Consider the following 57,671-nt stretch of genomic DNA (forward strand, 5'->3'; position numbering starts at 1 on the left):
AAACGAATACCGCGCCGTCTTCATTAAAAATCCGGGCAGGCTTTGTTCCGATGACCCGGATGTCTGAAATGCTTGCGGCGATTCCCGTTTCTTCCGGCAAAGCGATGACGGGAGTGTCTAAAACATGCCTATACCTTTTAATCATCGGATCATGTTCAACCTTGTAGTGGCACCAAACCGCATAGTCTCCCAGAAGCTTTAATCCGTTAAAATCGCGCAATCCGCAAGCATTGCGGTCCATATAAGAGCAAGTCATGATGTTCTTTCCGAGAATGACGGCGCCTGCGCTTCCGCCGTAAATGACGCCGCCGCTTTCGGCATAGCGCTTTAACACCTCGATAAAATGTGATTCAATGAATTGTTTGAGCAGACGAAACGTATTTCCTCCGCCAATATATACGGCAGAAAATGCGTCTAAATCGTGCACGGTTTTGCCTTTGACATCCGTCCACATCACGATATTTTTAACGCCGAGCGGGTGAAAGAGCCGGCTGATCCAATCGAAGCCTTCATCATACCTGTCGGCGTCCATGGCAATCGGAATATACAACAAAGGCTTATGCGGGCAGAGGCTCCCGGCAAAATGTCGATCCAGCCGTTCAGTTTGGTGCGCATCTCCGCCCCCGGAAAGAAACCATTTTCCCATCCTGACCTCCATCTATTTATTATGTTTCCTTTAATTGTTCATTCAGCACGCTGTCCTCCAAAACGGCAAATTTGTCTCCATACACTTTCGTAATATGTGTTTCTCCCCAGGCGCACAATGAATCCAATATGTCTTTAAGCGTCCATCCGTATTCGCTGAGTTCGTATTCGACCTTCGGCGGCACCTGCTGGTACACGAGCCGATTGATGACGCCGTCCTCCTCCAGTTCGCGCAGCTGCTGGGTCAGCATTTTCTGCGTAATGTTCGGCATCAGCCGCTTCAGCTCGCTCGTGCGTTTTTTGCCGTGCGTCAAATGGCACAAAATCACACATTTCCATTTACCTCCAATTACTTCAAGTGTAGCTTCGACAGATATATTGTACTTTTTCGGCTTCATGTTCTCCTCCAAACCATAGGAACCGAAAAGTACCTATCTAACTTTTTGGTTCCTATCGCACTTAAAAGTGCGTACTTTTTTTTATAGATGATATGTACCATAATATCATTTGCCGGCAGACATTTGCTATACATTAAAAACGAAAGGGGGAAAAAGAATGACTTCTGTTCATGATAAAAAACGCAGTACATTAGCGCTTTTAGCCTTGGCGGCCAGCGCATTTGCCATCGGAACAACCGAATTCATCAGCGTGGGGCTTCTGCCTTTAATTGCTGATGACATGAACATTTCAGTGACGACCGCGGGGCTGACTGTATCGTTATACGCTTTGGGCGTGACAGTCGGCGCACCCGTATTGACGTCTGTCACATCGAGTATGCCGAGAAAAGCGCTGTTGCTTGTGATTATGATTATTTTTATGATCGGAAACGGGCTTGCGGCATGTGCCGGAAGCATCGGTGTTTTATTAACCGCCCGCGTGATTTCCGCGTTTTCTCATGGCGTATTTATGTCAATCGGTTCAACGATTGCGGCAAGCCTGGTCCCGGCGGATAAAAGAGCCGGAGCGATATCAATTATGTTTACCGGTCTGACGATTGCGATGATTACCGGAGTTCCCATCGGCACGTTCCTCGGTCAGCTGTTCGGCTGGCGGATTGCTTTTGCGGCGATCGTCGCTATCGGCGCACTGGCGTTTATCGCCAACAGCTTTCTTGTTCCGGCCGATTTGCCGAAAGGCGTCCGAACGTCTTTCAAGAGCCAATTGAAACTTGTAACCAATGGCCGTCTGCTGCTTTTATTCATCATTACGGCGCTTGGTTATGGAGGAACATTTGTTGTCTTTACGTATTTATCCCCGCTGCTTCAGCATGTGACAGGTTTTAAACAGGAAGCTGTTGCCGTCATTTTGCTTGCTTACGGCATTGCCGTCGCGCTCGGAAATATCATCGGAGGTAAAGCGGCCAACCAAAAACCGCTTACTGCATTATTCTATATGTTCATCGCCCAAGCGGTTGTGCTTCTCATCTTAACGGCGGCTGCTCCTTATCAGGCAGCGGGCTTTATCGTCATCATGCTGATGGGATTTTTAGCATTTATGAATGTCCCCGGGCTCCAGTCCTATGTGGTAATTCTGGCTGAACGGTTTGTTCCGGGGGCGGTAGATGTCGCATCAGCTGTCAATATCGCTGCATTCAACGCCGGGATCGCGATCGGATCTTATACAGGAGGCGCCATCACACAGTCGATCGGTTTGATTCACACTCCATGGGCCGGAGCTTTGATGGTGCTCGGCGCCGTCGCGCTGACGGGCTGGAGCAGGGCGCTGGAACGAAATGACCAAAAACAAAATCAAGCTTTAAAGAAAAACTGCGCATGATGTATACAAAAATATGAGGAGGCCAATTAGATGACGGCAAAAAATCTGCAAGATCGAATCACATTGAATAACGGGACGGACATGCCCTGGTTTGGACTAGGCGTGTTTAAAGTAGAGGAAGGGCCCGAACTGGTGCAAGCCGTAAAAACGGCAATCAAGCACGGCTACCGCAGTATCGATACGGCAGCCATCTACGGAAATGAAGAAGGGGTTGGCCAAGGAATTCGCGAAGGGTTGAAAGAAGCCGGAATTTCTAGAGAAGACTTGTTTGTAACGTCAAAGGTCTGGAATGACGATTTAGGCTATGACGAAACGATTGCAGCCTACGAAGCGAGTCTCGAAAAGCTCGGGCTCGATTACCTGGATTTATACCTGATCCACTGGCCTGTTGAAGGGCGCTATAAAGCGGCGTGGAAAGCCCTTGAAACTCTTTATGAACAAGGACGCGTAAAAGCAATCGGCGTCAGCAATTTTCACGTTCACCATCTGGAAGACTTGCTGAAAGATGCCGCCGTCAAACCGGTGATCGACCAGGTCGAGTATCACCCGCGGCTCACGCAGAAAGAGCTGCAAGCGTTTTGCCGTTCGCACAGCATCCAGCTTCAAGCATGGTCGCCGCTGATGCAAGGCCAATTGCTCAGCCACCCGCTGCTGAAAGATATCGCGGACAAGCACGGCAAGACACCTGCTCAAGTCATTTTACGCTGGGATTTGCAAAACGGAGTCATCACCATTCCAAAGTCGACAAAAGCGGAGCGAATTGCCCAAAACGCGGAGGTATTTGATTTTGAACTGACCCTCGAGGAAATGAAGCAAATTGACGGGCTGAATGAAAACACCCGTGTCGGTCCTGATCCTGATAACTTTGACTTTTAACAAAAAACGGCCCCGTTCGAATTTCCGAGCGGGGCTTCGACACATTTTTTATCCGCCGTTTTTCACAGGTAAAAGCCATAACATGAAAGAGAAAACAAGATATTAAGAGAAAATAGAAGGTAATAAGTCATAAACTGTGTAAAAAAGGTTATAAAATTGATAAACGAGGAAATTTGATCATTTATGAAACTTTACACGATGATTGAACGGGCGTAATATAAATCTCATCAAAAAACTGAATAAAATTTCCAATTAACGTAACCGCTGAATTCCAATTGGAAGCGGGGGAACCAATTTTTTGTGGCGCTGCCACTTGGGGTGAATCCTTTTCAAGGTAAGGTGACTCTTTGCACCTGAATCCGACAGCTAACCTCGCAAGCGTTTAAAGAGAACCAAAAAACGTGCATAAAGCACGGTTTCTTAACTGTGCCCAAAAAAGCCGTAAGAGGTTTGTTCTCTTGCGGCTTTTTTTCGTGCAAAAAACATGAAAGGAGGTGAGCGGAGTGCTGGATATCGTGATGCTGGCCATTGTCGCATTTTTAGCGGGGATGATGTTTCTGTTGCTGAGATGGGCGGGGAAAACCGCTGATCAATCATAAATGTGAAAGGAGTGATTGCCATGGCGCTATTGGCAGCGGGAGCAGCCGCCATGTTTGTCTATTTGACTTATGCTTTATTGAATCCTGAGAAATTTTAATTGTACACAAATTGGGGGTATTGAAATGACGTCGCTCATATCCATCTGTTTTATCCTGCTTGCCGCATTGCTGGCAGCCAAACCAATGGGGCTTTACATAGCGAAGGTATTTGACGGCGCCCCGTCCAAAATCGACCGGTTTTTCCTTCCGGCGGAACGCTTGCTGCTTGAGCTGGGCGGAGTAAAAGGAGAAAACCAATCGTGGAAGAAATACGCCGCCGCGCTGGTACTCACGAATACGGCGATGATTTTCATCGTTTATCTCGTTTTTCGTCTGCAGGGTGTACTGCCTTTAAATCCTGAAAAGGTCGCGGGAATGGAACCCACACTGGCTTTTAATACGGCAGTCAGTTTTATGACGAATACAAATTTGCAGCATTACAGCGGCGAAAGCGGTCTGTCCATGCTTTCGCAGATGATTGCGATCACCTTTTTAATGTTTGCCGCTCCCGCTACGGCGCTGGCCGCCGCGGTTGCGATGATTCGGGGGCTCGCCGGGAAACCGTTCGGCAACTTTTTTGTCGATTTGGTCCGTTCGATCACGCGGATTTTACTGCCGATCACAGTTGTGGTGTCGCTTGTTTTCGTCGCCCTAGGCGTACCGCAGACGCTTGACGGTTCCGTGACAGCCCATACGGTGAGCGGAGGGGAGCAGTCCATTGTTCGGGGGCCGGTGGCGTCCTTTTTATCCATCAAAGAGCTGGGGAACAACGGCGGGGGGTATTTTGGCGTCAACTCTTCTCATCCATTTGAAAATCCGAATGGATGGAGCAATGCGATTCAAATTTTATTAATGCTCTTGATTACCATCTCACTGCCGTTTACGTATGGGAAAATGGTTGGGAATCTGAAGCAAGGCCGCATTCTTTTTGTATCCGCAGGTCTTTTGTTTTTGCTTTCAGCCGGGGCAGCTTTCATGGCGGAATCGCAAGGCAATCCCGTCATCAATCAGCTCGGAATCGAGCACACAGAAGGCAGCATGGAAGGTAAGGAAGTGCGTTTTGGAACATTGAATTCAGCTTTTTATGCGATGGTTACCACCGCGAGCGAGACAGGAGCTGTCAATACGATGCACGACACGCTCACGCCACTAACGGGTCTTTTGGCATTGCTTAATATGATGCTGAACACGGTGTTTGGCGGAATAGGCGCCGGATTGATGAACATGCTTCTATACGCGATGGTTGCGGTTTTTCTGTCGGGCTTAATGGTCGGAAGAACGCCTGAGTTTTTAGGCAAAAAAATTGAAGGAAATGAAATGAAGCTTTTAGCCGTTACTCTGCTGATTCATCCTTTGTTAATCTTAGGGGCGTCAGCGCTTGCCGTCATGACGCAAGCGGGTCAGGCTGCAATTTCAAATCCCGGATTTCACGGGATCAGCCAGATTTTATACGAATATACGTCTTCAGCCGCGAATAACGGTTCAGGATTTGAAGGGCTCGGAGACGCGTCGCCTTTTTGGAATATAACAACGGGAATTGTGATGTTTATCGGCCGTTATTTCTCAATTGTCACACTGCTCGCAGTTGCGGGGTCACTTTTGAAAAAGCAAACCGTTCCGGAAACAATCGGAACATTTCGCACCGATTCAAGCCTGTTCAGCGGGATTTTTATCGCTTCGATCCTGATCGTCGGGGCTTTAACATTCTTTCCGGTGCTTGTGTTGGGACCGGCCGCAGAATATTTAACATTACGATAAGGGGGCTTTACTCATGAACGATTTGCATCATTCCAGTCAACAGGCCACACCGGATGCCGTTCACACAACAAAGCAAACGATGAACGACACGATCATCAAAGATGCGGTCAAACATGCCTTTTTAAAATTAGATCCGCGAACTATGATCAAAAATCCGATTATGTTTGTCGTAGAAGTTGGATTTTTCATAACGGTTCTGCTTTCCGTGTTTCCCCGGTTTTTCGGCAGTACGGCGGCTCCCTGGTTCAATCCGGCGGTTTCTTTCATTTTGCTGATCACCGTGTTATTCGCGAATTTCGCCGAAGCGCTGGCTGAAGGAAGAGGAAAGGCACAGGCCGATTCTTTAAAACAGACGAAAAAAGGGGTTTCGGCCAATAAAGTAATGGATGACCGCATTGAGAAGGTAGCGCCTGCCGAGCTTAGAAAGGGGGACATCGTCATCGTCTCCCAGGGAGAAATGATACCTGGCGACGGTGAAGTCATCGCGGGTCTCGCATCAGTAGACGAATCGGCCATCACGGGAGAGTCTGCTCCGGTCATAAAGGAAGCAGGCGGTGATTTCAGCTCTGTTACGGGAGGCACCCGGGTCGTCAGCGATTCGATTAAAGTCAAGATCACGAGTGATCCGGGTGAAACGTTCCTCGATCAGATGATCGCTTTAGTCGAAGGGGCTGAAAGGCAAAAAACGCCGAATGAAATCGCGTTGAATACGGTTTTAACGAGCTTAACGCTGATTTTTCTGATCGTTGTTGCGACACTCCCGTTTTTTACGTCCTATCTCGGTTTTCAAATTGATCCCGCCGTCTTGATTGCCCTGCTTGTCTGTCTTATACCGACGACGATCGGCGGGCTCCTGTCAGCCATCGGGATTGCGGGAATGGATCGCGTGACCCGCTTCAACGTTCTGGCGATGTCGGGGAAAGCTGTCGAGGCTGCGGGCGACATTAACACGATTGTTCTTGATAAAACAGGGACGATCACTTTTGGAAACCGGATGGCCGGGGAATTTGTCCCTGTCGGCGATGAATCGCTTCAAACCGTTGGTGAATATGCGGCGCTTGGCTCCATCCATGACGAAACACCGGAAGGACGCTCAGTCATCGAACTCGCTGATAAACTCTCGATTCACTATGACTCGTCCGTTGCTGAAGCAGGAGAACCGATTGAATTCAAGGCGGAAACGAGAATGAGCGGCGTGAACCTGCCCGACGGAAGGCACATTCGCAAAGGCGCTGTCGATGCCGTGAAAAAGTGGGTGATCAACAATGGCGGAACGATACCTTCGAATCTCGATCTGGAAAGCGAACGGATTTCAAAAGAAGGCGGAACACCGCTGGCTGTAGCGGCAGACGGAACAATCTTCGGTTTGATCTATTTAAAAGACACCGTTAAACCGGGCATGAAAGAGCGCTTTGCCGAGCTTCGCAAAATGGGGATCAAAACGGTGATGTGCACAGGCGACAATCCATTAACGGCCGCTACGATCGCAAGGGAAGCGGGCGTTGATGACTTTATTGCCGAAAGCAAGCCCGAAGACAAGATTAATGTGATCAAGCGCGAACAATATGAAGGAAAGCTTGTCGCCATGACGGGCGACGGAACCAATGACGCGCCCGCACTTGCGCAGGCTGATGTCGGGCTTGCCATGAACAGCGGCACAACAGCTGCCAAGGAAGCAGCGAATATGGTGGACCTTGATTCGAATCCGACAAAAATCATTGAAGTCGTCTCGATCGGAAAGCAGCTGCTTATGACGCGCGGCGCTTTGACTACGTTCAGCATCGCAAACGATATCGCCAAATATTTTGCCATCATCCCGGCGATGTTTATGCTGGCGATTCCCGAGATGAACGCGCTGAACATCATGAGGCTTGGTTCGCCGATTTCAGCGATCTTATCTGCGCTGATATTTAACGCGCTGATCATCCCGCTTCTTGTGCCTTTAGCCATGAAAGGAATTGCTTATAAGCCGATGAGCTCAAATGCTTTGCTGGCCCGCAATTTATTGATCTATGGCCTCGGCGGCGTCATCGTCCCTTTCATCGGAATCAAGCTGATCGATATGCTGCTTCAGATTATGTTGTAAGGAGGAATCGTCATGAAAGAAATCGGAGTAATCTTCAGAATCAGCCTGCTGTTAATGCTGGTTTGCGGGCTTGGATATCCGCTCGCGCTGACAGGGATTTCACAGGCCGCCATGCCTGGAAAGTCAAATGGAAGTCTTGTGTATGACCGGCAGGGGAATGTGATCGGCTCTGAACTCATTGGCCAGCGGTTTAGAGACCCGCGGCTCTTTCAAGGAAGGGAATCCAGCATCAAGTATGATGCCGCAGGATCTGGATCCCCAAACGAAGCGCCGTCAAATCCCGATTTGCTGAAACGGATGAAAGCATCGATTGAAAAGTGGAAGGAGGAAAACCCTGATGTTCCGATCAGTAAACTGCCGGTCGATTTAGTCACGAACTCCGCTTCGGGATTAGACCCTGATATCAGTCCCGACGGGGCGATGGCGCAAATTCCGAGAATCAGCCGTCTGACAGGACTGCCGGAGAAAGAGCTTGTGCAGCTTGTTCATCAGCATACCAAAAGCGACTTCTTAAGTGAACCGCGCGTCAACGTGCTGCTTCTCAATATCGATTTAAAAGAAAAACTGAAGTAGAATGCTGCCCGGTGTCTGATCATACGACACCGGGAAAAACAAACTTGATGAGAAAACGGAGATGCTGCAATGCGGAAAAAAAACACCCGTGATTATCGAAGGAAGACGCCGGGAGAGCTGCTGGCCGAAATTGAACAGCTGAAAAGAGGGCATTGGACCATTTATATCGGTTCTGCGCCGGGAGTCGGAAAAACGTATCGGATGCTCCAGGAAGCGCACGATTTAAAGCGGGAAGGGATCGATGCCGTGATCGGCCTTGTCGAAACGCATCATCGAAAAGACACGGCCGCACTCGTCAAAGGTTTAGAAGTCATTCCAAAACGAAACATTTCATATAAAGGGATAACGATGGGAGAAATGGATGTCGATGCGATTATTAACCGGAAGCCAGACCTTGTGCTTGTCGATGAACTGGCTCACACCAATGTGCCAGGTTCGAAAAATGAAAAGCGGTACATGGACGTTGAAGATATTTTACAGGAAGGCATCAACGTGCTGTCCGCCGTCAATATCCAGCATATCGAAAGCGTCCATGATATCGTTCAACACGTCACCGGGGTGAAAGTGAGAGAACGGATCCCGGACCGCGTGTTGGAATTGGCGAATGAAGTCATCTTGATTGACGTCACTCCGGAAACATTGCAAAAGCGGCTTCAGGAAGGAAAGGTATATGAAAAACATAAGATACAACAGGCTTTAACCCATTTTTTTACGAAAAATAATTTAGCTGCGTTGAGAGAGCTCGCCTTGCGAGAAGTTGCAGATGATGTGGATGATCGTCTGGAGCGGACGAACGGCAGCCTCCGGCCGAGGGGAACGAATGAAAAGATTTTGGTGTGCGTCCAGCACGGAAAAAATGCCGAAAAACTGATTCGGCGCGGGTGGAGAATCGCAAGCCGCCTGAAGGCCGATCTGCTCGTTTTAAACGTGTCGCGCACGTCAAAGGAGCAGCTGGCCCCGACAGAACGGGATAAAATCGGGCAATGGGAGACGCTCTGTGCACAATTCGGCGCCGAATTCATTTTTAAACACTCAAACAAAAGGCGCATTTCTGAAACGATCACTGATACAGCGAAACAGCACGGCATTACACAAATCGTGCTCGGCCAATCCGCCCGATCGCGATGGGAAGAAATCAGAAAAGGCTCGATTGTCAACAGCATTATGAGGCATACAGACGGAATCGACCTTCACATTGTCTCGGATGAGAAAGCTTGAGATCGGGATGCCGTTGTTAAAGGATGTTCAGCGGCGCCTGCGGCCTCCAGTATCAGCAGTTCTTTTTTCATCTCCAATCCGCCCCGGTATCCCGTGAGCTGTCCGTTTTTGCCGATAACCCGATGGCACGGCACTACCATTAACAGCGGATTTGCGCCGATCGCCGTACCTACGGCCCGGACAGCGTTCCGCTTTTGTATACGCCCGGCGATATCGGAATAGGAACGCGTGCTGCCGAAAGGAATTTCGGAGAGCGCCTGCCACACGGCTAGCTGAAAAGGCGTTCCGGCAAGGTCGACAGGAAAGCTGAAATGAGTCCGCTTGCCATCTAAATACGCCTGAAACTGCCCGGCGTATTCTGCCAATCCTTTGTCATCCCGAATGAAAACTGGCTGTGCGTACCTTTTTTCAGCCCAAGCGGCCAGCTCACCGAATCCTTGATTCCATGCCCCTGTAAAACAGAGCCCGCGGGCAGTCGCCGCAATGTGAATCTGCGAGCGGCGGCAAGTCAGCGTACGCCAGTATACGATTTGATCTTCCATATGTTTACCTCCGTTTCATTTGCCGGTATGACGTCGGTGATTGCCCTGTTTTCTTTTTAAACAAAGCGGCAAAATAATCCGCATTCCCGATGCCTACCATTGAGGCGATTTCTGCGATCGTTCGTTCAGAATGGGCAAGCAAAACGAATGCTTTCTCAATCCTTTTCTGCAGGATGTATTCTGCCGGCGAGACGCCTTTGATTCGTTTAAACGTCCGCTGCAGATGAAAAGGGCTGATATGGCACCTGTCAGCCAAAGCTTGCAGAGACAGCGGATCGCGATAAGATTCCTCGATGATTTGCACCGCCCGCTGTGCCAGCTCTTCATCCGGCAGCAGCATCCCGGCCGGATTGCAGCGTTTGCAGGGGCGGTACCCTTCTGATAAAGCATCTTTTGCATTGAAAAAGATTTGCACATTTTCGATTTGCGGAACTCTCGATTTGCAGGAAGGGCGGCAAAATATCCCGGTCGTTTTGACCGCGTAATAAAAAACTCCGTCATAGGCGGAATCGTTTTCCGTAATCGCCCGCCACCTTTCAGGCGTCAATCGTGATTTGCTGTTCATATCTTCACCCCGATCTATGTCAGTATAACCTAAATGACAGCCGGAGGTGGAGAGGCAGGGAATGGCACAGCAAGAAGACAAAGAAGAAGAGGGACGGTTGCCTGCGTCTCCGAAACGCGCTACAATTCATTTACAATACAGGATGAGGTGAGAATATTGCCGAAATCAGAGAAGCAGGCCTCCTAAAATAAAAAAGCTATATTTTAGGAGGTAAAACATGAATTTTCAAACAATCGATCTCGACACTTGGTATAGAAAATCTTATTTTGACCATTACATGAAGGAAGCGAAATGTTCTTTCAGTATAACGGCAAACGTCAATGTGACCAATTTGCTTGCCGTGCTCAAGAAAAAGAAGATCAAGCTGTACCCGGTTTTTATTTATATCGTATCAAGGGCCATTCATTCGCGTCCCGAGTTTAGAACAACGTTTGATGACAAAGGACAGCTGGGGTATTGGGAACAAATGCATCCATGTTATACGATTTTTCATCAGGACGACCAAACGTTTTCCGCCCTCTGGACAGAATACTCAGATGATTTCTCGCGGTTTTATCGTCAATATCTTCAGGATGCTGAGCGCTTTGGAGACAAAAAGGGCTTATGGGCTAAGCCGGACATCCCGCCCAATGCGTTTTCAGTTTCTTCTATTCCATGGGTGCGCTTTACAAACTTTAATTTAAACCTAGATAACAGCGAACACTTGCTGCCGATTATTACAAACGGGAAATACTTTTCAGAAGGCGGTGAAACATTTTTGCCGGTTTCCCTGCAAGTACACCATGCAGTGTGTGACGGCTATCATGCCGGCGCTTTTATGAACGAGTTGGAACGGCTTGCCGCCGATTGTGAGGAGTGGCTTATGTGACAGAGGAAAGGCCGATAGGATTCGGCCTTTTTTATATGCACTTCTTAGCGGGTCTCCTACCATCTCTCCCTGCTGTTTAAATTTACTCACGGGATTTGGAACGCCGGCTCTCAACAAACTTCCGGTAATGAAAATCATGAACCAAACGGATCGTCGGCCTGATTAACAGCTGAAAGCTGCCGATCACAAACATCCATATTCCCGCCGGCTTCAGTTCCTCGAAGAAAAAACAGAAGCTCCCGACAAGGAATAAAAGACCGATAAGAAAATCGTTTAATGTATGAAGAACTTTGTATCTTTTTTTGAAAAAGAGTTCGTATCGATCATTGTGGTTTTGCGGCATTGCTTGATCCCTCCAGTCCTTTTATTACCCTGCCGGAAGCAGGAGTGAAACGTCGGTATGCATAGGATTTATGAATAAGGAAAAACATATGGGGACATCGACCATCGAGGAGTGAAAAATATGCGGCTATTCATATGTGCATTGTGCCTGTTCGGCATGATTGTCCCGACATTTGAAACGAAAGCGCTGACGTTTGAAGAATTGCCGGTTAAACAGGCTTCAAAACAATGGGAAGTTCAAATCGGTAAAGCCGAAGCAAAAAACGGAATGGCGAAGCCGGAAAAAGGTAGGTTTCATACTTATGCTGTCGAAATCAAAAACATTGGACACGATGTAGCTTCGGCGGAAATTTATCTCTATCGGAATGAACCCAATTCTTCAACGAAATTTTCGCTTTGGAATATTCCTCACGACAATGCGGTCTCTTTAGCCAAAAGCTTAAATGACGGAAGCCCTGTCAAGCACCGGAATTTGCTATTGGCAGAGAATGCGACCGAATTGGAAGTGGACTTGATTTGGACGGAAAAAGGGAGCGAAGGCAGACTTTTAAAGGAATCGTTTATTTTCAAAGGGAGATGAATCATAAAGATAGAGGCCGTTGAACCGTCAACGGCCTTTTTTGTGAAAGTTAAGGCAGCCGGTCGTTCGGCCAACATGGTATCGAAGTGAACATTGATCAGCAGAGCTTTCACAAAACATTTACATTTAGAGAAAAATACAGGATGTTTTCACCAATATTTTCTCAATAATGATACACTATTGACAAGCTGCTACTTTGGGTGGGGTGTTTCTGTGGATGCTGATGAAGCAAAAACACCAGACTGTGTCATGAGAGCACGAACAAATCGATATAAAAGTAGGAGAGTCAGGATTGTCAATCTGTAAAAGATCTTTTTTTTATCCCGTGATTCGGCTTTAAAGTTCTGAATCTTCAAGAAGTTTGCCGCCTTTTTGCTGATCAATCGAGAACAAAGGATGATACATATGAAAAGAATAGATAAAATCTACCATCAGCTGCTGGATAATTTTCGCGAAACGAATATCCATCAGCTTTTAAAGATACAAGGGAATTCGGCTCAGGAAATCGCCGGTCAGCTGCAAATGGAGCGTTCAAATGTCAGCTTTGAATTAAACAATCTCGTTCGTGCCAAAAAGGTGATCAAGATTAAAACGTTCCCTGTGCGCTATGTCCCGGTGGAAATCGTTGAAAACATCTTGAACATCAAATGGAACTCAGAGTTGATGGAGGTTGAAGAACTGAAGCGGCTGGCTGACGGCCAAAAAAAGCCGGCGCGTAACATGTCCGCCGATCCCCTCGAGCTCATGATCGGGGCTAAAGGGAGCTTGAAAAAGGCAATCTCTCAGGCGAAAGCGGCTGTCTTTTATCCTCCGCACGGCTTGCACATGCTGCTGCTCGGTCCGACGGGTTCAGGTAAATCGCTGTTTGCGAACCGGATCTACCAGTTCGCCGTTTATTCGGACATATTGAAGCCCGATTCCCCGTTCATCACATTCAACTGTGCCGATTATTATAACAATCCTCAATTATTGCTCTCGCAATTGTTCGGACATAAAAAAGGGTCGTTTACAGGTGCCGGCGAAGACAAAGCAGGATTAGTCGAACAGGCGGACGGGGGCATTCTGTTTATGGATGAAATTCATCGTCTCCCGCCGGAGGGGCAGGAAATGCTGTTTTATTTCATTGACAGCGGCACATACAACAGGCTTGGTGAAACAGAGCATAAGCGAACGGCAAAAGTCCTGTTTATCTGCGCAACAACAGAAAACCCGAGTTCTGCATTGCTGAAGACATTTTTACGGAGAATTCCGATGACCGTACATATTCCGTCGCTCGATGAACGGTCCCTTGGAGAAAGAGTGGAGCTGACAACTTTTTTATTGGGGAAAGAAGCAGAGCGGATCAAGAAAAACTTAAATGTTCATATCGACGTCTATAATGCATTGATTCATTCTGCAAAATTCGGAAATGTCGGGCAGCTGAAATCAAATGTGCAGCTGGTCTGTGCGCACGGATTTTTAAATAACCTTGACAAAGACGAGGTTGTTGAACTGACCGTCCGGGATCTTCCCGATGAGATCAAACAGGACTGGATGTCCAGCAGCAAAAATATCGAACGGAGCAAAATGATTTCTGAATACGTCAACATTACAACGATCATCTCTCCGATTGTGGAAGATGATACAACGAAAATCGATGACTCATTTAACTTATACCATGTCATAGAAGAAAAAGCGAAAATCCTGAATAAAGAAGGCTTAACAAAAAAACAAATCAATCAATATATTTTAACGGATATTCATTTGCACGTCAGAAGCTTTTTTAATCAGAAAATGCTTCAAAACCACAGCTTGCTCAAATTCGTTGAAGACGACGTGATTCAGATGACGAAAGAATTAAAGGAAGTCGCTGAACATGAGTTAGACTGCAAATTCGACCGTAAATTCATCTATTTCCTGAGCATGCACATCGCCGCATTTTTAAAGCGCGGAAAACAGATTGATGTTTTAAACCCGCAGGAAACAGATGAAATCAGGGAAAACCATGTGAAAGAATATGAGGTCGCACTGATTTTCAAAGATAAAATTCAAGCGTATTTTAAAGTAACCGTTCCGGAAATCGAAGTCATCTACTTGACGATGCTGATTCAGTCGATTAAATCATGGAAAGAAAACAAAAGGACGGGCATTGTCGTGGCGGCCCATGGAAACAGCACGGCGAGCTCTATGGTTGAAGTAGCCACTGAACTGCTGGGGAGCACCCCGATTGCTGCGGTTGATATGCCTTTGACCGTTTCACCTGCGGAAATCGTAAGCAGTCTGGCGGAGAAAGTGAAGCAGGTTGATGAAGGAGAAGGCGTATTAATGCTTGTCGACATGGGATCGCTTGCGATGCTGGAAACAAGGCTCGAACAACAAACGGGCGTAAAAATAAAAACGATCAGCAATGTTACGACATCGATGGTGCTTGATGCTGTCCGCAAGGTGAATTATTTGAATTTGAATTTGCACGCCATCTATGATTCGGTTACAAAGGATTTCATCGATTTATGGGCCGATAAACCGCGGGTCTCAGGCAAAAAGAAGGCGATCGTCTCCATTTGCACGACAGGCGGCGGAACGGCGAAAAAGCTCGAAGAGATCTTAACAGCAATCGTGAGCAGGACATCAGATGAACAAATCAGCATTTTGACGGTGTCATCGATCAAATTAGCAAACCGCATGAAAGAAATTGAAAAAACGTATGAGATCCTTGCCACGGTGGGCACGAAGAATCCTAAAATCGATGCTCCGCACGTGCCTTTAGAAGTATTGATTGAAGGCGAAGGAGAAAAAGTGATTCAGCAAGTGATTGGAAACGGCAATATCCCTGCGAGCGGCGGATTATCCGGTAAAAATGTGGTGGTGAAGGAGCTGTGCGAAGACAGCCTGAAAAAATATCTTGTCTTTTTGAATCCCTATCATATGATAGACATGCTGTTGGAGTGGCTTCAGACGGTTCAAGACGAACTGCGCATCACATTCAGCAACGCGGTGCTGATCAAAGTCATCATGCATACCGCTTTTGCTTTTGAAAGGGTGATCAAACAGAATCCGATCGCTTTTCCTGAGGAAGAAGAAATGAATGATCAGCTTCAAAACGTTCTTCACATCACAGAGAAAACATTAAAGCCTTACGAAGAAAAGCTTGGACTCGCGATCAGCGAAGATGAAAAAATATTTATCGCGACCATCTTTTCTGAAGAGTTATAGCTGTTTTCCATGAGCGATTTTTTCAGGTAAACCTGTATTAAGTGGAATCCCATTTTAATACAGGTTTATTTTTATGCTTGAATGTGTTTCAAACTTGAAAATCATTCGTCTTGAGATGCAGTGAAAGCGCTTAATACAACTTTGTTGGCACGATCCTTGCATTATAAATAAGCGAACGAAAAAAGAAAGGAGCAATGTACATGATTACAGTCATTATCAGCGGCCACGGAAACTTTCCCACAGCATTAAAAGAATCTTCAGGGATGATATTCGGAGAAGAAGACAGCCTGATCGCGGTGCCGTTTCTGAAAGGGGAAGGCATTCAGACACTGCAAGAAAAATATCATCAGACGCTGAAGGACATTCCGGAGGAACACGAGGTGCTTTTTTTAGTGGATATTTTCGGCGGGACGCCATACAACGCAGCGACTCCTTACATCGCGAAGGAGCGGAGATTCGATATGGCAGCCGGCGTGAACCTGCCGATTTTGTTAGAGGCATTGAGCTTGAGGGAGCATATGCCGCTCAAACAACTGCTGAACCAGTTGAAAAAGATGAGCCGGGAATGCTTCCAAATCTGCAGCGAACAATTGGAAAAATTCAGTCAGTCTAATCAGGGAAGAGAGGATGAATTGTAATGAAAATCGTTTTAGCAAGAATTGATGACCGCTTTATTCACGGCCAAGTATTAACAAGATGGATTAAAATCCACGCTGCTGACCGCATTATCGTCGTCTCTGATGAGGTGGCGCAGGACGAAATGAGAAAAACGCTGATCCTTTCTGTCGCACCTTCAAATGTGAAAGCCAGCGCCGTTTCGATCTCCAAAATGGCCAAAGCGTTTCACAGTCCGCGGTACGAAGATACGACGGCAATGCTGTTATTCGAAAATCCGGGCGACATTGTTTCTTTAATCGAAGCAGGTGTTCCGATCGAAACAGTCAATGTCGGCGGGATGCGCTTCGAGAATAACCGCAGGCAAATCACGAAATCGGTAAGCGTGACTGAAAAGGACATCAAATCGTTTGAACAATTGCACGGATTGGGCGTGAAGCTGGAACTGAGGCAGCTGCCGTCAGATTCGAGCGAAGACTTTATGCAGATTTTAAGAAACGCAATAAAATCCTAGAAGGAGGGTTCTAAAGCCATGTCAACGATTCAAATTATTTTGCTGCTCGTCATTGCAGCTATAACAGGTATCGGTAGTGTATTGGACGAAGGGCAGACACACCGTCCGCTGATTGCCTGCACGTTGGTCGGCCTGGTTCTCGGGGATCTGAAAACAGGCATCATTCTCGGCGGAACGCTGGAGCTGATGGCGCTTGGCTGGATGAACGTCGGTCTTGCAATGGCCCCCGATACGGCTATCGCTTCCGTGATTTCGACCATTTTAGTGATTACCGCCGATCAGGGAGTCGGTGAAGGGATTGCCGTCGCGGTGGCTTTGGCTGCTGCGGGTCAGGCGCTGACGATTTTCGTCAGGACGATCACCGTATTTTTAATTCACCGTGCCGACAAATACGCAAAGGATGGCAATTTTAAAGGAATTGAAATCATGCATATTACCGCCATGGCGTTTCAGGCGCTGCGCGTTATGATTCCGACATTGATTGTGGCTCTGATCAGTGTCAGCGCTGTTCAGGCGTTTTTGGGAAATATTCCGGACGTCATCACAAAAGGTTTGCAAATAGGCGGGGGGATTATCGTTGTTGTCGGATATGCGATGGTCATCAACATGATGAACATTCCGTATTTGAAGCCGTTTTTCTATATCGGTTTTTTGCTGGCCGCGTTTACCGATTTCAATTTAGTCGGCTTCGGTGCCCTCGGGCTTTGTCTGGCATTTTTATATCAGCAAGTGATGCAAAAAAATCATGCGCAGGGGGCGGTGGCTGCCGCCAGTGACAGCAGCGTGGCTGCATATGATGATGACGATGATCTGGATGCTTAACTATTGAAGGAGGGACGAATAATGAGCACAGAAAAAAGGTTAACGAAGAAAGAGATTTTCAGTATGTTTATCCGCTCAAACTTTTTGCTCGGATCATTTAACTTTGAGCGTGTACAGGCGCTCGGCTACTGCTACGTCATGATTCCGGCGATCAAAAAATTGTACGGTCCGGGAGCGAAACGGAGCGAAGCGCTCCAGCGCCACTTGGAATGGTTTAATACGCATCCGTGGCTGACAGCGCCGATATTCGGCGTGACCGCTGCGATGGAAGAAGAAATGGCCAACAATAAAAAGATTGATGCCAAAGCGATTAATGGAATGAAAATCGGCTTAATGGGCCCGTTGGCAGGTGTGGGCGACCCGATTTTCTGGGGGACGCTGCGTCCCGTTCTGGCAGCCTTGGGAGCGTCGCTTGCTTTAAGCGGAAACATCGCCGGCCCGCTTTTGTTTTTCTTTTTAATCAACGCGATCAGGTTAAGTACAAAATACTACGGGTTAAAGTACGGCTATGTGAAAGGCATGGAAATTTTGCAGGACTTGGTCGGGAACCGCATTCAGAAACTGACGGAAGGCGCTTCAATACTCGGGCTGTTTGTGATGGGAGCGCTCGTTTCCAAGTGGACGACGATCAATATCCCGATCGTCGTGTCGAGAATTAAAGATGATGCAGGCAAAGTCGATGTACAGACCGTGCAAAACATTTTAGACAGCATCATGCCGGGGGTACTGCCTCTAGGATTGACATTGCTCGCTGCCTGGATGCTTCGCAAAGGGGTGAATCCTCTTCTCATGATTTTCGGTATTTTTATCATCGGGATTGTCGGCTATTGGGCTGGCTTTTTGGCATAAAATGATTTAGTTGTTCTTTTCTTAGCTTTTGGAGAGGCAGGTCCATTCGGCCGCAAAAAGGGGGAGGCTGTTTGGACTTCCTGCCTTAACCGTCACTAAAAACCGTGTGAAGAAGAGGGGAGAAAAGGGATGAAAAAGAGAATGATTCAGATGGGGATCATAGGGGCTATGATGTTTCCGGAAGCCTTTTCCGCAGCTGCGGCCGACCCGGACTACTATAACGAGGATCATCGGCCCAAGTATCATTTCACGCCGGAAGCAAACTGGATGAATGACCCGAACGGGATGGTGTATTACGCGGGGGAATATCATCTGTTTTATCAATATCATCCGTATGGCTTGCGCTGGGGGCCGATGCATTGGGGGCACGCAGTAAGCAAAGATTTGGTCAAGTGGGAGCATTTGCCGGTCGCGCTGTATCCGGATGAAAAAGGGACAATTTTTTCGGGAAGCGCTGTCGTCGATCGGCATAATACAACAGGGTTTCAAACAGGGACGGAGAAGCCGCTCGTTGCCATTTATACGCAGGACCGGGACGGGGAACAAGTACAAAGCATCGCCTACAGCAATGACAAAGGCAGGACATGGACGAAGTACTCAGGCAACCCCGTCATTCCAAATCCGGGAAAAAGAGATTTCCGAGATCCGAAAGTCGTTTGGCACAAACAGACGAAAAAGTGGGTGATGGTGCTTGCGGGCGGCGACCGAATTTTAATCTATACATCGCCTGACCTGAAGCACTGGACACATGCGAGCGAATTCGGCGAAGGAGAAGGCAGCCATGGAGGCGTGTGGGAATGTCCGGATCTGTTTGAGCTTCCTGTAGAGGGGAGACCGAATGAAACGAAATGGGTGATGCAAGTCAGTGTTGGAGACGGTGCTGTCTCAGGAGGATCAGGCATGCAATATTTCGTCGGAAGCTTTGACGGCACAACCTTTAAAAATGAAAACCCGCCGAATCGCGTATTATGGACAGATTACGGCAAAGACTTCTACGCAGCTGTCAGCTGGTCTGATATCCCGCGGTCTGACGGGCGAAGGCTTTGGTTAGGATGGATGAGCAATTGGCAATACGCAAACGATGTTCCCACTTCCCCGTGGAGAAGCGCAATGTCTATCCCGAGAGAACTAAAATTGAAAGCGTTTTCCGAAGGATTCAGAATTGTTCAGGCTCCGGTAACTGAGCTGAAGTCGATCAGGGGTGCATCGCAAATGTGGAAAAACAAGATCATTTCACCTCGAAACAGAAATTTTTTGAAAGCGCTGTCAGATAATGCGTACGAAATCAATGCGGAATTTCAAGTAAATACCGGAACTGCGGCCGAATTTGGCTTTAAAGTCCGAACAGGGGAAAACCAATATACGAAAATCGGCTACAGCAAAAACAGCGCTTCACTGTTCGTCGACCGAAGCCAATCCGGAAACGTCTCCTTTAATCCGAACTTTAACACCGGAAAGCATGCGGCCCCGCTGCAACCGGTCGGTGGGAAGGTGAAGATGCGCATTTATGTCGACCGCTCTTCAGTTGAAGTATTCGGCAACGACGGGAGGCAGGTGATCACCGACATTATTCTGCCGGACCGATCCAGTAAAGGGCTTGAAGTATACGCATCTAACGGGTTTGTCAAGCTGAATTCGATGACGGTTCATCCTCTGAAAAACGTATGGGGAACGTCACCCTTTCAATCGAATTTGACCGGCTGGACGACCGTAAACGGTGTATGGGCCGACACGATTGATGGAAAACAAGGGCGATCTGACGGGGATTCGTTCATTTTATCTTCAGCAAAAGGAACAGATTTCACATATGAAGCAGATGTCACGGTAAAGGATGGAAATGGCAGAGGGGCGGGTGCTCTCGTGTTTCGGGCCGACAAGGATGTTCAAAACGGATATCTTGCCAATGTGGATGCCAAGCATGATGTGGTGAAGTTTTTCAAATTTGAAAACGGCTCGGCCTCTGTTATTGCCGAACACCGCACACCGATAGAAACCGGCCGGAAATATCACCTGAAGGCGGTGGCCCGCGATTCCAACTTTCATATTTACTTGGACGGCCGATTGGTGATAAGTGCTCGGGATTCCACGTTTACCGAGGGAGCATTTGGCTTGAATGCATGGGATGCGACCGCAGTCTTCCAACATGTTTATGCTGATCGATAACGATGAAGCTGGAATGCCGGGCATTCCAGCCTTTCATTTAAAAGACGCTGCGGACCAATCCGCCGTCCGCCCGCAAGGCTGCACCATTGATCGGCGAGGAAAGCGGACTGCTTAAAAAGGTGACAAAGTGCGCGATTTCTTCCGGCCGAATCAGCCTTTGTATGATAGAGGTCGGCCGGTTTTCTTTCATAAACCGCCTTTCCGCTTCTTCGACCGTCAGGTTTTCATCCGGATAAAGAGTCTTCAGCATCGTTTCAACGCCTTCGGTTAAGGTTGAGCCCGGCATAACGGTATTGACAGTCACATTTGTACCCGTAGCAAGCTCTGCCAAGCTCCGGGAAATCGAAAGCTGCATCGTTTTTGTTGCGCTGTAATGCGCCATTTCCTGTGACGGCATAACCGCAGCTTCGCTCGCAATAAAAATGACCCGGCCTTCTTTTTTCTCGATCATGCTTTGCAAATATCTCCGCGAGAGCCTTACTCCGCTCATAATATTCACTTCGAAAAAGCGGAACCAATCCTCATCCGGAATCTCAAAATATTCCGCCGGCTCAAAAATTCCTAAATTATTAATGAGAATATCAACATGCGGGAACGCTGCTATTAGGTCTTGACACCCTTTCTCAGTGCCAAGATCATAAGGGGCCGGATGAAGAACAGCCTCGGGGAATTGGCCTTTCAATTCGTCTATTATTTGATTGACCTTGTCTTGCCGGCGTCCGTTAATGATGACAGACGCACCTTCTTTCGCAAGTGAAGCGGCAATCGCTTTGCCGATTCCGGACGTTGATCCGGTCACCAATGCTGTTTTTCCTCGTAAGTTCAGGTTCATCATGGATCCCTCCGTTTTCTTTTCAGTATAAACAGAACAATGTCATACAAAACATCATTCATGATTATGGAACAGAAGAACCCGAAACGGAAGTACGCACTTTAAAGTTATATAGGCACTTTTTTGTGCCCCCTCAGTTTAAAGAGGGGACCGTTTGTTTGACCAGGCAAAAAAAGCATCAAAAAACCGCCGTCTGTAAACGGCGGGCTTACTGTTTATGGGGAATTCAATCATAGCAAGTAACGGTGATGTATGTATCGTTCCCTTTAAACAGAACGAGTTCTGCTTTTTTGTTCGCGCCATCTGTAAAATCGCTGACATCGATCACCGGACTGTTGCTTTTCGGTCCGACGTAGATATTTTTTCTAACGATTTCGGGCGTGCTTCCCGCCCCGTCAACTTCATACAGCGTAAAAGTAAAGCCATAAAAGCTGTTGTTGTGAAAATAAAATTTCCCTCCGCCTGATTTAATGATCGGAGTCTGCGATGTCATGCCGTATGTGCCGATATTATCCCATACACCGGAACCTGCTGCAGACGCAGAAGAAAAAGGCAAAAGCAAACACGCCAAAGTGAGCAGTAAGGCACCGATTTTGCTGAATTTCATGATTGGTCCTCCTTTTTAGTCACTACACTGGGGATTGTATCATTCATCACAGATGAAAGAATGAGGCATTGTTCCCTGAAAAATTGGGTTTATCTTTTTCATATGATGCACTTTTTGCGAACGGCATCCATAAATTGTGCTTTTATTAAGAAAAAAGGCCGATCATGGTGCTGCGGCGCTGTAACAAATGAAGCTGATATCCCATGAAGGCCTCCGCGGTTTTTCGAGTTTTTTTTCTTTTGAAATTGAAATAGACACTGCTAATGATTGACAACATTTTCAAACTGACTTAAACTTAGTTTGATGATTAAACTAAGTGTGTGCATAAGGAGTGGATGAAAGAGGGAGATCATTTTATGTTCTGATCAAAGCAACCTTCGAAATCTGATTCTTGCGAAATTGGAAAAAGGAGGTGATAAGATGACATAAACCTACAATCTAGTATTCGTGGTTGACGAGTGAAGCATCTGTCTCACTTCGGCTGAAAGGCCGCTTGCCAGGTTCTATGTATGCGCTTTCATAAAAACTTATCATAAAGCCGTTTTGAAAGGCTGTGGAGGAGGTAAGAATCATGACGGGTGGACATGTAAACCAAGTTAGTATGTATGAGAAATCCGGTTATGCTTCTGGAGATTTAGCATGTAATTTAATTTACACCACGGTTTCTACATATCTGTTATTTTTCTATACGGATGTTTATGGTTTATCAGCCGCTGCCGCTGGAACAATGTTTCTGATTGTTCGAATCATTGATGCGCTTGCCGATCCTTTTATCGGAACATTAGTAGACCGAACAAACAGCAGATTCGGGAGGTTTAGGCCGTATCTGCTGTTCGGCGCGTTTCCGCTTTCTGTACTTGCCATCCTCTGTTTTACAACCCCTGATTTTTCAGATACCGGAAAATTAATCTACGCTTATATCACGTATGTCGGTTTATCACTCACATATACAGCGATAAATGTTCCATACGGCGCATTAACCTCCGCGATGACGAGAGATAATCAAGAGGTCGTCAGCATTACTTCGGTTCGGATGGTCTTTGCCAATCTTGGCGGACTCATCGTATCTTTTTTTGTTCCTTTACTTTCTACTTATTTAGGTGATACGACAGGAAACACGGCTCTTGGCTGGCAGCTGACGATGAGCATGCTGGGGATAATTGGCGCCTGTCTATTAATCTTTTGTTTTAAAAGTACAAAAGAACGGGTCACTCTGCCAATGTCCGAAGAAAAAATTAAATTTTCCGATCTATTCGAGCAATTCCGGGTGAATCGTCCGTTAGTCGTTTTAAGCATTTTCTTTATCATTATTTTTGGCGTCAACTCGATAAGCAATTCCGTCGGCATCTACTACATGACGTACAATGTAGGCAGAGCCGATCTTGTGAAATGGTACGGCTTGCTTGGAAGCCTTCCTGCATTGGCCATCCTGCCGTTTATACCCCGAATCAATAAGTGGCTGGGAAAGAGAAAGCTATTAAATGCCGCTTTATTATTAAATATCATTGGACTTTTAGCCATTCTCATTGTTCCGCCAAGCAATGTGTTTCTGGTGCTCTTCTTTCGGGTCATTGCCGCAGTTGGAAGCGTGACGGCCGGGGGATATATGTGGGCGCTTATCCCTGAAACAATCGAATATGGCGAATATAAGACTGGGAAACGCTTGAGTGGATTGATTTATGCGATTATCGGCTTCTTTTTCAAGTTTGGCATGGCACTCGGCGGAATCGTTCCAGGACTCATATTGGAGAAGTTCGGCTATGCCGCAGGCCAGGTCCAAACACCTGAAGCGTTGACAGGGATATTATTAACGACAACTGTAGTTCCAGTTATTTTCCTTATATTGGCTATGATCGACATTAATTTTTACAATTTAAGCGATGAAAAATATGCAAAAGTCGTACGTGAATTAGAGAATAGAGATAAAGTGACTTGGACTCTATGAAGAATTTCAGTGGAAATATACATTTTAAAGACAACCGTGAGGAGGAATGAAGATGAAAATTATCAATCCGGTGCTTAAAGGTTTCAACCCGGATCCATCCATATGTAGAGTAGGGGAAGATTATTATATCGCAGTATCCACCTTCGAATGGTTTCCAGGAGTGCAAATCCATCATTCAAAAGATTTGGTGAATTGGCGTTTAATTGCACATCCGTTGCAGAGGGTTTCACAATTGGATATGAAAGGGAATCCCGACTCAGGCGGTGTATGGGCGCCTTGTCTAAGTTACAGTGAAGGAAAGTTTTGGCTTATATATACAGATGTAAAAGTTGTGGATGGAGCCTGGAAAGACTGTCATAACTATTTAGTTACTTGCGAAACCGTCGATGGAGATTGGGGGGAGCCGATTCAACTAAATAGTTCCGGCTTCGATGCTTCATTGTTCCATGATGTCGACGGAAGAAAATATTTGTTAAATATGCTGTGGGATCACCGGATCGGCCGCCATTCATTCGGAGGCATTGTGATGCAGGAATTTTCCGTGCGCGAAAAAAGGCTTATCCATCAACCGAAAATCATTTTTGAAGGCACAGATATTAAACTGACTGAAGCGCCGCACCTTTATCATATCGGGGATTATTACTATTTGTTGACAGCGGAAGGCGGGACCCGTTACGAGCATGCCGCCACAATTGCCCGTTCAAAACATATCGAAGGACCATATGAGATTCACCCCGACAATCCAATTTTAACGTCTTGGCACGAACCTCGGAATCCGTTGCAGAAATGCGGACATGCATCAATTGTGGAAACGCATACAGGTGAGTGGTATTTAGCTCACTTAACCGGGCGTCCTATTCATCCTGCTGATGACTCGGTTATTCACCAAAGAGGATATTGTCCTTTGGGAAGAGAAACCGCGATTCAAAAATTAGAGTGGAAAGACGGCTGGCCTTATGTGGCAGGCGGAAAAGAGGGGAGGGTGGAGGTGGAAGCGCCCCGCATATCTGAAACAAAATTTCCATCGACCTATCAGGAAGTCGATCAATTTGCTGATCGGACATTAAATATGAACTTTCAGACATTGCGGATTCCCTTTACGAAAGAATTAGGATCATTGACTGAAAGGCCGAATCATTTACGTTTATATGGACGTGAATCACTAACCTCCACATTTACCCAGGCGTTTGTAGCCAGGCGTTGGCAAAGCCTCCGTTTTACAGCGGAGACTGCTGTTGATTTCAACCCGGAGACCTTTCAGCAAGCCGCGGGACTCGTGAATTACTACAACACCGAAAACTGGACGGCTCTTCAAGTGACTTATGATGAAGACCTTGGGCGCATTTTGGATGTAACGATATGCGATAATTTTACATTCTCACAGCCGATAAAAGACAAAATTGTCATCCCGCGGGACATACAATATGTTTATTTAAGAGTAAATGTCGAATGGGAAACATATTATTACTCCTATTCTTTTAATAAAAAAGACTGGTATAAAATTGAGATCCCGTTGGAATCTAAAAAACTGTCAGATGATTATGTGCGCGGAGGAGGATTCTTCACCGGAGCTTTTGTGGGAATGCAATGCCAAGATACAAGCGGAGCACATCAACATGCCGATTTTGATTACTTTATGTACAAAGAGCTATGAGTCAACAAAATACCGCTCCCGACAATCGGGAGCGGTTCAAATTTGTTTTCTTCCCTTCCCATTTTAATGCCTCTTTCCTTCCTCGGTTAATTTAAAAGTTGTCATCCTCGCTCGCTTTGGGGTAAGTGAAACGCAAAAGGAGCAGATGCATTATGAACCTTTCAAATTAAACTTCATTACTAAACAATGATTACAGAAGGTGTTCATTAATGAACATCCATAAGACAAAAGACCGGGGGATAGGCGCTCATTTTGCATGCATATGCTCTTTTTTGCTGGTGTCGATGAAAAATACAAAAAATTTATATTTTTCAAATTCCCACTTTACAGGTAGGTATAGTATAGATTATATTTAACAATAAAAATAAACCAATTGAAGTGGGAGGCCAACATGAAAAAGCTGATTGTGTTTGTCTTGATAGGATTATTTGCGCAGCTGATAGATGGCGCCTTAGGGATGGCGTACGGGGTGACATCGTCGTCATTGCTGCTTGCCTTCGGCATCGCACCGGCGGTTGCGTCAGCATCCGTTCACCTGGCGGAAGTCGTCACAACCGCGGCATCCGGTGTGTCGCATATAAAGTTTGGAAACGTTGATAAACAAACGGTCAAACGACTCGTCATCCCGGGATCACTCGGGGCATTTCTCGGCGCTTCCTTTTTAAGCAACATTCCGGGCGAGCTTGCGAAACCTTATATTTCAATATTTCTGCTTGTCCTCGGCGTGTATGTGCTCACTCGATTTCTATTCATGTTTAAAATAGGAGAGCAAAAAAGCGGTATCAGCCTTTCGAGAAAAAAAGCCGTTCCCCTGGGATTAATCGCGGGTTTTGCTGATGCAACCGGAGGGGGAGGCTGGGGGCCGATTGCCACTCCAGTTTTGTTATCCAAAAAAGGCGTCTGTGCGAGAAAAGTAGTGGGTACTGTTGACACAAGCGAGTTTGCTATTGCCGTTTCGGCAACGTTAGGATTTTTCATTTCTCTCGGCTGGGAAGAAGTCAATTGGCTGTGGGTTGGTGCATTGATGATTGGCGGAATTATTGCGGCTCCGATTGCCGCCTGGCTGGTGCAGAAGGTGCATGCCCGATTAATGGGCGTTCTGGTCGGCGGACTGATCATTCTCGTCAACACAAGAACGCTTGTCCATTCGTGGATCAATCAAACAGCATTATATCCGGCTATTTATATTGGAATCATCGCAGTTTGGATATCAGCTATTGTATATATTGTTGTAAAAATAAGAACAAGTGATCAAACTGCTCAAGCATTAAATCAATAATCTTGCGACGGCTTCAGATATCATGAGCGTTTTAAAAAAGATGCGGAAGTCGATAAGCAAGAGAAGGGAAGAACTTCAGGCCGTCAACAAACGAATACATTCCGATCGGACAACCGAAGGGCTCCTGTTAGACTGCCGTTCCTTGAAAAGGAACTGTAAACTAAGAGGACTTTTTATTTTTAAATTTACTTATAGCGAGATCGGCATAGCGCCGGTCTCAACTTGTTTTCATGCCTCTTTTTGCATTCCCCGTCTCATTTCTAAACAATGAATGCGGAAGGTGTTTATTAATGAACATCTCCAGCTTGATTGCCGATTGAATGCGGGTTTTCCTGGAATTATAATATTTGTGAATGAGTGGATGTGAATAGCCTAACGCACTATCGCGGTTTATCATTCCGGTGCAGGCTGTTATTTACAAAAATAGAGATGGAGGTAGGATGTATGTCTTCAAAACAAGAGGAGAGCTTCGCCATATTAACTGAGAGAGAATTGTCTTCTGCGGCATTTAAAGATGAAGCGTACGAATTTTACAAGCGATTACGCGCTTCCCGTCCTGTCTATCCCGTATCGATGGGGGATCTGGGCGAAGGCTGGCTCATTACGAGGTACGAGGATGCGGTCCATATATTAAAGGATGCAAGAATGAAGAAAAATTACGAAAATGTGTTTACTGAAGAAGAATTAGAGAACTTCTCCGCTCTGGAAAATGAAGAACCTTTATCAAAGCATATGCTCAACTCAGATCCCCCCGACCACGGCCGTTTGCGGTCTCTTGTACAGAAAGCATTTACTCCCCGGATGGTTTTACAGCTCGAGAACAGAATCCAAAAAATCGCTGATTCTTTATTGGATCAAGCAGAACCGAATCATTCCATGAATCTTGTAGACGACTTCGCTTTCCCGCTGCCGATCATTGTCATCAGCGAGATGCTTGGTATTCCGCTTGAAGATCGGCAAAAATTCAGAGTTTGGTCCCAGGCGGTTATTGATTTTTCTGACACGCCCGAAAGCCTGGAGGAATACAAGCATAAAATAGGCGAGTTTGCTGAATACCTGGAATATTTGGTTTGCAAAAAAAGGGACGAGCCGGCTGAGGATTTAGTCAGTGCATTAATTCAGGCAGAAAGCGAAGGAACGACATTAAGCATAGAAGAGCTGTATTCGACAATTATGCTCCTTATCGTTGCAGGACATGAGACAACGGTAAACTTAATAACCAATATGACCTTTGCCTTGCTGAACCACCCTGAGCAACTGGAAAAGCTTCATCAAAACGCAGATTTAATCGACTCAGCCATTGAAGAGGCGCTCAGATTTCACAGCCCCGTGGAATTGACCACTCTGCGCTGGGCGGCCGAACCGTTTACATTGCACGGGCAGGAGATGAAGAGAAAAGATGTGATCATCATTTCATTAGCCTCGGCCAACCGCGATGACACGGTCTTCCCGAATGCCGACCGCTTTAATATTGAAAGAAAGGATAACCGCCACCTTGCCTTTGGCTATGGCAGCCATTTTTGCCTGGGCGCACCGCTTGCCCGATTGGAGGCCAAAATTGCCATTCAAACCTTGCTGCGCCGCTTTGAACATATAGAGATCAAAGGCGAAAGGGAGCAGATCAAATGGAAAGGCAATTTTCTGATGAGAGCTTTAGATGAACTGCCATTATCTTTTTAAATGATTGGATTTGCGATCTGTCATTTCGGCCGAAGAAAAAGCATGGGATGTTTTCATCTTGAAAATAGAACATCAGATTATGAGACATTCATCTATTACAAGGTTCATAAAAATCGTACTCCCCGATATGACGGGGAGTACTCCTCTTGCCGGCTTAATCGTCTATTGTTATTCATGTTCGCTTTCACGAATGCCTCCTCTCATATTTTCCTCGCAAGTTTACTGCACAACAGCTTTAACTTTTCTTATTGATTTTAAAATTTGTAAGTTTCTTGTTTCTGTTTATAATTAGAAACATATGCTAATGTTCCGCCGCCTTAAAACTGATTAACAGATGAGCATTCCCGGAATGTTCCGTGAGACGTTTTAAAATATACTGGCTAAAGAAGAAAGGTGTTTTTTAATTTGAGAGGATTCATCAAATGGGCAGGATTGGCGATTCTGTGTATTGGCTTGTTTGCGTGTACTTCCAACAAGAATGCTGAAAATGTTCATTACGCAAAAGACGACAGACAAACATTGGATATTTATACACCGCAAACAAACGAGGATGAAAAACATCCTGTTCTCATCTATCTTCACGGTGGAGGATGGACAAGCGGCGACAAAAGCAGGGCTGCTTCGAAGCCGGCATTGTTCACGGAAAACGGCTATGTTTTCGTATCTGTCAACTATCGGCTTCATCCCGATGTTCAGTATGAAGAGATGGCTGATGATGCGGCTAAGGCCGTTAAATGGGTGATGGATCATGCTGATGAATATCAAATCGATCCGTCAAAAATCAATGTTATGGGACATTCGGCAGGAGGGCACTTGGCCGCCTTAATTGCCGCAAATCCGGCATATTTAAATCGTGTCGGCCTCACGCCGGCCTCGCTCAATTCGATTGTGGTTTTAGATGGACCCTTGGATATGAAACGATTCATCGAAGCGATCCCGTCTTATCAAAAAGTGTTCGGTTCCGACGAAAAGGTATGGACAGAAGCTTCGCCGCTCTCCTACATCAACAACTCAAAATTGCCACCTGCCTATCTTGTGACCCGCTGGGAAGACCCCGCCGTCTACAAATTCGCGGAAATCGTAAACAAAGCGAAAGCAACGGATTTTGTGTATCGGGTCAACAGCTTATCTCACAGTGATTTAAATAAGATGTTCGGCTCACCGGATGCGCCGGCAGAAGCACAGAATCTGACAAAAGCGGTTATGGCGTTTTTAGAGAAGGAAAATAAATAGACTAAACAGGCCGATTTAGCCTCCTATGCACTGGATGAAAATGTATAAACAGCTGTTAAACTAGCAGAGAAAGGCCTGAATTTTAAATCCGGCCTTTCTCACCCCTTGTTACCCTCCTCACTCATAATGCATCAATCTGCAAAATCCCAAAATTTAAACAAAACATTAATAAAATCAAGCCATTTGATTTAACAAATTTACGATACGATCATATAGAACTTGATGGTTGGGAGATTAAGAGCAAGGGGGATATGATGTGAGAATGAAACGATTAAGGATGAGGAAGCATTTACTGATAGCTGTCTGTTCTTTGGCACTTCTTCTAAGTTCTCTGGTTGTAGGCGATGCGAGCGCGGCAACTAAACCAACAACTGCAGCTTCGCCGCAGTCTTCCGGATTTTTCGTAGATCATTACAAAAATAATATCTCTGCTAATATGACGGTGGAATCCAATCCAGTCATCGGGGTGCTTTCCGAATTTAATAAACTTTGGATCCCCGGAAAGACGTGGAATACCGGTACTAAACTGAACAGAAGAGTGTTGGATGCCAACATCCAAAAAGTCGTGGATATTACTGAACACCGCACGATGTTTGAGGAAAATGCTGCATATTTTGATGATCGGAGGGGCCAGAGCTACAGTGTTATTGACGGCCTCGGGAAGCTTGCTGACGTCTATCGAATGAACGCGGGAGCGACGACAACGATCATCAGCATCCCGGCAGATGCCTCGATAAAAAAATATCATGATGAAGGAACCAATTCAGGCAGCACCAGTTCGGAACTTGGACATGTCGTGAGCTTGGTCAATACTTTACGCGGCAACTATTCTTCATCGAATCCGGCTAAAGGCTATTTCAATTATCCCCGTCCGTTTCGCTGGAAAGACAATTCGATCATTGTTCCAACGCTTATTCCCGTCATCAATCCTGATCCGAACAAAGACGGAGGTTTTCCAAGCGGACATACGAACGCCGCATATCTCAGCGCTTTTGCCATGGCCTATGCGATACCAGAGCGTTATCAGGAGCTGCTGACTCGCGCTTCTGAACTCGGTCATAACCGGATTGTTGCCGGTATGCATTCCCCGCTGGACGTCATGGGGGGAAGGGTCATGGCAACAGCGTTGTCAGCTGCGATTCTGTCTGATCCCGACAATGAAAGATTGAAGAAAGCCGCTTATGATGAAGCTCATCGTAAACTATTAACGCAAACCGGGACAGGCGAAGACAGATACAGCGATTATGAAACGAATAAAAAACAATATACGGAACGATTGACATATGGATTTCGTCAAATGAAGACAACCGCTAAACCAATGGCAGTTCCAAAGGGAGCCGAAGTCCTGCTGGAAACGCGTTTTCCTTACCTTGACAAAAAGCAGCGCCGTTTGATTTTAGCAACTACCGGTCTTCCGGCCGGCTATCCTGTTCTTGATGATGCGGAAGGATGGGGAAGGCTTAATCTCTTTTCCGCCGCAGATGGGTATGGTGCTTTTACCAAAGATGTTACCGTGAAGATGGATGCTGCCAAAGGCGGCTTCCAAGCAACGGATCGCTGGCGCAACGACATCTCCGGCGCTGGAAAGCTGACCAAAAAGGGGACAGGCACTTTGAAGCTGGAAGGGAAAAATACATATTCCGGCGGTACACGGATTGATCAAGGGACGCTTGAGGGCGGTTCGGAGACAGCTTTCGGGAGAGGTGATGTTTCACTGGGAAGGGGCACCCTTAGGGAAGATGTGCCGGGAAAACTGATGATCGGGGGAGACTACAAACAATCTGCTGAAGGAATACTTGAACTTCATCTCAGCGGAAAAAAAGATCAGTTGAAAATTAAAGGAAAAGCAAGATTAAAGGGGACATTACGTCTCAATTTTATAGACAATTACATTCCGGCTGATGGATCGGCGGTCATAACCTTCCGCAAGCGTCATGGCTCATTTTCTTCCGTCGAAACCAGAGGATTGCCAAGCAAATATAAAGTGAAGATCATCTATAAGTCCAACAGTATTCAGTTGAAAGTTGATCAAAAGGGGAGAAGCTGATCTTCATCAAAAGCTGCAAGCTGACGCTTACTGTCGCCAGCTTGTTTTTCGTTTTGACGAAGTCTATTTTGAACAGGAGATCTTAAAAAATAGTCGGCACCATTCCTCCGTCCATACGGATCGGAGACCCTTTAAATGCGGATGCATAAGGACTGCATACAAATGCCGCCAGTCTGCCGATTTCAATAGGTTTGATAAATCGCTGTATTTCGGATTGAGGCAGGTTTGTGGTCATAAATTTCTTCTCTTTTTCTGAAAAAGTCATTCCTTCATCAGGGTACATTCCCTCAATGATTTGCTTCACATTCTCAGAGAGCGTCGGCCCCGGCATGATCGTATTAACTGTCACTTCTGTTCCGATTGTTAATTTTGATAAGCTTTTTGACAATGATAATAGCATTGATTTTGTCATACAATACTGAGGCATCTGTCCTGAAGGCATCATCGCTTCTTCACTTGCAATAAAGATGATGCGGCCAAAATCACTTTTCAGCATTTTAGGCAAATAAAATTTAGTTAAACCGTTTGCAGCCAGAACGTTGGTGCGGAAGTATTTTTCCCATATTTCATCGTCAACGTCCTCATATTCCATGATTTCATAAATGCCCATATTGTTTATTAAAATATCGATTTGAGGGTATTTTTTAAATAAAGCTTCCCTTTGCCTAATATCCACGATGTCAGCCGCGGCGTTTTGGGGAGAGGTGGCAGGAAAAGCTGATTTTATTTCATTGACTGTTCGTTCTGCCTCTTCCTCATTTCGTCCGTTAATGAGGACATGAACACCTTCTTTGGCAAGTTCAATAGCGATGGCTTTTCCTATCCCTTTCGTCGATCCTGTAACTAAAGCTGTTTTGTTCTTTAATCCCATATCCATCAAACATTTCTCCTATTCTAGTTAAGTCCATTCAGCCGGGTTTGCTTACGCCAATTAGAAGGTGTCTCGCCTTCCCAGAGGCGGAAGGCCCGGTAGAACGAGTTCTGATCTTCATATCCGATCAGAAAGGCCACTTCTTTAATATCGAGCGAAGGGTCTGCCAAGTACTCCCGCGCCTGCTCATGTCTGACTTGGATCAACAGCTGTTTGAAGCTAGTGCCTTCATCAGTAAGCCGGCGCTGCAAGGTGCGGCCGCTCATTCCCAATTCGCCCGCGACAGTCTGAATGTCTGGGTGCCCTCCTGTGAGCGTGCGTTTCATGATCCACTTGACCACTTCAGTGATTGAAAGGCTATTTTGCTGATCATTCAACGATTGATCCAGCACGGGAGTCAGAATCTCCAGCAACTCTGCATTATACGAGACAAAGGGGCGGTCCAGATCTCCTCGATGCAGCGTCAGCCGATTCCGATCTGCACCGCTCCGGATACGGCAGCCGAAGTATGCTTCAAGCGCCTGCATGTCGCCCATTGGGTGTGCAAACTCGACCGACTTCGCTGTCAACGGCTGACCTGTACCCCGGCGCCCGAGTTCCAGAAGAAATGCCAGTGTAATGCCAATCAAGAGCGGCGGACCGGGTTGCTTATCATCCAACCATTCCAGTTCGATTGTGCAGTGCTCACTTTCCTCGGTGATACGCAAGCTTTCGGGAGGGCACAATTGTTTATAGCGGGCCATTCGCTTTAGCGCGTCGCGGTAGTCACGAGCATGGTAAGCCGCTAATACGGCTGGAGGGTAATGTGCCGGCTCAAAGCCGGTCGCAAGCTTGATGATTCCTTTGGAAACATCATCAACGAGATCGGAATACGCCTGCCAGATCGCGAGGTATTGGGCGGCGGTGACAACTGGTTCAGTCATCATGGTGAGCGGCAGCTGGGCTTTTCGGAGCACGTCAGAGGCGTTAATTCCTAAGTGACGCAATCCCGCCCAAAACCCTGCCGGGAATTTAATTCGATTATGAGACATCATACGTATGAGCACTCCTTTAACTTTCTGCACCTTCGCTCACTTGGTCGTCATTCCATCCTGCCTTATTGGCGGGACAGTTATAACTTTACCTATCCATTGTCGGACTGTAACTAGCAAAGGACGACATTTAACTTGCCGATTACGCCGAACGTGTTAGCGTACGAAGACTGTGACAGGCAGGCGCCTGTATTCTATCATTACCTTCAAATAGGAGGGACAAGTATTATTGTTTGAATCTTCAATTGATGTATGCAGTCCTTAGATATAGGAAACAAGCCGGGAGGAAACTCCCGGCTGTAAAATCATCCCTTGCCAAACACGGGATTTCCTGTTTTCATCACATGTTTTCTCGTCATGAAAAAGAGGAGGGCGGCGACAAAAAACTCGGAAAGCGGCAAGGATAGCCAAACTCCCGTGACGCCAATAAACTTAGGCAAAATCCAAAGCAGGATGAGAAGGGACACGAAGCTTCGCAATATGATGATCAAAGCCGATGAGCCGGCCCGGCCAATGGATTGAAAGTAACTCATATAGACAAAGTTATAGCCAAGGAAGATATACCCGATAAAAAATAGGCGGATTCCATCGATGGCCAGCTCCTGGATTTCGGTTGATTCTATTCCGAATAAACCTACAAGGAACGGTGCAGCCACCCAACCGATAACGAGCAAAAGAATTCCCAGGATAACAGCGGTCTTCTCCCCAATCTTCATGCTGCTTTTGATTCGTTCGCTTTCTTCAGCACCATGATAATAGCTGATCATTGGCTGAAGCGCCATTTCAATGCCGAAGAAGGACAGGAACATAAACCCGTGAAGGTAGTTGATGACCGAGAAGGCAGCGACTCCTCCCGTGCCTGCCAGTCCGGACATCGCCAGGTTATACCCTGTTACAAATATGAGGAGCCCGGCCTCCGCCAGAAAACTTGGAAACCCGATGGCAAAGATGTGCAGAAGGGATTTCCGGGACCACTGAAACGCCAGCTTTCTCAGTTGCGCTTGACGGTTAAAGAAGTGCAGGGATAATACAAGCAGTCCGGCGAATCCGCCAAGCACCGTTGAAATCGCAGCACCTGTTACCCCCATGTTCAAAATCATGATTGTATAAAAATTCAGAATGATATTCACAATCGATGTTGTTGCAAGAGCTATCATCGAAAGCTTTGGACTGCCGTCATTCCTTACAAAAATACTTAAGAACTGTTCTAATGCGATGACCCAGCCGAATAAAAACATGACGTTTAAGTACTCTATGACGTAAGAAGAGGTGTCGGAGTTAGCGCCAAGCCATAGGGAAATGGCTTGAATATTAAAAAGCCCGAACACCCCTAAAAGCGCACTGATGATTAGTGTAGAGAAGAGAGCCAGAGAAAAAACGCTGCTTGCCTTTTGTGGACGATTCTCCCCGATGCTGATAGAGTACTTCGTTGCTCCGCCTATCCCAACCCACAGAGCGATGGCCATAATCAAAGAAATGACCGGATAGGAAAGGTTCACTCCAGCCAGTGCTGCGGTTCCAATCCCATTTCCAACGAATAGGCCATCAATTAAAATATTCGCTGACATCAAGAGTAATCCAAGCGTTGCAGGGATGAAATATTTAAAAAACACTTGATTAACTGGTAATTTCATTAGCTGCTGATGTGTTTCTGTCATCATGTATTCCTCCTATAATGAGCTACAGGAGTATTCTAAACCTTCAAGTTACTTGAAGGTCAATCAAAACTTTGTCACCGGAATTTGGATTAAAGTGACAAAATGATCGGACTCCTTGATGACAGCCTCATCAAGAACGGAAATCTCAACGGGGATTCCTTCAAGTTTATATCCTTCCTCTTTCAGCTGACGTAAAACAAGCTGATAACTTTTTCTCATGTCCTCGTAGGGGCCAATATGAGGATAGCTTGCATACAAACCTTCGTTTAAATATTCATTGCTGTTTTCGCCGTGCAGCAATTCAAATAAGCCGATGTATTTTACAGGTCCTTCTTGCTTCAAGCTTTCCATATCCACGATCGTTCCGATGTCTCCGGTGAAGAAGCCGTTATTCTCGATCGACTGGCTCGAAAGCGTTTCTCTATCCTTTAAATAGATGTCGTCGCCTTCCTCTATCAGATCAACAGGTTTGTCAAAATACAGATAGGAAACAGGCCGTTTTGGGAAATACTGAAATGTTAAAGCAGGATGACCGGCAAGTTTTATTCCTTCTTCGATTGTGGAAATTTTGTTTTCGATCCTCGCCGCACTGCGTTGGAGCCGGCAAATTTCCATCCTCACTTCCTCAAGCTTCTTCTTCAAAATATCCATCGTCGTTTCCGGAGTCCTTTTATCTAACTGATGCTGAATGTCTTTTAACGAAAATCCATTTTTCCTTAAAAAAATAATGGTATCCAGAACCTGAAATTGTTCAACACCATAATATCGATAGGATGTTTCAGGGTCAGTATACTTTGGCTTGAACAGTCCGATTTCATCATAGTAACGCAGAGTCGATGCGGGCAGCTTGAAAAGCCGTGCTACTTCTCCCACGCGGAATCGATTATTCACCATTTTTCACCTCATTTGTTGGTATGTGAACTTTTTTTAGGGTTATCGGATGTATATCTTAAGCCTACTATTGACATTAGGTGAAAATGCATGCCTGGTCAACAAGGAACCGCAGCCTCTAAAAGGGGCATTACGCCAAATGATAGATTTTCAAAAATAAATGAGGGCTTCATGATTGGAAGCCCTCATTTATTTTTCACAAACGTGAATTAAAGAAGCTCATTTCAGAGAAAAGGTTTGAATTGGTCCCGGCAAGTTTATTGCTGAAGCGCTCTTGTTCCGATCGAACGAAATCGCGGATGCTCTGCCAGTATGGAACGCTTCATTTCTTTTACAACCGGGTGATCTGACTTTAAAAACCGATCTTTCTCGTAAAGCCCGGTCAATTGGCCGTGATCTAAAATACCTAGTGTATCACTTAATTGATAGGCGGCTTTTAAATCATGCGTTATAAAGAAATACGACATTCCAAAATCGTTTTTGAGCTCTTTTAATAAATCCAATATAAGCGTTTGGGTTACCATGTCCAGGCTGCTGACAGACTCGTCCAATACGATCAGCTTCGGCTTGAGCGAGACTGCTCTTGCAATATTAATTCGCTGCAATTGGCCGCCGCTGAATTGATGCGGATATTTTGTTAAATCCTCTTCAGTTAAGCCTACTCTTTCCAACAGCTCGATAATGGTCCGTTTTTGCTCGGCGATTGTGAGCCTTTCATAGTTTTCCAGCGGTTCTGCTATGATTTGTTCCGCCGTCATTCGCGGGTTGACGGAAGAATATGAGTCTTGAAAAACAGCTTGAAGGTCGCGGCGGATTTTCCGCCGGATGGATTGCTCGGCTTTATATAGATCATGACCTTGAAAAAATATTTGGCCTGATTGCGGCCGTTCCAAACCGAGCATCACTTTTCCCAATGTGCTTTTCCCGGCTCCGCTTGGTCCAAACATGCCCAGACATGCGCCTTCTTCAATTGAAAAGCTGACATTGGAAAGGACTTGTTTCGATGGAGCTTTCCATTTGAACAATTTGCGCGCCGTATAATGATGAGTGACGTCTTTCACTTGTAATAAACTCACTTGTTCACCCCATATCAAATGCAGGTCTTCTTCATACTGACTCAAGTGGCAAGTTGATCCATTGGCAAAGTCAACCGTGCACTTAACAGCTTCTTTGTATAGTCATGTTTTGGTTCATCAAACAGCTGAAACACATCTCCATTTTCTACAATTCTCCCATTCTGCATCACAGCGACTTCATCGGCCATTTCAGCAATGACGCCCAGATCATGAGATATAAGCAAAATCGCCGTGCCGAATTCAGATCGCAAGCCGTCTAAATATTTCAGCACCGTCTTCTGATTAAACACGTCGAGCGCAGTTGTGGGTTCATCCGCAATAAGAACGGCCGGCTCCAGGCATGCTGCAATTGCAATCATGACCCGTTGAAGCATTCCGCCGCTTAATTGAAAAGGGTAAGAATGCAAAAGTTTAGCGGGGTGGGGGAGGTTTACATGATGCAGTGCTTCGGTCGCGAGCTCTTTCGCCTGTTTTTTGCTAAAAGATGTATGAGAGCGAATCGATTCGATCATTTGCTGGCCGATCGTAAAAACGGGTGTAAAAGCGTTCATCGGATTCTGCATAATATAGGCTATATCTTTGCCGCGGATTTTACGCATGTCCTGTTCTGCTAATCCGTTCAATTCCCGGCCCCGCAATGCAATACTTCCTTCCACCTTGGTTGTTTTTGGATCAAGCGTCTGAAGAATAGACATGCTCGTTACCGTTTTTCCGCAACCGCTCTCACCAATTAAACCAAGAACCTGTCCGCGCTTCAGTTCAAAATTAATCCCTTGAACGATAGTTGAATTTCCTTTTTGATTGTGAACCTGTACATGCAAATCTCTGACTTGAAGTACAGTTGATTGTTCTGTTCCCAACTTCCTCATTCCTTTTTATCATCGACGTTTGACGCCGTATTGATCTGATAAGGCTTCGCCCAATAAATTGAACGTCACAACGACAACCATGATCATCAGCCCTGGATAAATCATTAACTCGGGGTTCGTCCGAATATACGATTTACCTTCATGAATCATCGCTCCCCACTCAGCTGCCGGGGGCTGGACGCCTAATCCGAGAAAAGACATGGCGGAGATATCCATAATGGCCCAGCCCATTTCCAACGTGCCGATGACGACGAGGGGAGGGAGGACATTAGGGATAATATGCTGTTTAATAATTTTCCATTGTGAAGATCCATTGATTTTTGCCGCCGCAATAAAATTCTCCTCTTTCAGGCTAAGCACCATTCCTCTAAAAATTCTTGCATAATAGACCCATTGCACAAGCATGAGGGCCACAATGACTTGAGGAAGTCCAGGACCGAATATGCCCACGAGGCCAAGAACTAAAATTAAGTTCGGAAAGGCCATCACACCATCGCAGCATCTCATTAACAGCTGATCAATCCAGCCGCCTTTATACCCTGAGATCGTCCCGATTATGAGGCCGATAACGAGTGAGGAAATGAAAATGAGCATCGCGAATCCAAGAGAAATCCGGGCGCCGTACAAAAGGCGGGATAAGTTGCATCTTCCCAGATGATCAGTTCCTAAAGGAAACGTCCAGGACGGAGGCTGCAGCTTATAGACCAAATGGACATCAGCAGGGTGATGCGGCGCAATCCAAGGGGCGAATACAGCGATGATAAAAAGGACGGTTAATATGATGGTGCAGATTGCGATCACTTTTGGGCCTTTGAAAATCTTGCGTATACTTATCATCGATGCTGTCCTTCTTTCCTTGAAATGCGCGGGTCAATATACATTTGAATGAGGTCAACAATTAAGTTGCTCAATATAAAAAAGGCGGCGGCTAAGAACACATAGCATTGAATGACAGGGATGTCCCGATTGAAAATGGCCTCAATAAAATAACGGCCAAAGCCCGGCCAAGAAAAAACGACTTCAACAATAATTGTGCCGGTGAGCAGCTTGCCAAGGTTCATTCCCAGCCCCGTAATCATCGGAGAAATGGCCATTCGCAATACATGTTTGGCCATAATGTTCATCCTCGTCATTCCTCTTATGCGAGCAAATTGCACATAGGGTTCTTGCAGGTTTTCGATGACACTTGCACGGAGCAGCCTTGTATACATCGCGATTAAAGGAAGCGCCAAAGTCATCGACGGCAGTACAAGATGCTGCCATGTCCCGATTCCCTCTACCGGCAAAAGGTCTAACTGAACAGAAAAGAAAAAAACCAGCATATACCCTAACCAAAAAGTCGGGATGGATGCTCCGAAAAAGGAAATGAAGCGGCTGATATGATCAACTGCACCGTTTCTTTTAATTCCCGCTAAGAAGCCTAGCGGCACACTGACAAGCACCGCAATCATTAAACTCCCAAGCGCGAGCTCGATCGTCGCCGGCATTCGGTGTGCAACTTCATCCCAAACCGGCTGATTCGAAACATAAGATATGCCAAAATCAAGTTGGCATATCTTCAATACAGAGTTTACATATTGAATAAAGAATGGCTGATCCAAGCCAAACTCATGTCTTTTTTGCGCTAAAATTTCATCGGTTGGCTGGATATGTGCTGCAGCTAAGTATGCTTCAGCTGGGTCAACCGGTGAGAGATGAATCATTCCAGTTGTGAGAAGTGCAGCTAAAAGAAACACTGGAATAATAGACATGATTCGTTTCAATATATAGTTGCCCATAAAAGCCTCCTAGTGTTGCTGCTTGATGCGAATCCCTGTAAATGGATGTTCGTCACGATTGGCAGGGAACGTAAAGTTGCTGATATTCTTTTGATATATCGCCGTCTTTTTAATATAAGAAACAGGAACGATGGCTCCCTGGTCTTGAAGGGATTTTAAAATAGATGAGTAAAGCTCCTGCCGCTCTTTTTCATCAGTCGTTTGAGGTACCTTTGCCATCTGCTTGATCAGCTCGTCCTTGTTTGGATAGGCTGAAATCGCTTCATTAAATCCGAATCCTTTGGAGGAGACAATGTTTAAAAATGTGTGCGGGTCATAAGGCGCACCATAGTTGCTAAAGAAGTTCATATCAAACTCATTCGCTTTAAACCGTTTGACTTGGGTTGCCAATTCTACACCTTCAAGATTCAGCTTTACCCCGATCGCCGCCCATTCTGCCTGCAGCGTTTCGGCCATTGTTTTTTGAATGGATTCCGCTGAATCATACATTAAACTAAATTCAAGAGGCTTTCCGTCTTTCTCGCGCACCGTCTTGCCATTCGGAAGCTTCCAGCCTGCCGCATCTAATAGCGCTTTTGCTTTCTCTGGATCATAGTTGATTTGCTTTACATCAATATCAGACGTGTATGGGAAGTCTGTCGGCAAAATATGATCTGCTTTTTCTTCTAACCCGGAGGTGATGCCTTTTACCAAGGCTTCTTTGTCAAAACCATAGTGGAGGGCTTGACGCACGCGCTCATCAGAGAGCTGTTCTTTTTTCGTATTCATGACAAGCTGTCTCGTCGCCACCGGTTCAGAAAGGCTTGTTTCATATTGGCCTGTCGCTTGCAGCTGCTTGAATGCATCCAAACTGATAACGCCTTCGCCGTAAATGAGGTCAAGCTCGCCTTTTTCAAATGCAAGCACCCTTGTTTCGGCGTCCGGGATGACTTTCACCTTGATTTTCTCGACTTTTGGCTTTTCACCCCAATAATGTTCATTGCGTTTAAAAACCGCATATTCATCAGCTTTATGCTCTTCCAATACCCACGGGCCCGTACCTACCGGTTTTGCGACACCCTTTGATGTATCGCCGTCCTTAGGGAAGCCGGCTTCTCCCAAAAACCGGACCGGCCGTACTACGGCTAGTTCCTGAATGGTCGGGTAATATGGTTCAGTTAATGTCAATTTAAATGTATGATCATCGATTACTTCTGTTTGGGCTATTTTTGAAAGAAACCCTAACCAGCTGTGTAATTCAGTATGTTTTAAAATGGAATCAAAATTCTTCTTCACAATTTTTGCATTAAACGTTGTCCCATCTGAAAATTTTACATTCTTACGCAAATGAAACGTATATACTTTACCGTCATTTGATATATCCCAAGATTCGGCTAAATGCGGTTTAAGCTTTCCTCCCGCTTCATAGGTAACCAAAGGTTCATATACCATCGACTGGGCAAATAATTGGGAAGGATTATACACATGCGGATTCATCTCGCCAATATCTCTAGGCCAAGCCATTGTGACCATGTTTTCATGCGTTTTCTCTGTTGAATTTCCTGAGGTTGTACATCCGGCCAATAAAATAGAAAAGGCGAGCATTAATACAAAAGTAATTTTAATTTTCGAACTAATCCTTCCGCTTATCATGCTTTGTTTCCTCCTAAATGAAGTTGATAATCATTTTCATTCTATGCAGGAAGCATACCCTTGTCAATGTAAGATATAGGAACTGCTTACATGCTGCGGAATGGGAAAGCGGCGGCATCCCGTGAAGAACGAGCGCAAAGAGGGAGAGGCGAAAATGAAGTGGCGAAGAATGAACTTTTTATTAAAATGGATTGTAAAAACGAAGCAATCAAAGTACACTTAATGATAATGATAATCATTTACGATTGAGGGTGTAAACTCATGACATATACCGGGAGTGAAGAGCGATGAGCAGAAATGAAGTGTTTGATGTGACCGTGATCGGCGGAGGTCCGGCCGGTTTATATTCCGCCTTTTACAGCGGACTGCGGGGAATGAAAACGAAGATTATCGAATATCAGCCGATGCTGGGCGGAAAGGTTCACGTATATCCTGAAAAAATGATCTGGGATGTCGGGGGGCTAACGCCGATTTCCGGAGCCAGGCTGATAGAACAGATCGTGCAGCAGGGGCTAACATTTCATCCTGAAGTGCTGCTGAATGAGAAAGTTGAATCGATTGCCCGCAATGAAGAAGGGTTGTTTGAGTTACATACGGCTGCCTCAGGGGTGCATCTGTCCAAGACGGTCATCGTTGCCGTGGGCGGTGGCATCCTCAATCCGCAAAAGCTTCAGATTGAAGGAGCAGAGCGCTTTGAAGTGTCCAATCTGAATTATACGGTCAAATCGCTGCAGCATTTTAAAGATAAAACGGTCATTGTATCAGGCGGCGGCAATTCGGCTGTCGATTGGGCCAACGAGCTCGAACCTGTAGCGAAAAAGGTCTACCTCGCTTACCGCAAAGATGCGCTCAGCGGGCATGAGGCCCAGGTGGATCAGCTGCTGAACAGCTCGGTGAGCTGCTTCTTCCATACACAGATTACCAAGCTGATCGCTTCGGAAGATCATGAGGTGATCGAACGGGTCGAGCTCACGAACGCTCAAACCGGTGAGGTGATGGAGCTGCCTGTCGACGAAGTGGTTATCAACCACGGCTATAAACGCGACACCTCACTGTTGGAGAACAGCCGGCTTCATATTACCAGGGTTGATGACTATTATATTAAAGGTACCGCCAACTGCCAGTCTTCCGTGCCCGGACTGTATGCGGCAGGGGATATTGTGCATTATGAAGGCAAGCTGCACTTGATCGCCGGAGCGTTTCAGGATGCGGCAAACGCGGTCAACAGCGCCAAGCGCTTTATCGATCCCGAAGCACACAAGAGTGCGATGGTGTCGTCACATAATGAGGTTTTCAAAGAGCGCAACCGCGAGCTTGTGAAGAAGATGTTCGTGTAGAAAAGGACCGCCGTGGGAGCGGCTGATTCGTCGAGGGGATCTTGGAGATATGCCAAGATTCTCTTTTTATTTAAACCAGCCTTTTTCCTTTGAACGGGTAATGGCTTCGATCCGATTTTTGACCTCAAGCTTTTCAAGAATCATTGAGATATAATTTCGCACGGTTCCGCTTTTGATGCTGAGTTCTTGGGCGATTTCTTTTGTGTTTTTTCCGTCAGCCACAAGTTCGAGCACTTCTTTTTCTCTATCTGTGAGGGGATTGGCTTCACTGTACATGTCTTCCATCAATTCAGGCGCATAGATCCGCTTTCCTTTCATGACGCTGCGGATGGCGCTCACAAGCTCTTCGCTTGGGCTGTCCTTTAACAAATAGCCTTTAACACCTGCTTTAATGGCCCGCTGAAAGTAACCGGGGCGGGCAAAAGTGGTTAAGATAATAATGTTGCAGCCTGTATCCTTTAGTTCCTCAGCAGCTTCAAGCCCCGTTTTTCCCGGCATTTCAATGTCCATAATGCATACATCAGGCCGATGTTTTTTTGTGAAATCAACGGCATCCTGTCCGGTTGTGCCTTTGCCGACGACTTCCATATCATCTTCTAAATTCAGTAGTGATCCTAAAGCGCCCAAGAGCATCTGTTGATCTTCCGCAATAAATATACTAATCATGCAAGCCATCCTTTTTTGTTTATTTTGAGTTATTAGGAATTGACATGGTAAGCTTGGTACCGTTTTTTGTATCAATGTGAAGGCTTCCGTTTGCAAATTCAAGCCGTTCTCTCATGCCAAGCAAGCCGTGTCCTTTTGAAAAGTACTTCTCTTCACCTTGAAACGTTCCATCGTCAGTCACTGTAATGACAACTTCCTTCCAGAGCTGCTGGATGTCAATGCGGCAGGTTTTAGCCTGACTGTGTTTGACGACATTAGTGACAGCTTCCTTTAAGCACATGCTCAATATGTTTTCATTAAGCAATGAGATATTTTCCGGCAATTTTTCTTCTTCATAGATGAACGCAATGTCGGCTGCTTCAAGAATTTGTTTGATGTTGACAATTTCATCCTTGAGCCGGATGCCTTTCATGGAGGATACAATTTTTCTGACTTCATTTAAAGAAGTTCTCGCAGTTTGCTGAACGCTTTTCAGTTCACGCGCGGCTTGATCGGGATCTTTGTAAATTAATTTTCTCGCCAAGTCGCTTTTTAAACCGATCAGAGACAGCTTTTGTCCAAGTGTATCGTGAAGGTCGCGGGCAATCCGCTGCCGCTCTTCTAATTTTACCAAATTGGCAATCCGTTCATTAGCATACTCGAGTTTTTCTTCGAGGCGTTCGCGCTCCTTGCGGTTTCTGATACTGAACGGCAATAAAATCGCGCTGATGAGAGTGATGACCACAAAAGGAATTTGTGTCAGAAAAAATTCTTTTTTTAACACGAGACTGAAGTTGGCAGCGACGGCTGCGCTTATTAAATGAACGTAATATAAAATGTGAAAAGGGGCTCGTTTTTTTTATGTTCCCTATAAAATACGCGATAAAAAAAGCAAAATAAATATAGCTGAACAGCATAATCGAGGCGGTTGAAATGCCGATTAATATAAACGCCCACAAATAAATGTCCCAGCCTTTTGAAACAAAAGCAAATCTGTATACCGCAAAAAATAAAAGTGTCAAAATGATGCCGACGACGATGACAAGGGTAGATGATGATTGCATGATAAAGTAGAAGGGCAGGATGAAAAATATCGTCCATATATACGGCGAGATCCCGTTAAGTTTTTGAAATGCAAAATGCTTTTTGAACATGATATAACCTCGTTTTCAGCTTTTCATCTTTAGAGTAACTTTACCATTGCCTGAGCCGGATTGCATCATCCGACAATAAATAAGGAAGCCTTCTTGTTGATATAAGAAGACCTCCTCATCGTCAGGCGTTCTTTCGCAGCTTCTGTTTTTCCGTTGAATCCTGCGGAAGAGGGGAAGATGTTTGTTTCATGTCCCGAAAGGTTACAAACTGCTTTTTTTCTTCATCCCAAAGCCGGAACGCGAGTGATTGCAGGCTTGTTTTTAAAGTGATGGTCGGGACGTTTTTTAGTGGTTCGTGCTGCTCATGTGCGATTTCAAGTTTATAGTTAGGCACCTTTGGGCTCAGATGGTGAACGTGGTGGTACCCGATATTGCCTGTAAGCCATTGAAGCAGTTTCGGTAGTTTATAAAATGAACTTCCTTCCACAGCGGCCTGAACGTAGCTCCAGTTTTCATCCGCTTCAAAATAAGAATCTTCAAATGTATGCTGAACATAAAACAGCCAGACGCCGATTGAACCTGAGATCAGAAAGATCGGACCCTGTACGAGCAAGAACGATTGCCAGCCAAAGATCAGGCAGCAGACAGCAGCCAATGCCGCGATTGCAAGGTTGGTAAGATATGTGTTCACACGTTCCTTTCGTCTTGCACCTTTTTTGTTAAAGCGGTTTGTGATCAGAAAGACATAAATCGGTCCGAGAATAAACATGATAAACGGATTTCTGTAAAGTCTGTATGCGATTTTTGTGCGTAGAGGTGCGGCTTTATATTCGTTTACCGTCAGCAGCCAGATATCGCCTGTTCCGCGTTTATCCAGGTTGCTGCTTGTCGCATGATGAATCGAATGGCTGTGCTGCCATTGAAGATAAGGAAATAAAGTCAGAACGCCTGTCAAAAAGCCGAGAATGTGGTTAAGGCGCTTTTGTTTGAAAAAGGATAGATGGCAGCAGTCGTGAAAAATAATGAAAATTCTCGTCAAAAACCCTGCGGCAATCACCGTTATTCCTAATGTAAGGAGGTAGGAGACATCGAGGCTGAGGTAGGCAAGAAACCACAGTCCGAAGAAAGGAATAAACGTATTGAAGAGCTGAATCAGACTGTTTTTGGTATCAGGCTGGGCAAATGCAGCAACCTGTTTTGTTAACTGTTTTTGTTTGTGTGTGGTGGTTTGTTCAGTCATAGTAAAGTTATCCTCTCATAAATGGGTCTTAAGTTAAGTTTACGGTACAGAGAGATGTCTTTGTAGTAGCACACATCATGCTTCATACATGACACTTGTCATGTTTCCTTCACTCGAATGGATAAGAAGATTGACAATGTCATGATGGGCAAATCCGCATGATGATATGGTGAATAATGGAATCTGCAAAAACGCGATGATTGATTAGTTAAACAAAGTTCTTTTACAATGATGTGATAGATGTTCATTGTTTAGTCATTTCATAAGGGGAGAATTCATATGTCACGAATGGAAAATAAAACATTTAATTGTGAGAAGGAGCTGACGCTCAACATTATCGGCGGTAAGTGGAAAATGCTGATTTTGTGGTTTTTAGGAAAAGAAGGTACGAAAAGGTTCGGAGAATTAAAAGCTTTGATGCCCGGCATTACGCAAAGAATGCTGGTGAATCAGCTGCGTGAATTAGAAGAGGATCATATTGTACATAGGGAAGTATATCCGGTTGTCCCCCCAAAAGTTGAATATTCCCTAACGAAACAAGGAGAAAGTTTAATGCCTATATTAGAGGCGATGTATGAATGGGGTAAAAATTATATAGAAACGAACTTTTCAAAAGATGATGAATAGAATGGTTGACTTTAAGATACTGTTTTGGAGACAGTATCTTTTTCTATACCATATGAGGAAAAGTATAGTATGTAAAAAAAAAGTGCGTACTATTAATGGAATTTTCCCCTTGTTATACTCTTGATGTAACAAAATATGAAAAGAATAATCCGCGGAATTCTTAATTCAAACAGGAGTGATTGTAAGTGGAATTACAGTTAGCATTAGATTTAGTCAATATACCGGAAGCCATCGAAGTAGTAAAAGAAGTAGAAGAATACATTGATATTGTAGAAATCGGTACGCCGGTTGTGATAAATGAAGGACTCCGTGCAGTGAAAGAGATGAAAGCCGCTTTCCCGAATTTGAAAGTGCTGGCAGACCTTAAAATTATGGATGCGGCGGGGTATGAAGTGATGAAAGCATCAGAAGCGGGAGCCGACATCATCACCATTTTAGGGGCTGCTGAAGATATGTCTATTAAAGGCGCTGTAGAAGAGGCGAAAGCGCAAGGGAACAAAATCCTGGTGGATATGATTGGGATTAAAGACATCAAATCGCGTGCTAAGGAATTGGATGAGCTTGGTGTCGATTATATTTGTGTCCATACCGGTTATGACCTTCAAGCCATTGGCCAAAATTCATTTGAAGACTTAATGACGATTAAAAATGTTGTGAAAAACGCTAAAACGGCTATTGCAGGCGGAATTAAATTAGACACACTGCCCGAAGTCGTTAAATTAAAACCTGATTTGGTTATTGTCGGGGGCGGTATTGCAAATCAAGACGATAAAGCTGCGGCAGCCGCAAAAATGAAGCAGATGATCCAATAAACATGAAGACTTATGATTATGTAAAAGCGATCATCGCAGAGCTTGATCATGCAACGTCTCAAAATCAAGCGGAAGGTATAGAAGACTTAATATCCACTATCATGTCTTCTGAAAAAGTGTTTGTTTCCGGTGCAGGCCGCTCTGGTTTAATGGGGAAATCATTTGCTATGCGATTAATGCACATGGGGATCAATGCGTTTGTAACAGGGGAAACCGTAACACCGGTATTTACCGAAAAAGACTTGCTTATCGTGGGCACGGGATCAGGGAAAACAGAAAGTTTGTTTCATATGGCGGAAAAGGCAAAAGATATCGGAGGCACTGTAGCAACAGTTACGATCTCTCCAGATTCGCCGATAGCTGAAATATCTGACCTGATACTGCAGCTGCCCGGCTCCCCAAAAGATCAAACGACAGGCAATAAACAGACGATACAACCGATGGGCTCGCTTTTTGAACAGACTCTTTTATTGTATTATGACGCTATCATATTGCGAATCATGGAAATGAAAGGGCTGAATACTCATAACATGTATGGAAATCATGCCAATCTTGAATAATAGAAAATCGCCATCCGTAATCTTGGATGGTGATTTTTTTGTATGCAAATCTGTTTTTAATATATCATTTACATCTATATTATATTTTTAAAATGTGGATAACGTAAACTGGAGCAGGGACTAAATGGATATATGAAGAAAGGAGCTTATTATGCTTACAAGTTTTAGCTTGGTTGGGTTTATCCCTTTATTTGTTTTTATTATTTTCATCATATTCGTGTTGAGAAAGCTTGTCCTTTTTTTAAGAAATAAGTAGAGTGTTGATAAAGAAGGAGGCGGTCTTCGTAATTTCCGCCTTAACCGCATTCGATTTCATTTGACTGGAAGACAAAAAAAGCGTTTTCTGATTATGTTATTGTCATGTTTTGATGAACTATTATGTACATACTCATCTCCTAAAGAACGGGTGTCAACTAATTTTTAATAATACAGACCTTATATCTTCGATACTGATAAAACAGATGAAAAGATGATCAATTGTTGAATATATTTTGGTTATGTGTTATGTTTTTATCAAGTTAGCAGACATCATTTCTTGTTATTTTGCTAACGAAATTTAAAATGATCAAAAAGGGGATAAACAAATGCCATTACTACGTTTCGATCTAATAGAAGGCCGTGATGAACAAGCATTAAAAAAATTATTAGATACCGTACACGATGCGATGGTAGAAGCGTTTAACGTTCCGGAGAAAGACCGCTATCAAATTGTCCATCAGCATCCGGCGAATGAGCTCATCATCCAAGATACAGGTTTGGGATTGAATAGATCAAAGGATCTGGTTGTGATCAGCATCACCAGTAAAACAAGAACAGAAAGTCAAAAAGAGAAATTGTACGCTTTACTTGCTGAAAAGCTTGAAGCGGAATGCGGCATTTCTCCTGAAGATGTCATGGTGTCCATCACAGAAAATGGAGATGCCGATTGGAGTTTCGGCCTCGGCGAGGCGCAGTTTTTAACTGGAAAGCTGTAAGCGGGCAAAAGGAATGTTGACAGGGACATCTGAATCCCTCCAGAAAAGCTTAAGCTGCTGACGAGACGTCAGCAGCTTTTTTTCTTTATATTTCTCCGGGTTTTCGCTTATTTGCTCTTGGCCATTTGTGGTGCATCACATATTGAGTCATCGTGTTAAAAATAACCGCCCATTGGTTTTCGGTGAGCGTTCCAACGGTTTTTTCATTGTTGATTTTTAGACTTTTTCTTAAGTGTTTCATTTGACGCGGAGTAAAAATTCCGCGTAAAGCAACACAGAAAGGGGCTTGCGGCTCCTTTAGCGCATATTCGGCAAGCCCAAGAAACGCAATGTAATGTTTATGTGATAGAGGCGCGTCTTTTTTTCGTGTTATTCTGACCATTGCCGAGTCCACTTTTGGAGGGGGAGAAAAATGCTCTTTCGATATTTCTCTGACAATGCCAATATCAAACCACATTCTCCAAGCTAAAACATAGGAATTTTTAATGAATTTTGATGTGAAACGTTTAGCAGCCCCTTTTTCCATTACGATGATCCCTTTTTGAAATCCGCTTGCAGGATTGTTCAAGAGCATTTTCATGATGGGAGTTGTGATGGCATAGGGAATATTAGAGACCACCACAAACTTTTCTTTTGGTAAATGAATCTTCATGATATCTTGATGAATAATTTTCGTATTTGGATGCTGTGCTGTTTTACGTGTGAGTATAGCAACGAATTTAGAATCGTTTTCCACTGCCAATACCTTACCGGCTTTTTGACTTAGCACAGTTGTCAAAGCACCTTTTCCCGCTCCTAACTCTAAAACCGTATCGTCTATGCTAATATTTGCCCGATCCACAATTTCTTCAATTAATTTTTTATTATGCATCAAATGCTGTCCGGAAAAATTCGGATATTCCCCGCGGTTTAACTTTTTTCCTCTGTACTTATGATTTTTTTTCTTCATGTTTCCTCTTCCTCTCATCATAAAAAATCACAGGCGGTCTGCCTGTGATTCAGAGTAAAGGGAAGAGCCATCCTTTAAGGATGAATCCGCGGTATTTCCATAACCAAATAAGCCTTTCTCAGCCGTTAGAAAAAAAGGATTAAACAAAAAAGAAAGGCAGAACGATCCGCCTTTCTACAAGTTACAAATTTTATATGCAAATTGAAGATTATTAAAAAAGGACAGACTGATCCCGTTTACTCTGCATACACAAACAGAGCCTTTGAACGTATTTAATTACTGGTTCAAAGTTGGGAAACGCAGTCTCATTGAGTGTGTCATTTTTTAATAATCCTCCTGAAAAGTTAAAGTTACGATCTCATTGTAGGGCATTCTTTGGAAAACGTCAACGTCTGGAATTTTCTTCTCCTTACGAATATCGCAGGGGTTAACCAGGCAGTGTTAAGAATAGGAGTCTGCTAACATTGAAATTATAGATGTGATTGTCTATAATTCAAAATACAAATCGTAATATTTATGATTTGTAAATAACTCATAGAAAAGTGGTGCAATAACATTGAATCAGTCATTCGCATTCTCACGGCATCGCAGACTGCGCTCAACACCGGGTATCCGGGATTTGGTAAGAGAAAATCGGCTTTCCGCTGACGATTTCATATATTCTCTGTTTGTCTAAGAGGAAAGGCGGTCAAAAACAACCCCTTTCTGCTTGTTAAAATGTTTCACATAATAAATATAAATGATATGCAGAGGAAATTTAGTTTTTATCAGACTTAGAAACAAAACAGCCGCTAAAAAAGATGAGGATCATGATGTACCGTTTATGGAGAGCAAAAAACAAATAAAGTTGATTTGTATTGATTAGATGAAGCGAAAGAGCATGATAATGGAATCAAAGAAATGAATTTAATTTACAGAGGGAAGTGAAAGCATGGATTTTGGAACGGTTATGAAGGAACTTGAAGCGCTGGGTACGGAAAATATGAAAAAAAGATACATAACGAATGGTGCACACGAACCGCTTTTTGGTGTGGCTACAGGCAAAATGAAGCCGCTTGCAAAGAAAATCAAGAAAAATCAACCTTTGGCGGAGCAGCTTTACGCTACCGGGAACTACGATGCCATGTATTTTGCCGGCATTATTGCTGACCCAATCACAATGACTGAAGCAGATTTTGAGCGGTGGATCGATGAGGCGTATTTCTATATGCTATCTGATTATGTTGTTGCAGTAACTTTGGCAGAAACCGATTTTGCACAGGCTGTTGCTGATAAATGGATCTCAAGCGGTGAAGAGCTTAAAATGTCGGCAGGCTGGAGCTGTTACTGCTGGCTTTTAGGTAATCGACCGGACGATGAATTTAATGTGACCAAAATTGCCGGTATGCTTGATCAGGTGGAACAGGCGATTCACGATTCTCCGGATCGAACAAAATCGGCTATGAATAACTTTATCTACACAGTCGCGATTTCATATTTGCCGCTTCATGAAAAGGCGGTTGAAACCGCAAAAGCAGTAGGCTCGGTCGAACTTCGGCGGGACAAGAAAAAAAGCAGTATCCTGAACGCTTCCAAAAATATTCAAATGGATATTGATAAAGGCCGCCTTGGTTTCAAACGGAAATATGTAAGATGTTAGTACAGTCTGCAGTGAAATTTCTAAAAATAAATAGGGAGTGGAACATGGAAGATAACGTTTTTGAACAGATGGCAAAACGATATGATTCAGAAGAAAGAATTGAATTAGCAAAAGTGATCGTGAATGAAGTAAGACAGGAATTGAGAAATAGTCAATCAAAATCTTTAATCGACTATGGGAGCGGTACGGGTCTCATTAGTTTAGAATTATCAGATTTAGTACATTCTATTTTGTTGGTCGATTCATCAAAACAAATGCTGGAGGTGGCAAAAGCTAAAATTTCTCGCAAAGGAATCGCCAACGCAAAAGTGCTTTATTCAGATTTTATCCAAGAAACTCCTGAACTGAAGGCAGACATCGTTTTAATGTCACTCGTCCTTCTTCATATTCCGAATACGAATAAAATTTTACAAGAATTGTTCGGTGTTTTAAATAATGGCGGAAAGCTCTTAATTATTGATTTTGACCAAAACGATAAAATTCAACATCCGAAAGTTCACAGCGGTTTTTCGCACGAAGAATTGAAAAAAAGATTATCCGATGTTGGATTTAAATCAACTGAAATGAAGACATTCTATCACGGCCATCGTATTTTTATGAATCAAGCTGCCTCAATGTTTATATCTAGCAGCATAAAGTGATTTCTTGTTTTTTGAAAAGAAATAGCGGAAGCCGGAAAACGATCCGGCTTTTTCTGCTTTCTATTTCTTCAAATAAGGAAGAAAGGGCCGGCGATGACTTCTTTTTCTCTGCCGTCCAGGGTGTTCGTTTTTTTAAGCTCTGTGCCTGAGCTGGATAGTGTCAATGGCGTTCTCCGATCCAGAGAACCTCGATGAGCGAAATTTCGTGTACTACTAGAATTTATCCGTTTCCTGAGCGAAAAAGAAGTGAGCGGTTTTAAACTTAAACAATAAAGCTATTAATAGAGATGATATACGAAAACGAAATATCATGCTCGGGTTAGGAGATTTTCAAAAAGCCCTTGATTTCGATTCAAGGGACTTTAAATGTGAGGCGATTTCTTCAATAAAGTCGGATTTCAATCTTGGTCTATCAAAAAACAGGAATCGTCACTTTTAATGATGAACTAGAGCTTATTAATAATGACAGTTAATTTATAATTAACATGTCTGTTTAAGTTGATCAAAAACTGATCTAATGATTCATTGGATGGGAATTTGCATTCCAGGAGATAACAGCCGTCTCCGCTGATTTTATAATTGTTGATGACATATTCATCTTGTGTTTTGATAAAGGATAAATAGGATTGATGATGTGTACTTTTGGTATAGATATTGAGCATCGCGTGAACAGTATAACCCATCTTTTTTTCATTTACTTTAATTGTATACCCCTCAATCACTCCGTTATCTTCTAATTTTGCGACCCTGGCGGCAGCTGCTTGTCCTGTCAAATGGACTTTTCCGCCCAGCTCTTTCATCGTAATTCGGCTGTTTTTAGACAGTTCCTCCAAGATCTGCATATCCGTTTGATCTAACATAGCATTCAAATCCTTTCAAAAATCAAGTTAATCGGCAAAAAAGAGTGATTGATTCTATGCATTCTCGTCAATGAGTGACATTGTAAACTATACGGAGATAAAAGAAAAAGAGATGTGTCTCATGAACGGTTCTCATACTCAGTTCGACTGGAACTTCAAGATTAACACTCCAACTATTATGGGGGCATCCCTTCAGGCAATGAGCAACCTTCTGGCGGCATGTCCGAGTCGCCCGTTGAGGAGGCCGGCGGCGAGGTGGCCATAAGTGGGTAGGGACGCATCAAGAGGATCTTCCAAAGCGGATCACCACTTCAGCGTAATTTCGGCGCCTGCGAAATCACCTCACTAACCGAGAGAGGTTTATCTCAAAGTGTGTCATCGAGCAATTGATGCCTTTTTTATTGTCATTACACTCCATTTAAAAGAGTTTTTTAAGCTTATTTTTATATATAATATACGGTCTTTCCAAAACAAGTCAAACGGTCAAAAGATCAAAACGGCGAACACTTAAAAAGGCGGCTAAGCCCTAAAACCTTGACCAGGCAAAATATCAAGCAATGGCTTGGTCTCTTTTTTCATGAAAACAATAAATTTGAAGCCGACATGATAGCGGCGCCTGGCTGCTCCTTACCACTTCTCATTTAAAACAGTGGCCTATTGATCAATAACAATCGGCAATTATAGAGTGATCTACTCGTTTACTCTCCAGAAACCCACCAAGAAAAACAACAGCTTTTCTCTTGTGAATTGATATATGAGAGGGCTCATGATAAGCGTATTCGTACATAGATGAATTAAAGCATATACAAAATCCCCTGTTGAACTTGCTTCATTTAATCATTATCTTTATCCAAAATTCAGGCTATATTTAAGCTTGCTTTGCATCCATGAATACATTCTTTCAAAATTCAAGTCAAACGGCCAAAAGACTTGATTTAATCCATGTATTTGATAATTGAGTGTAGGTAAACTATAGGTATATCAAAGAAAAGGAGTTTTACACATGAACATTCAACAAATTCGTAATGCCACGCTTATTGTCGAATATGCAGGCAAAAAGTTTTTAATAGACCCAATGTTGGCTGAAAAAGGTGCTTATCCTCCATTCCCAAATGCGCCAAGGCAAGATCAAAACAACCCTTTAGTTGAATTGCCAACGTCTGTCGACAATATTATCAATAAGATTGATGCTGTTATTGTTACTCATTTACATTATGACCACTGGGATGAAGCTGCTAAAGAGGTATTGCCGAAAGATATCAAGTTGTTCTCCCAAAATGAAGAAGATGCAACAGAAATACGAAATGCCGGCTTTAAAAATGTCGAGGTTTTAACAAAAGATACGGTCTTTGAAGGTATTCACTTAATCAAAACCAAAGGTGAACACGGAAGAGGAGAAGTTTTAAAACTTGCAGGACTTGTATGCGGCGTAGTGTTCAAACACGAAAGCGAGAAAACGTTATATGTAGCCGGAGATACCGTATGGTATGAGGGGGTTCAGGAAGAAATTGATACACATCAACCTGAAATCATTGTCGTAAACGGCGGAGATAATCAATTCTATGAAGGCGGTTCGCTTATCATGGGTAAAGAAGATATCTATGAAACGCATAAGGCTGCCCCAAATGCAAAAATTATCGTGAGCCACATGGAAGCTGTCAACCATTGGGGATTATCCAAAGAAGAATTAAAATCCTTTATTCATGAAAAAGGAATCTCTTCTCATGTTTTAGTACCTGAAGATGGCGAATCATACTCATTTTAAATTCAAACAGAGAAATATTTAAATGAAGGAGACGAGCATTCATGATGTCCATTGAAAATAATAAAGAATTGGTTCGTCGTTACTTTGAAATAATTGAACAAGAAAAGTATGAGGAATTGAAAGACTTTTGCCATAAGGACTTTGTATTCTATCCGCAATTAGATACACCGTTTCCGGGTGTAGAGGGTTTAATTGAATCAGAAAAGAAAAATTTTGATGCTTTCCCAGGTTTCAAAATGCCAATTCAAGCGATGGTAGCTGAAGGAGACCTAGTAGCCGTTTATTTTATATTTGAAGGTAAGCACACAGGTATCCCATTTGCTGGAGTTCCTGCAACGGGAAAAAACGTTAAATTCTCTCTTATGATGTTGTTACGTATTGTTAACGGTAAAATTATTGAGCATAGATCTCATGTGGATGTGCATGATATTCTCCGTCAGCTTAGCGGTAATGCTTAATATAAAGTACAGTAAAACTTTTTCTTATCTTTTTTCTTAGAAGACTCCTTTTTTAAGGGGCTTCTTTTATATATCGATGTCAACTAAAAGGAGTGTTTGTTGTGAAAACAAATGTTAAGATTGCTTGGAAGAATGGTGTCAATGGGAACGGTTCTCTTAAAACAGAATTCCTGAATACAAACATTGCGATTCCTGCTGAATTCGGCGGTAGTGGAAATGGAGCCTCTCCCAAAGAAATTCTTGTAGCATCTGCAACAGCTTGTTTTACATCTGTTCTTATCTCTATGATCGAATCAAGGGATCTTCCTGTCATTGATGTGGCGGTTGATTCTGAAGGGCTTAACTCTGAAGATGAATTTAAAATCATTCATCACCCTCGTTTCGTTTTATCCGGGAATAAGACAGAAGAACAAATTCAAACAGCAAACCGCCTATTTGCAATGGCTGATAAAGGATGCGCCATTGGGAATTTGCTGAAAAAAGCTGGTGTCAAAATTGAGATTCAAGGAGAAATCTTAGCGAAATAAATCGAATCATGGTTTCGATAGATAACAAGTTTTAAAGGATCGCTTATTATACTTCCCTTTCTTTACAGGAGCCTAAAATTTGATTTATCTTCATTAGTTCAGTATATTATACACATAGGGGTATGTGTATTGGGCGGGTGATATTCCAGTAGAATAGGCTGTTTTGTACAAAAAGTCATCACAGGCTGGATTCTTAACGAATATGACAGAAATGCAGGACAGTTCATATATCCGCATAGTAACGGTTTCGCGAAACTGTTGATAAAAATGATATGCTATCATCAAAATGGGAGGTAATCTGATGGAATACGATGATCAATTAAAAAATAGGATTAAACGAGTTGAGGGTCAAGTTCGAGGGATATTAAAAATGATGGATGAAGGAAAAGAGTGTAAAGAGCTCGTAAGCCAAATGTCAGCGGTTCGTTCTGCATTAGATCGCGCCATTGGTGTTGTTGTAAGCAGCAACTTGGAGAAATGCGTTCGCCTTCAAATCGAAAGAGGAGAAGATACCGAAGACCTCATTCAAGAAGCCGTTAATTTATTGGTTAAAAGCAGATAATGTTTAGATGGCTGTTGTTTATGATACAGCCTCTATATACCCCTGGTTAAAAGAAAAATTTTTTGCTGTTTTTATACCCTCTAGGGTATAAAAAAGCTGACTTATATTTTTTTAGTTTATTATATACCCATGCGGGTATAGGTATATAAAATAGGAGAGTTGATCAATGTCAGACCAAAAAGAAAAAACGACCATTGTTTTATTTAGCGGTGACTTAGATAAGGCGATTGCCGCTTTTATTATTGCTAATGGAGCCGCTGCTTACGATCATGAGGTAACAATTTTTCATACATTTTGGGGCCTTAACGCTTTAAGAAAAGATGAACCGGTGCCGGTAAAGAAAGGGCCGCTTGAAAAAGCATTCGGTTTTATGATGCCCCGGGGTTCAAAGAAATTCGGATTATCTAAAATGAATTTTGCCGGTATCGGGCCTAAAATGATCAAACATGTCATGAAAAAGCACGGCGTATTATCTTTGCCTCAGCTGATTGAAATGGCCCAAGAACAAGGAGTAAAGCTTGTTGCCTGTACAATGACAATGGACTTGTTAGGCTTGCAAAAAGAAGAACTTATCGATGGTATTGATTATGCAGGAGTTGCCGCATATCTCGGGGATGCCAACGAAGCAAAAGTGAATTTATTTATATAACGGTCTCCAAATTAAACGGTGCTTTAAGGAATATGGTTGCCGGAGCGATCAAATGGAACCGTGATACAGAAAATGAGTATGGAGGGATGATTGATGAACATCAAATCTGACCGCGTGTTAGATGCAAAGGGGCTTGCTTGTCCAATGCCCGTTGTAAAAACGAAAAAGGCCATCAATGAGTTAGAACCGGGGCAGGTAATTGAAGTGCATGCTACTGATAAAGGGTCTCTTGCTGATATACAGGCATGGGCAAAAGGAAGCGGCCACCAGTATCTCGGGATGACAGAAGACGGAGATATATTAAAGCATTTTCTTCGTAAAGCAGGTCACTCGGAAATAAAGAAAGAAAAAACGTTTCCTTATGTGATTCAAAATGAAGAACTTCAAAAAAAGGTAGAGGCGGGAGAACGGATAACAGTCGTTGATGTTCGGGAACCTGCAGAATACCGTCTCGGCCATATTCCAGGAGCGATTTCAATCCCATTAGGTGAACTTGAAAAAAGAGCAAATGAACTGAATAGAGACGGGAAAATGTACGTTGTTTGCCGTACAGGTAATAGAAGCGATCTGGCAGCTAAACAGCTTGCAGCTAACGGCTTTAAAGACGTTGAAAATGTGGTGCGGGGA

At 44.3% G+C, this 57,671-nt stretch carries 56 protein-coding genes, 1 pseudogene and 1 riboswitch (2 of these 58 cut by a window edge); of the genes and pseudogenes, 35 read left to right on the forward strand and 22 right to left on the reverse strand.

What is annotated here, in order from left to right; all coding sequences use genetic code 11:
- Positions 1–646: the 5' portion of a peptidase E gene (locus M1E03_RS07305; protein WP_025811075.1), read on the reverse strand. 20 nt of this gene lie to the left of the window's left edge; 646 of the gene's 666 nt are visible here — the first part of the coding sequence; its start codon is at positions 644–646; its stop codon lies off the left edge, out of view.
- 19 nt (positions 647–665) lie between these two features.
- A complete protein-coding gene (locus M1E03_RS07310) occupies positions 666–1,043 on the reverse strand; it encodes a winged helix-turn-helix transcriptional regulator (RefSeq protein ID WP_020452368.1) in 378 nt (125 codons plus the stop codon).
- A 157-nt stretch (positions 1,044–1,200) separates the two neighbouring features.
- On the opposite strand from M1E03_RS07310, the gene M1E03_RS07315 reads away from it, so the two are divergent.
- The 7 genes from M1E03_RS07315 (at position 1,201) to kdpDN (ending at position 9,570) form a co-directional block, all read left to right on the forward strand.
- Entirely contained in the window at positions 1,201–2,421 is a 1,221-nt protein-coding gene (locus M1E03_RS07315) for an MFS transporter (protein ID WP_059231411.1), read from the forward strand.
- A gap of 30 nt (positions 2,422–2,451) precedes the next feature.
- Complete coding sequence (locus M1E03_RS07320) at positions 2,452–3,297, forward strand: aldo/keto reductase (protein WP_020452366.1); 846 nt, start codon at positions 2,452–2,454, stop codon at positions 3,295–3,297.
- Between the two features lie 252 nt (positions 3,298–3,549).
- Positions 3,550–3,692, forward strand: a riboswitch (cyclic di-AMP (ydaO/yuaA leader).
- A gap of 254 nt (positions 3,693–3,946) precedes the next feature.
- Positions 3,947–3,994 carry a K(+)-transporting ATPase subunit F gene (gene kdpF / locus M1E03_RS07325; RefSeq protein WP_409333860.1) on the forward strand — a complete coding sequence of 16 codons (48 nt, stop codon included), beginning with the start codon at positions 3,947–3,949 and terminating at the stop codon, positions 3,992–3,994.
- Between the two features lie 25 nt (positions 3,995–4,019).
- Positions 4,020–5,693, forward strand: coding sequence for a potassium-transporting ATPase subunit KdpA (kdpA, locus tag M1E03_RS07330; RefSeq protein WP_020452365.1), 1,674 nt, complete (start codon positions 4,020–4,022; stop codon positions 5,691–5,693).
- 79 nt (positions 5,694–5,772) lie between these two features.
- Positions 5,773–7,779 (forward strand): potassium-transporting ATPase subunit KdpB, encoded by a 2,007-nt coding sequence (gene kdpB, locus M1E03_RS07335; RefSeq protein ID WP_229029924.1) that lies wholly within the window; start codon positions 5,773–5,775, stop codon positions 7,777–7,779.
- Positions 7,780–7,791: 12 nt separating this feature from the next.
- The gene (gene kdpC / locus M1E03_RS07340; RefSeq protein ID WP_020452363.1) at positions 7,792–8,352 is read left to right on the forward strand and encodes a potassium-transporting ATPase subunit KdpC; all 561 of its coding nucleotides are present in this window, start codon (positions 7,792–7,794) and stop codon (positions 8,350–8,352) included.
- Between the two features lie 69 nt (positions 8,353–8,421).
- Entirely contained in the window at positions 8,422–9,570 is a 1,149-nt protein-coding gene (gene kdpDN, locus M1E03_RS07345) for a KdpD-like non-kinase potassium sensor (protein WP_075213051.1), read from the forward strand.
- On the opposite strand, the gene M1E03_RS07350 is transcribed toward kdpDN, so the two are convergent.
- On the reverse strand, positions 9,543–10,112 hold the full coding sequence (locus M1E03_RS07350) for a methylated-DNA--[protein]-cysteine S-methyltransferase (protein ID WP_458110733.1): 570 nt from the start codon (positions 10,110–10,112) through the stop codon (positions 9,543–9,545). The two genes, kdpDN and M1E03_RS07350, sit on opposite strands and share 28 nt — an antisense overlap.
- A gap of 4 nt (positions 10,113–10,116) precedes the next feature.
- Positions 10,117–10,677 carry a bifunctional transcriptional activator/DNA repair enzyme AdaA gene (locus M1E03_RS07355; RefSeq protein ID WP_020452360.1) on the reverse strand — a complete coding sequence of 187 codons (561 nt, stop codon included), beginning with the start codon at positions 10,675–10,677 and terminating at the stop codon, positions 10,117–10,119.
- Between the two features lie 217 nt (positions 10,678–10,894).
- Here M1E03_RS07355 and catA point away from each other — a divergent pair, with 217 nt between their 5' ends.
- Entirely contained in the window at positions 10,895–11,545 is a 651-nt protein-coding gene (gene catA / locus M1E03_RS07360; protein WP_195257692.1) for a type A chloramphenicol O-acetyltransferase, read from the forward strand.
- A gap of 82 nt (positions 11,546–11,627) precedes the next feature.
- Here the strand turns inward: catA and M1E03_RS07365 are convergent, their stop codons facing one another.
- Positions 11,628–11,888 carry a YrhK family protein gene (locus M1E03_RS07365; RefSeq protein WP_023855347.1) on the reverse strand — a complete coding sequence of 87 codons (261 nt, stop codon included), beginning with the start codon at positions 11,886–11,888 and terminating at the stop codon, positions 11,628–11,630.
- Between the two features lie 120 nt (positions 11,889–12,008).
- On the opposite strand from M1E03_RS07365, the gene M1E03_RS07370 reads away from it, so the two are divergent.
- The 7 genes from M1E03_RS07370 (at position 12,009) to M1E03_RS07400 (ending at position 20,622) form a co-directional block, all read left to right on the forward strand.
- Positions 12,009–12,467 (forward strand): hypothetical protein, encoded by a 459-nt coding sequence (locus M1E03_RS07370; protein WP_059231403.1) that lies wholly within the window; start codon positions 12,009–12,011, stop codon positions 12,465–12,467.
- Positions 12,468–12,872: 405 nt separating this feature from the next.
- The gene (locus M1E03_RS07375) at positions 12,873–15,659 is read left to right on the forward strand and encodes a sigma 54-interacting transcriptional regulator (RefSeq protein ID WP_458110734.1); all 2,787 of its coding nucleotides are present in this window, start codon (positions 12,873–12,875) and stop codon (positions 15,657–15,659) included.
- A gap of 200 nt (positions 15,660–15,859) precedes the next feature.
- Positions 15,860–16,297: a mannose/fructose/sorbose PTS transporter subunit IIA gene (locus M1E03_RS07380; RefSeq protein WP_020452356.1), complete on the forward strand. Its 438-nt coding sequence runs from the start codon at positions 15,860–15,862 to the stop codon at positions 16,295–16,297.
- On the forward strand, positions 16,297–16,788 hold the full coding sequence (locus M1E03_RS07385; protein ID WP_023855343.1) for a mannose/fructose/sorbose PTS transporter subunit IIB: 492 nt from the start codon (positions 16,297–16,299) through the stop codon (positions 16,786–16,788). The genes M1E03_RS07380 and M1E03_RS07385 overlap by 1 nt, the downstream gene beginning before the upstream one ends.
- A gap of 18 nt (positions 16,789–16,806) precedes the next feature.
- Positions 16,807–17,610 (forward strand): PTS mannose/fructose/sorbose transporter subunit IIC, encoded by an 804-nt coding sequence (locus tag M1E03_RS07390; protein ID WP_020452354.1) that lies wholly within the window; start codon positions 16,807–16,809, stop codon positions 17,608–17,610.
- Between the two features lie 21 nt (positions 17,611–17,631).
- The gene (locus M1E03_RS07395; protein ID WP_020452353.1) at positions 17,632–18,459 is read left to right on the forward strand and encodes a PTS system mannose/fructose/sorbose family transporter subunit IID; all 828 of its coding nucleotides are present in this window, start codon (positions 17,632–17,634) and stop codon (positions 18,457–18,459) included.
- Between the two features lie 129 nt (positions 18,460–18,588).
- Entirely contained in the window at positions 18,589–20,622 is a 2,034-nt protein-coding gene (locus M1E03_RS07400) for a GH32 C-terminal domain-containing protein (protein WP_025811080.1), read from the forward strand.
- Between the two features lie 37 nt (positions 20,623–20,659).
- Here M1E03_RS07400 and M1E03_RS07405 read toward each other — a convergent pair whose 3' ends face one another.
- Positions 20,660–21,454 carry an SDR family NAD(P)-dependent oxidoreductase gene (locus M1E03_RS07405; RefSeq protein ID WP_025811081.1) on the reverse strand — a complete coding sequence of 265 codons (795 nt, stop codon included), beginning with the start codon at positions 21,452–21,454 and terminating at the stop codon, positions 20,660–20,662.
- Between the two features lie 226 nt (positions 21,455–21,680).
- A complete protein-coding gene (locus tag M1E03_RS07410; protein ID WP_020452350.1) occupies positions 21,681–22,061 on the reverse strand; it encodes a hypothetical protein in 381 nt (126 codons plus the stop codon).
- Between the two features lie 571 nt (positions 22,062–22,632).
- On the opposite strand from M1E03_RS07410, the gene M1E03_RS07415 reads away from it, so the two are divergent.
- The 6 genes from M1E03_RS07415 (at position 22,633) to M1E03_RS07440 (ending at position 31,899) form a co-directional block, all read left to right on the forward strand.
- Positions 22,633–24,006: an MFS transporter gene (locus tag M1E03_RS07415; protein ID WP_026579217.1), complete on the forward strand. Its 1,374-nt coding sequence runs from the start codon at positions 22,633–22,635 to the stop codon at positions 24,004–24,006.
- Positions 24,007–24,058: 52 nt separating this feature from the next.
- Positions 24,059–25,660 (forward strand): xylan 1,4-beta-xylosidase, encoded by a 1,602-nt coding sequence (gene xynB, locus M1E03_RS07420; protein WP_020452348.1) that lies wholly within the window; start codon positions 24,059–24,061, stop codon positions 25,658–25,660.
- A gap of 391 nt (positions 25,661–26,051) precedes the next feature.
- A complete protein-coding gene (locus M1E03_RS07425; protein WP_458110735.1) occupies positions 26,052–26,939 on the forward strand; it encodes a sulfite exporter TauE/SafE family protein in 888 nt (295 codons plus the stop codon).
- Positions 26,940–27,383: 444 nt separating this feature from the next.
- On the forward strand, positions 27,384–28,619 hold the full coding sequence (locus M1E03_RS07430) for a cytochrome P450 family protein (RefSeq protein ID WP_020452346.1): 1,236 nt from the start codon (positions 27,384–27,386) through the stop codon (positions 28,617–28,619).
- Between the two features lie 405 nt (positions 28,620–29,024).
- Positions 29,025–29,852: an alpha/beta hydrolase gene (locus tag M1E03_RS07435; RefSeq protein WP_145645242.1), complete on the forward strand. Its 828-nt coding sequence runs from the start codon at positions 29,025–29,027 to the stop codon at positions 29,850–29,852.
- A 262-nt stretch (positions 29,853–30,114) separates the two neighbouring features.
- The gene (locus tag M1E03_RS07440) at positions 30,115–31,899 is read left to right on the forward strand and encodes an acid phosphatase (RefSeq protein WP_059231432.1); all 1,785 of its coding nucleotides are present in this window, start codon (positions 30,115–30,117) and stop codon (positions 31,897–31,899) included.
- 82 nt (positions 31,900–31,981) lie between these two features.
- On the opposite strand, the gene M1E03_RS07445 is transcribed toward M1E03_RS07440, so the two are convergent.
- The 9 genes from M1E03_RS07445 to nikA all read right to left on the reverse strand — a co-directional run bounded on the left by M1E03_RS07445 (position 31,982) and on the right by nikA (position 41,705).
- Entirely contained in the window at positions 31,982–32,776 is a 795-nt protein-coding gene (locus M1E03_RS07445; RefSeq protein WP_020452343.1) for an SDR family NAD(P)-dependent oxidoreductase, read from the reverse strand.
- A gap of 17 nt (positions 32,777–32,793) precedes the next feature.
- A complete protein-coding gene (locus M1E03_RS07450) occupies positions 32,794–33,801 on the reverse strand; it encodes an AraC family transcriptional regulator (RefSeq protein WP_023855334.1) in 1,008 nt (335 codons plus the stop codon).
- A gap of 305 nt (positions 33,802–34,106) precedes the next feature.
- A complete protein-coding gene (locus M1E03_RS07455) occupies positions 34,107–35,462 on the reverse strand; it encodes an MATE family efflux transporter (RefSeq protein WP_458110736.1) in 1,356 nt (451 codons plus the stop codon).
- A gap of 60 nt (positions 35,463–35,522) precedes the next feature.
- Positions 35,523–36,353 carry a MerR family transcriptional regulator gene (locus M1E03_RS07460; RefSeq protein WP_023855332.1) on the reverse strand — a complete coding sequence of 277 codons (831 nt, stop codon included), beginning with the start codon at positions 36,351–36,353 and terminating at the stop codon, positions 35,523–35,525.
- A gap of 254 nt (positions 36,354–36,607) precedes the next feature.
- Positions 36,608–37,426 (reverse strand): nickel import ATP-binding protein NikE, encoded by an 819-nt coding sequence (gene nikE, locus M1E03_RS07465; protein WP_105981368.1) that lies wholly within the window; start codon positions 37,424–37,426, stop codon positions 36,608–36,610.
- A 41-nt stretch (positions 37,427–37,467) separates the two neighbouring features.
- The gene (gene nikD, locus M1E03_RS07470; RefSeq protein WP_020452338.1) at positions 37,468–38,286 is read right to left on the reverse strand and encodes a nickel import ATP-binding protein NikD; all 819 of its coding nucleotides are present in this window, start codon (positions 38,284–38,286) and stop codon (positions 37,468–37,470) included.
- Between the two features lie 18 nt (positions 38,287–38,304).
- Positions 38,305–39,132 carry a nickel ABC transporter permease subunit NikC gene (gene nikC, locus M1E03_RS07475; protein WP_023855330.1) on the reverse strand — a complete coding sequence of 276 codons (828 nt, stop codon included), beginning with the start codon at positions 39,130–39,132 and terminating at the stop codon, positions 38,305–38,307.
- Positions 39,129–40,073: a nickel ABC transporter permease subunit NikB gene (gene nikB / locus M1E03_RS07480; protein WP_035338411.1), complete on the reverse strand. Its 945-nt coding sequence runs from the start codon at positions 40,071–40,073 to the stop codon at positions 39,129–39,131. The genes nikC and nikB overlap by 4 nt, the downstream gene beginning before the upstream one ends.
- 9 nt (positions 40,074–40,082) lie before the next feature.
- Positions 40,083–41,705 carry a nickel ABC transporter substrate-binding protein gene (gene nikA, locus M1E03_RS07485; protein WP_020452335.1) on the reverse strand — a complete coding sequence of 541 codons (1,623 nt, stop codon included), beginning with the start codon at positions 41,703–41,705 and terminating at the stop codon, positions 40,083–40,085.
- A gap of 287 nt (positions 41,706–41,992) precedes the next feature.
- On the opposite strand from nikA, the gene M1E03_RS07490 reads away from it, so the two are divergent.
- The gene (locus tag M1E03_RS07490) at positions 41,993–43,042 is read left to right on the forward strand and encodes an NAD(P)/FAD-dependent oxidoreductase (RefSeq protein ID WP_458110737.1); all 1,050 of its coding nucleotides are present in this window, start codon (positions 41,993–41,995) and stop codon (positions 43,040–43,042) included.
- Positions 43,043–43,108: 66 nt separating this feature from the next.
- Here M1E03_RS07490 and desR read toward each other — a convergent pair whose 3' ends face one another.
- The 3 genes and pseudogenes from desR to desA all read right to left on the reverse strand — a co-directional run bounded on the left by desR (position 43,109) and on the right by desA (position 46,021).
- Positions 43,109–43,708, reverse strand: a complete 600-nt coding sequence (gene desR / locus M1E03_RS07495) for a two-component system response regulator DesR (protein WP_020452333.1) — start codon at positions 43,706–43,708, stop codon at positions 43,109–43,111.
- Positions 43,709–43,727: 19 nt separating this feature from the next.
- Positions 43,728–44,841 (reverse strand): annotated as a pseudogene (locus tag M1E03_RS07500) (sensor histidine kinase).
- 121 nt (positions 44,842–44,962) lie between these two features.
- Positions 44,963–46,021 (reverse strand): Delta(5) desaturase DesA, encoded by a 1,059-nt coding sequence (gene desA / locus M1E03_RS07505; RefSeq protein ID WP_021837601.1) that lies wholly within the window; start codon positions 46,019–46,021, stop codon positions 44,963–44,965.
- A gap of 279 nt (positions 46,022–46,300) precedes the next feature.
- Between desA and M1E03_RS07510 the strand changes: the two genes are divergently transcribed.
- From M1E03_RS07510 to M1E03_RS07525, 4 genes are all read left to right on the forward strand, one after another.
- Positions 46,301–46,648, forward strand: coding sequence for a winged helix-turn-helix transcriptional regulator (locus M1E03_RS07510; protein ID WP_003183789.1), 348 nt, complete (start codon positions 46,301–46,303; stop codon positions 46,646–46,648).
- A 185-nt stretch (positions 46,649–46,833) separates the two neighbouring features.
- Positions 46,834–47,460 carry a 3-hexulose-6-phosphate synthase gene (gene hxlA / locus M1E03_RS07515; RefSeq protein ID WP_003183787.1) on the forward strand — a complete coding sequence of 209 codons (627 nt, stop codon included), beginning with the start codon at positions 46,834–46,836 and terminating at the stop codon, positions 47,458–47,460.
- 2 nt (positions 47,461–47,462) lie between these two features.
- Positions 47,463–48,020, forward strand: coding sequence for a 6-phospho-3-hexuloisomerase (hxlB, locus tag M1E03_RS07520; protein ID WP_039072880.1), 558 nt, complete (start codon positions 47,463–47,465; stop codon positions 48,018–48,020).
- A 584-nt stretch (positions 48,021–48,604) separates the two neighbouring features.
- Positions 48,605–48,994: a tautomerase family protein gene (locus M1E03_RS07525; RefSeq protein ID WP_103749529.1), complete on the forward strand. Its 390-nt coding sequence runs from the start codon at positions 48,605–48,607 to the stop codon at positions 48,992–48,994.
- 85 nt (positions 48,995–49,079) lie between these two features.
- Here M1E03_RS07525 and erm read toward each other — a convergent pair whose 3' ends face one another.
- Together erm and M1E03_RS07535 are read right to left on the reverse strand one after the other, a co-directional pair.
- Positions 49,080–49,943 (reverse strand): 23S ribosomal RNA methyltransferase Erm, encoded by an 864-nt coding sequence (gene erm / locus M1E03_RS07530; protein WP_039072879.1) that lies wholly within the window; start codon positions 49,941–49,943, stop codon positions 49,080–49,082.
- A 276-nt stretch (positions 49,944–50,219) separates the two neighbouring features.
- Entirely contained in the window at positions 50,220–50,264 is a 45-nt protein-coding gene (locus M1E03_RS07535; protein WP_105980607.1) for an erythromycin resistance leader peptide, read from the reverse strand.
- Between the two features lie 298 nt (positions 50,265–50,562).
- Between M1E03_RS07535 and M1E03_RS07540 the strand changes: the two genes are divergently transcribed.
- The 3 genes from M1E03_RS07540 (at position 50,563) to M1E03_RS07550 (ending at position 52,223) form a co-directional block, all read left to right on the forward strand.
- The gene (locus M1E03_RS07540) at positions 50,563–50,619 is read left to right on the forward strand and encodes a hypothetical protein (RefSeq protein ID WP_409333861.1); all 57 of its coding nucleotides are present in this window, start codon (positions 50,563–50,565) and stop codon (positions 50,617–50,619) included.
- Between the two features lie 255 nt (positions 50,620–50,874).
- Positions 50,875–51,582 (forward strand): DNA alkylation repair protein, encoded by a 708-nt coding sequence (locus M1E03_RS07545; protein WP_105981108.1) that lies wholly within the window; start codon positions 50,875–50,877, stop codon positions 51,580–51,582.
- Positions 51,583–51,626: 44 nt separating this feature from the next.
- Complete coding sequence (locus M1E03_RS07550; protein ID WP_105981107.1) at positions 51,627–52,223, forward strand: class I SAM-dependent methyltransferase; 597 nt, start codon at positions 51,627–51,629, stop codon at positions 52,221–52,223.
- A gap of 446 nt (positions 52,224–52,669) precedes the next feature.
- Here M1E03_RS07550 and M1E03_RS07555 read toward each other — a convergent pair whose 3' ends face one another.
- Positions 52,670–53,083, reverse strand: coding sequence for an Lrp/AsnC family transcriptional regulator (locus M1E03_RS07555; protein ID WP_023855303.1), 414 nt, complete (start codon positions 53,081–53,083; stop codon positions 52,670–52,672).
- Between the two features lie 1,003 nt (positions 53,084–54,086).
- On the opposite strand from M1E03_RS07555, the gene M1E03_RS07560 reads away from it, so the two are divergent.
- The 6 genes from M1E03_RS07560 to M1E03_RS07585 all read left to right on the forward strand — a co-directional run.
- Positions 54,087–54,848 (forward strand): MBL fold metallo-hydrolase, encoded by a 762-nt coding sequence (locus M1E03_RS07560; protein ID WP_023855300.1) that lies wholly within the window; start codon positions 54,087–54,089, stop codon positions 54,846–54,848.
- A gap of 41 nt (positions 54,849–54,889) precedes the next feature.
- A complete protein-coding gene (locus M1E03_RS07565; protein ID WP_039072876.1) occupies positions 54,890–55,306 on the forward strand; it encodes an ester cyclase in 417 nt (138 codons plus the stop codon).
- 101 nt (positions 55,307–55,407) lie between these two features.
- Positions 55,408–55,833 (forward strand): OsmC family protein, encoded by a 426-nt coding sequence (locus tag M1E03_RS07570; RefSeq protein ID WP_158700705.1) that lies wholly within the window; start codon positions 55,408–55,410, stop codon positions 55,831–55,833.
- A gap of 301 nt (positions 55,834–56,134) precedes the next feature.
- Positions 56,135–56,395 carry a metal-sensitive transcriptional regulator gene (locus M1E03_RS07575; RefSeq protein WP_009327831.1) on the forward strand — a complete coding sequence of 87 codons (261 nt, stop codon included), beginning with the start codon at positions 56,135–56,137 and terminating at the stop codon, positions 56,393–56,395.
- 166 nt (positions 56,396–56,561) lie between these two features.
- Positions 56,562–57,044 (forward strand): DsrE/DsrF/DrsH-like family protein, encoded by a 483-nt coding sequence (locus M1E03_RS07580; RefSeq protein WP_020452325.1) that lies wholly within the window; start codon positions 56,562–56,564, stop codon positions 57,042–57,044.
- Positions 57,045–57,137: 93 nt separating this feature from the next.
- Positions 57,138–57,671, forward strand: partial view of a sulfurtransferase TusA family protein gene (locus tag M1E03_RS07585; protein WP_283931392.1) — the 5' portion only. It continues 45 nt past the right edge of the window; 534 of the gene's 579 nt are visible here — the first part of the coding sequence; its start codon is at positions 57,138–57,140; the stop codon falls past the right edge of the window.

The sequence above is a fragment of the Bacillus sp. PK6-013 genome, from assembly GCF_054161445.1.

What these genes read in the sequence shown, in the direction of transcription:
- erm (WP_039072879.1), bottom strand. Translation starts at nt 49,943, where the DNA reads ATGAAGAAAAAAAATCATAAGTACAGAGGAAAAAAGTTAAACCGCGGG.
- kdpA (WP_020452365.1), top strand. Translation starts at nt 4,020, where the DNA reads ATGACGTCGCTCATATCCATCTGTTTTATCCTGCTTGCCGCATTGCTG.
- M1E03_RS07385 (WP_023855343.1), top strand. Translation starts at nt 16,297, where the DNA reads ATGAAAATCGTTTTAGCAAGAATTGATGACCGCTTTATTCACGGCCAA.
- M1E03_RS07400 (WP_025811080.1), top strand. Translation starts at nt 18,589, where the DNA reads ATGAAAAAGAGAATGATTCAGATGGGGATCATAGGGGCTATGATGTTT.
- M1E03_RS07410 (WP_020452350.1), bottom strand. Translation starts at nt 22,061, where the DNA reads ATGAAATTCAGCAAAATCGGTGCCTTACTGCTCACTTTGGCGTGTTTG.
- M1E03_RS07510 (WP_003183789.1), top strand. Translation starts at nt 46,301, where the DNA reads ATGTCACGAATGGAAAATAAAACATTTAATTGTGAGAAGGAGCTGACG.
- desA (WP_021837601.1), bottom strand. Translation starts at nt 46,021, where the DNA reads ATGACTGAACAAACCACCACACACAAACAAAAACAGTTAACAAAACAG.
- nikB (WP_035338411.1), bottom strand. Translation starts at nt 40,073, where the DNA reads ATGGGCAACTATATATTGAAACGAATCATGTCTATTATTCCAGTGTTT.
- M1E03_RS07390 (WP_020452354.1), top strand. Translation starts at nt 16,807, where the DNA reads ATGTCAACGATTCAAATTATTTTGCTGCTCGTCATTGCAGCTATAACA.
- M1E03_RS07555 (WP_023855303.1), bottom strand. Translation starts at nt 53,083, where the DNA reads ATGTTAGATCAAACGGATATGCAGATCTTGGAGGAACTGTCTAAAAAC.
- M1E03_RS07370 (WP_059231403.1), top strand. Translation starts at nt 12,009, where the DNA reads ATGCGGCTATTCATATGTGCATTGTGCCTGTTCGGCATGATTGTCCCG.
- kdpB (WP_229029924.1), top strand. Translation starts at nt 5,773, where the DNA reads ATGAACGACACGATCATCAAAGATGCGGTCAAACATGCCTTTTTAAAA.
- M1E03_RS07405 (WP_025811081.1), bottom strand. Translation starts at nt 21,454, where the DNA reads ATGAACCTGAACTTACGAGGAAAAACAGCATTGGTGACCGGATCAACG.
- M1E03_RS07550 (WP_105981107.1), top strand. Translation starts at nt 51,627, where the DNA reads ATGGAAGATAACGTTTTTGAACAGATGGCAAAACGATATGATTCAGAA.
- xynB (WP_020452348.1), top strand. Translation starts at nt 24,059, where the DNA reads ATGAAAATTATCAATCCGGTGCTTAAAGGTTTCAACCCGGATCCATCC.
- M1E03_RS07375 (WP_458110734.1), top strand. Translation starts at nt 12,873, where the DNA reads ATGAAAAGAATAGATAAAATCTACCATCAGCTGCTGGATAATTTTCGC.
- kdpC (WP_020452363.1), top strand. Translation starts at nt 7,792, where the DNA reads ATGAAAGAAATCGGAGTAATCTTCAGAATCAGCCTGCTGTTAATGCTG.
- catA (WP_195257692.1), top strand. Translation starts at nt 10,895, where the DNA reads ATGAATTTTCAAACAATCGATCTCGACACTTGGTATAGAAAATCTTAT.
- M1E03_RS07460 (WP_023855332.1), bottom strand. Translation starts at nt 36,353, where the DNA reads ATGGTGAATAATCGATTCCGCGTGGGAGAAGTAGCACGGCTTTTCAAG.
- desR (WP_020452333.1), bottom strand. Translation starts at nt 43,708, where the DNA reads ATGATTAGTATATTTATTGCGGAAGATCAACAGATGCTCTTGGGCGCT.
- M1E03_RS07350 (WP_458110733.1), bottom strand. Translation starts at nt 10,112, where the DNA reads ATGGAAGATCAAATCGTATACTGGCGTACGCTGACTTGCCGCCGCTCG.
- M1E03_RS07545 (WP_105981108.1), top strand. Translation starts at nt 50,875, where the DNA reads ATGGATTTTGGAACGGTTATGAAGGAACTTGAAGCGCTGGGTACGGAA.
- M1E03_RS07525 (WP_103749529.1), top strand. Translation starts at nt 48,605, where the DNA reads ATGCCATTACTACGTTTCGATCTAATAGAAGGCCGTGATGAACAAGCA.
- M1E03_RS07395 (WP_020452353.1), top strand. Translation starts at nt 17,632, where the DNA reads ATGAGCACAGAAAAAAGGTTAACGAAGAAAGAGATTTTCAGTATGTTT.
- M1E03_RS07315 (WP_059231411.1), top strand. Translation starts at nt 1,201, where the DNA reads ATGACTTCTGTTCATGATAAAAAACGCAGTACATTAGCGCTTTTAGCC.
- M1E03_RS07440 (WP_059231432.1), top strand. Translation starts at nt 30,115, where the DNA reads ATGAAACGATTAAGGATGAGGAAGCATTTACTGATAGCTGTCTGTTCT.
- M1E03_RS07430 (WP_020452346.1), top strand. Translation starts at nt 27,384, where the DNA reads ATGTCTTCAAAACAAGAGGAGAGCTTCGCCATATTAACTGAGAGAGAA.
- kdpDN (WP_075213051.1), top strand. Translation starts at nt 8,422, where the DNA reads ATGCGGAAAAAAAACACCCGTGATTATCGAAGGAAGACGCCGGGAGAG.
- M1E03_RS07490 (WP_458110737.1), top strand. Translation starts at nt 41,993, where the DNA reads ATGAGCAGAAATGAAGTGTTTGATGTGACCGTGATCGGCGGAGGTCCG.
- M1E03_RS07445 (WP_020452343.1), bottom strand. Translation starts at nt 32,776, where the DNA reads ATGGATATGGGATTAAAGAACAAAACAGCTTTAGTTACAGGATCGACG.
- M1E03_RS07310 (WP_020452368.1), bottom strand. Translation starts at nt 1,043, where the DNA reads ATGAAGCCGAAAAAGTACAATATATCTGTCGAAGCTACACTTGAAGTA.
- M1E03_RS07380 (WP_020452356.1), top strand. Translation starts at nt 15,860, where the DNA reads ATGATTACAGTCATTATCAGCGGCCACGGAAACTTTCCCACAGCATTA.
- M1E03_RS07415 (WP_026579217.1), top strand. Translation starts at nt 22,633, where the DNA reads ATGACGGGTGGACATGTAAACCAAGTTAGTATGTATGAGAAATCCGGT.
- M1E03_RS07575 (WP_009327831.1), top strand. Translation starts at nt 56,135, where the DNA reads ATGGAATACGATGATCAATTAAAAAATAGGATTAAACGAGTTGAGGGT.
- nikC (WP_023855330.1), bottom strand. Translation starts at nt 39,132, where the DNA reads ATGATAAGTATACGCAAGATTTTCAAAGGCCCAAAAGTGATCGCAATC.
- M1E03_RS07450 (WP_023855334.1), bottom strand. Translation starts at nt 33,801, where the DNA reads ATGTCTCATAATCGAATTAAATTCCCGGCAGGGTTTTGGGCGGGATTG.
- hxlB (WP_039072880.1), top strand. Translation starts at nt 47,463, where the DNA reads ATGAAGACTTATGATTATGTAAAAGCGATCATCGCAGAGCTTGATCAT.
- M1E03_RS07365 (WP_023855347.1), bottom strand. Translation starts at nt 11,888, where the DNA reads ATGCCGCAAAACCACAATGATCGATACGAACTCTTTTTCAAAAAAAGA.
- nikA (WP_020452335.1), bottom strand. Translation starts at nt 41,705, where the DNA reads ATGATAAGCGGAAGGATTAGTTCGAAAATTAAAATTACTTTTGTATTA.
- M1E03_RS07455 (WP_458110736.1), bottom strand. Translation starts at nt 35,462, where the DNA reads ATGATGACAGAAACACATCAGCAGCTAATGAAATTACCAGTTAATCAA.
- M1E03_RS07425 (WP_458110735.1), top strand. Translation starts at nt 26,052, where the DNA reads ATGAAAAAGCTGATTGTGTTTGTCTTGATAGGATTATTTGCGCAGCTG.
- M1E03_RS07565 (WP_039072876.1), top strand. Translation starts at nt 54,890, where the DNA reads ATGATGTCCATTGAAAATAATAAAGAATTGGTTCGTCGTTACTTTGAA.
- M1E03_RS07560 (WP_023855300.1), top strand. Translation starts at nt 54,087, where the DNA reads ATGAACATTCAACAAATTCGTAATGCCACGCTTATTGTCGAATATGCA.
- M1E03_RS07355 (WP_020452360.1), bottom strand. Translation starts at nt 10,677, where the DNA reads ATGAACAGCAAATCACGATTGACGCCTGAAAGGTGGCGGGCGATTACG.
- M1E03_RS07580 (WP_020452325.1), top strand. Translation starts at nt 56,562, where the DNA reads ATGTCAGACCAAAAAGAAAAAACGACCATTGTTTTATTTAGCGGTGAC.
- M1E03_RS07320 (WP_020452366.1), top strand. Translation starts at nt 2,452, where the DNA reads ATGACGGCAAAAAATCTGCAAGATCGAATCACATTGAATAACGGGACG.